Source organism: Pseudomonas sp. BE134, from assembly GCF_031456105.1.
In the GTDB taxonomy this organism is placed as follows: Bacteria; Pseudomonadota; Gammaproteobacteria; order Pseudomonadales; family Pseudomonadaceae; genus Aquipseudomonas.
Genome location: NZ_JAVDUA010000008.1, coordinates 56,490 through 114,160, shown reverse-complemented (window position 1 = coordinate 114,160; position 57,671 = coordinate 56,490). Strand labels below are relative to the sequence as shown.

Genomic DNA, 57,671 nt, shown 5'->3' with positions numbered 1-57,671 from the left:
GCCGCCGAATGGATCGCCAGCGTCATCGCCGAACTGAAAGACACCCCGGACGTGCTGCTGTTGCCGCGCGCCACGGTCAACGGTTACCACGACCATAACTTCCTGACCATCCACGAGCGCCTGACCGATCACCTCGGCGACCGCGCCCCGATTGGCCAGGTGCGTCAGCGCATCCACCGGGTTCGCGCCAAGCGTGTGGTTCTCGCCACCGGCGCTCACGAGCGTCCACTGGTCTACGGTAACAACGACGTGCCGGGCAACATGCTCGCTGGCGCCGTCTCGACTTACATTCGTCGTTACGGCGTGGCGCCGGGCAAAAAACTGGTGCTGTCGACCAACAACGATCACGCCTACCGCGTGGCGCTGGACTGGCTCGACGCCAGCCTGCAAGTCGTCGCCATTGCCGACGCCCGCAGCAATCCGCGTGGTGCCCTGGTTGAAGAAGCACGCGCCAAAGGCATTCGCATCCTGACCGGCAGTGCCGTGATCGAGACCCGTGGCAGCAAGCACGTGACTGCCGCTCGCGTTGCTGCGATTGATGTCAAAGCCCACGCCGTGACCAGTCCTGGCGAGTGGCTCGACTGCGATCTGGTGGCGAGTTCCGGTGGTTACAGCCCGGTGGTTCACCTGGCTTCGCACTTGGGCGGCAAGCCGATCTGGCGTGAAGACATCCTCGGTTTCGTGCCGGGCGAAGCACCGCAAAAACGCGTGTGCGTCGGTGGCATCAACGGCGTCTACGGTCTTGGTGATTCTCTGGCCGATGGTTTTGAAGGGGGCGCTCGCGCCGCTGCTGAAGCCGGGTTCCAAATGGTTGAAGGCGTACTGCCAAAAGCCTTGAGCCGTCTGGAAGAGCCAACGCTGGCGCTGTTCCAGGTGCCTCACGAAAAGAACACCGCACGGGCGCCGAAGCAATTCGTCGACCTGCAAAACGACGTCACCGCTGCCGCCATCGAACTGGCGACCCGCGAAGGCTTCGAGTCGGTCGAGCACGTCAAACGCTACACCGCATTGGGTTTCGGAACGGACCAGGGCAAGCTCGGCAACGTCAATGGCCTGGCCATCGCCGCCCGTTCGCTGAACGTGACCATCCCGCAGATGGGCACCACCATGTTCCGCCCCAACTACACGCCGGTGACGTTCGGCGCCGTGGCCGGTCGTCACTGTGGGCACATCTTCGAGCCGGTGCGTCACACCGCGCTGCATCACTGGCACGTGAAAAACGGCGCCGAGTTTGAAGATGTCGGTCAGTGGAAACGTCCGTGGTACTTCCCGAAAACCGGAGAAGACATTCACGCCGCCGTGAAACGCGAATGCAAAGCCGTGCGCGACAGCGTCGGCCTGCTGGACGCATCGACACTGGGCAAGATCGATATCCAGGGTCCGGATTGCCGTGAGTTCCTCAATCGCATCTACACCAACGCCTGGACCAAGCTCGATGTGGGCAAGGCGCGCTACGGCCTGATGTGCAAAGAAGACGGCATGGTCTTCGACGACGGCGTAACCGCTTGCCTCGCCGACAACCATTTCGTGATGACCACCACCACTGGCGGCGCTGCACGCGTGCTGCAATGGCTGGAAATCTACCACCAGACCGAATGGCCGGAGCTGAAGGTGTACTTCACTTCCGTGACGGATCACTGGGCAACCATGACCCTGTCCGGGCCGAACAGCCGCAAGCTGCTCAGCCACGTCACCGACATCGACCTGAGCAACGAAGCCTTCCCGTTCATGACCTGGAAAGAAGGTTCGGTCGGCGGTGTGCCGGCGCGGGTGTTCCGGATTTCGTTTACCGGTGAGCTGTCGTACGAAGTCAACGTGCAAGCCGACTACGCCATGGGTGTCCTGGAAAAAATTGTCGAGGCTGGCAAGCAGTACAACCTGACGCCATACGGCACCGAAACCATGCACATCCTGCGGGCCGAGAAAGGTTTCATCATCGTTGGGCAGGACACTGACGGCTCGATGACCCCGGACGACTTGAACATGGGCTGGTGCGTCGGTCGCACTAAACCTTTCTCATGGATCGGCCAGCGTGGCATGAACCGCGAAGACTGCGTGCGTGATCAGCGCAAACAGCTGGTGGGTCTGAAGCCGATCGATCCGACCAAGTGGCTGCCGGAAGGCGCGCAACTGGTGTTCAACACCAAGCAAGCGATCCCGATGACCATGGTCGGTCACGTGACTTCCAGCTACCTGCACAACTCCCTCGGTTATTCGTTTGCCATGGGCGTGGTGAAAGGCGGTTTGAAGCGCATCGGTGAGCGGGTTTTCGCACCGTTGGCGGATGGCAGCGTGATCGAGGCGGAAATTGTTTCTTCGGTGTTCTTCGATCCAAAAGGCGATCGCCAGAACGTGTAAGTCGATCGTTCCCACGCTCTGCGTGGGAATGCATCCCGGGACGCTCCGCGTCCCTCTAACAGCCGAACGCGGAGCGTCCGTAGAGGCATTCCCACGCAGAGCGTGGGAACGATCATTCAGGAAAGGTGCTTTATGACCGCAGCCAATGTTTACCAACAACGCCCAACCACCGGGGCCAAGGCCGAGTCGTCGCTGCATCATGCCGACCTCGCCAGTCTTGCGGGCAAGGGCCGCAAAAACGCCGGCGTGATCGTGCGTGAGAAAAAACTCCTCGGCCACCTGACCCTTCGTGGCGATGGCCACGATGCCGCGTTTGCCGCCGGCGTGCACAAGGCCCTCGGCATCGAATTGCCGGGTGCGCTGACCGTCGTCATCAAAGGCGAAACCAGCCTGCAATGGATGGGGCCGGATGAGTGGCTGCTGATCGTGCCGACCGGTGAAGAATTCGCCGCCGAGCAAAAACTGCGTGAAGCGCTGGGCGACCTGCACATCGCAATCACCAACGTCAGCGGCGGCCAGCAGATCCTCGAACTGAGCGGTCCGAAGGTGCGTCAGGTGCTGATGAAGTCCACCAGCTACGACGTGCACCCCAACAGCTTCCCGGTAGGCAAGGCTGTAGGCACGGTGTTCGCCAAGTCGCAACTGGTGATCCGCCATACCGCTGAAGACACCTGGGAACTGCTGATTCGTCGCAGCTTCTCGGATTACTGGTGGTTGTGGTTGCAGGATGCGGCCGCCGAATACGGCCTCAGCGTTCAGGCTTAACGATCGTTCCCACGTCGAGGCGTCGAACCGTCTGCGTGGGAATGCATCCCGGGACGCTCCGCGTCCCAAAGCGGACGCAGAGCGTCCATGGCGGCATTCCCACGCAGAGCATGGGAACGATCAGAGGAGAAACACGACTATGAGCCGCGCCCCAGACACATGGATTCTGACCGCCGACTGCCCCAGTGTCCTCGGCACCGTGGACGCGGTGACCCGCTTTTTGTTCGAGCAGGGCTGCTACGTCACCGAGCACCATTCCTTCGATGATCGGCTTTCGGGCCGTTTTTTCATTCGCGTGGAATTCCGTCAACCCGACGGCTTCGACGAGCAGGCCTTCCGCGCCGGTCTCGAAGAACGTGGTGCCAATTTCGGCATGATTTTCGAGCTGACCGCGCCGAACTACCGGCCAAAAGTGGTGATCATGGTCTCCAAGGCCGATCACTGCCTGAATGACTTGCTCTACCGCCAGCGCATCGGCCAATTGTCGATGGACGTGGCCGCCGTGGTTTCCAATCACCCGGACCTCAAGCCGCTGGCCGACTGGCACCAGATTCCTTACTACCACTTCCCGCTGGACCCGAACGACAAGCCGTCGCAGGAGCGTCAAGTGTGGCAGGTGATCGAAGAGTCCGGCGCCGAACTGGTGATCCTTGCGCGTTACATGCAAGTCCTGTCGCCAGAGCTGTGCCGCAAGCTCGACGGCAAGGCGATCAATATCCATCACTCCCTGCTGCCCGGTTTCAAGGGTGCCAAACCGTATCACCAGGCCTACAACAAGGGCGTGAAACTGGTCGGCGCCACGGCGCATTACATCAACAACGACTTGGACGAAGGGCCGATCATTGCCCAGGGCGTGGAGGCGGTGGACCACAGTCATTACCCGGAAGACCTGATCGCCAAGGGGCGGGATATTGAAGGGCTGACGTTGGCGCGGGCGGTTGGTTATCACATTGAACGACGCGTGTTTTTGAACGCGAACAGAACCGTCGTTCTGTAGATCGCCATCGCTGGCAGGCCAGCTCCCACAGGGATTTGTGTCTGCCCACAGATCTCAGTCACATCAAAGATCAACTGTGGGAGCTGGTCTGCCAGCGATGAGGCCTTAAAGGACAACACAAGACACAGGCAATAACCCGAGCAATCAACGCGCCGCCGATCCATGGCGACGCGACCGCTACATAAAAACAACAGCGAGGTGAAAGCATGTCTGGCAATCGTGGTGTGGTGTATCTCGGCAATGGCAAAGTCGAAATACAGAAAATCGACTATCCAAAAATGCAGGACCCGCGCGGCAGGAAGATTAACCACGCTGTCATCCTGCGTGTGGTTTCCACCAACATCTGTGGTTCCGACCAGCACATGGTGCGCGGCCGTACCACCGCTCAGACCGGTCTGGTGCTGGGCCACGAAATCACTGGCGAAGTCATCGAGAAGGGCAGCGACGTCGAGAACCTGCAAATCGGCGACCTGGTGTCCGTGCCGTTCAACGTGGCGTGCGGGCGCTGCCGTTCCTGCAAGGAAATGCATACTGGCGTTTGCCTGAGCGTTAATCCGGCGCGTCCGGGCGGGGCTTATGGCTATGTCGACATGGGCGACTGGACCGGCGGCCAGGCGGAATACGCGATGGTGCCGTACGCCGACTTCAACCTGCTGAAACTGCCTGATCGCGACCGTGCGATGGAAAAAATCCGCGACCTGACCTGTCTCTCCGACATCCTGCCCACTGGTTACCACGGCGCCGTAACGGCTGGCGTTGGTCCAGGCAGCACCGTGTACATCGCCGGTGCCGGCCCGGTCGGCCTGGCTGCGGCTGCGTCCGCTCGCCTGTTGGGCGCTGCAGTGGTGATCATCGGTGACGTCAACACCGTTCGCCTGGCCCACGCCAAAGCCCAGGGTTTCGAAATCGCCGACCTGTCCCTGGACACGCCGCTGCACGAACAAATCGCTGCGCTGCTGGGCGAGCCGGAAGTGGATTGCGCCGTCGACGCCGTAGGCTTCGAAGCACGCGGTCATGGCCATGACGGCGTGAAACACGAGGCTCCTGCCACCGTGCTCAACTCACTGATGGGCGTGGTTCGTGTGGCCGGCAAAATCGGTATCCCTGGCCTGTACGTGACTGAAGACCCGGGTGCTGTGGACGCCGCCGCGAAAATGGGCAGCCTGAGCATTCGCTTCGGCCTGGGCTGGGCCAAATCCCACAGCTTCCACACCGGCCAGACGCCAGTGATGAAGTACAACCGCCAGCTGATGCAGGCGATCATGTGGGACCGAATTCATATTGCCGATATTGTTGGCGTGGAAGTCATCAGCCTGGATGACGCACCGCGTGGTTATGGCGAGTTCGATGCCGGCGTGCCGAAGAAGTTTGTGATTGATCCGCATAAGTTGTTTAGTGCAGCGTAAGTTTCAGTCATATACAAAGGGCAACCCGTCGGGTTGCCCTTTTTATTCTTGAGTCAAACTGGCTATTTAAATGCGCACTTGCTGGCGTCGCCGTCTTTGGTTGCGCAATCATCGCCTTTCCAATTGCTTACAGTGCCTTGTACCGGAGCACCGGTCCTGATACCAGAAGAGGCGCCCAGGTCGTCCTTGCCTTCATATCGGCAGATGACTACCGAATTGGCATTGTCTTTGTCTTGAAGGCGTGCAGAGGTGAAGGTGAGATCTTCGGCGCCTTGACCATTGGTTACCGAGAGTGTGGGGCAGGTTGCTGCATAGGCGGTGCTCATCATAGCCAGACTAACCAGGGCACTAGCGACAATTTTCAGCTTCATCATTTGTATTCCGTTACTTAAAAGGAGCAAAAATCTTGGCTTTGTTTGTGGTTGGTGCCAACTGTCAGATCTGACAGATTTTTATATCGGTTTATTATGATTTTTAGGCTTTTAATGCCTTTTAGCTTAAGGGCGATAGCACTTGTAAAGCTTCGCTTCGGAACAAGGCAGTAAATGCCGGGTCAAACCGGCAGCTTTCCCGTCCGCTCACGGGCGGTTTTCATGGCACAAGAGGATGTCTGGATGAAGATTTCACGCGGTTTTGCACTGGCTTCGCTGATGAGTCTGGCGGCCAGCCCGGTCTTTGCTCAGTTCAGCCTGAACGATGCGGCCAATGCCATCTCCGGCATGAAGGGCGATAACGCAGCCGCCGCAGCCGCGCCGACCCCGCAGACGGCCGATCTGCTGAGTGCGCTGAGCGAATTGAACGTGACGCCACAACAAGCTGTTGGCGGCGCCGGGGCGATGCTCGGGTTGGCCAAGAATCAATTGAGTTCGACCGATTACTCCGAGTTGGCCAAAAGCGTACCAGGCATCGACATTTTGTCGGGCGGTGGTGAGTTGGGTGCCCTCGCGGGCTTACTCGGTTCGTCCGGCAAAGCCGCCGGTCTGGATAACGCCCTGGGCAACGTGAAGAACACCAACGACCTGAACGATGCGTTCAGCGCATTGGGGATGGACGGCGGAATGATCGGCCAGTTTGCCCCGGTGCTGCTGCAATACCTCGGTCAGCAAGGCGTTGGCGGTTCGTTGCTGGATAGCCTGGGCGGAATCTGGGGCGCCGGCACCGGCATTTGATTCAACGTCACTCGGCGCGCAATGCGTCGATCTGTCGATCCTTCTCGATCCAGAGCTGGTTGACCCAGTTCTGGATTTTTTCGCGAAACAGCGGATCGTTTTCGTAATCGTCTTGCCACAGCTCGGAGTCGAGTTGGCGGGTTTTGATGTCGATGATGACTTTAGGCACGTTGCCGCTGATCAAATCCCAGAACCCCGGAATCGCCTGTTGCGGATACACCACCGTCACATCGAGTACGGCGTCCAGTTGTTCGCCCATCGCAGCCAGCACGAACGCCACACCGCCGGCCTTGGGCCGAAGCAGGGGAGTGAAGGGCGATTGTTGTTGGGCGCTTTTCGCGGCGGTATAGCGTGTGCCTTCCAGGTAGTTGACCACCGTCACGGGCTGGCGCTTGTACAACTCGCACGCCGCTTTGGTGATCTCCAGATCCTTGCCCGCCAGCTCTGGGTGCTTGGCCAGGAAGGCCTTGGTGTAGCGCTTCATGAACGGGTAATCCAGCGCCCACCACGCCAGGCCCAGGAACGGTACCCAGATCAGCTCTTTCTTGAGGAAGAACTTGAAGAACGGTGTGCGCCGATTCAGGGCCTGGATCAAGGACGGGATATCGACCCAGGACTGATGATTGCTGATCACCAGATACGACGTATCGACACGCAGGCCATCGCCGCCACGGATGTCCCACCGGGTCGGAATGCACCACCGGAAGATCAGCTTGTCGATCTCCGCCCAGGTCTCGGCGATCCACATCACCACCCATGAGGCGTAGTCGAGAAAGCGACCGGGCAGAATCAGTTTGAGCAGGGCAAACACCATCAGTGGCCCGATCAGGACCAGGGTATTGAGCAACAGCAGCAGGACAACGAAACAGCCGGTGAGCAGGCGGCGCATAAGTAACTCTTGGAATCATTTGGGCGCGCCATGATAAGCAGCTTGGGGCGACAGGCCAAATCGGGGGTGACGAATGTTTCACCTTTGAGGCGTTAACCTTGCGACACGATCGTTCCCACGCTCTGCGTGGGAACGCCTCAATGGACGCTCCGCGTCCGCGTCCGCTTCTGGGACGCAGAGCGTGGGAACGATCTACTCGACAACGGTCTAAAATCCCGCTGCCCACTCCTTATGGATGCCCATTACGTGAAATCGATCCTTGCACTGCTTTCCCTGGTGGCCCTGCCAATTATGGCTGCCGAGCCGACCCTGTACGGGCGTTACGAATACATCGCGCTGCCGGAAATCGGCGGTGAAGTGCTCAAGGCCAAGATGGACACCGGTGCCCTGACCGCGTCGCTGTCGGCCAAAGACATCGAAACCTTTACCCGCGACGGTGAAGAATGGGTGCGTTTCCGCCTTGCCACCAAGGACGCGAGCAACAAGGTCTACGAACACAAGGTCGCACGGATCAGCAAGATCAAGACCCGCTCCGAAGAAGATGAGGAAGACGCGGATGTGGTCGCGCCCACCAAGCGCCCGGTAGTCGATCTGGAGCTGTGCCTGGGCAATGTCAAGCGCACCGTCGAGGTCAACCTGACCGACCGCAGCAGCTTCAATTACCCGCTGCTGATCGGCGCCAAGGCTTTGCGTGAGTTCGGTGCGGCGGTGAACCCGGCGCGACGGTTTACCGCCGACAAACCCGACTGCTGAATTCAAGCGGTTTCCAGCGCAGATCTAAACCTTGGGCATCGTCGCCAACATCGAAGGCCGCTGACTCACCTCGAAATACCACGCCGCCAACTGCGGATTCGCCTCGCGCCACGCCAGATCCGGATGGCGCAAATCGATGTAACCCAGGGCACAGGCAACGCTGATCGCAGCGACATCGAAATGGCTGGTCAACTCGGCAATCGCATCTTTTTCCAGCAACGCCAACCCGCGACGAATCTTGTCGCGCTGGGCCTCCAGCCATTCGTCCCAATGCTTCTGCGGATCGCGCAGGACCATTTCATAACGAACCATTACCGAAGCGTCCATGATCCCGTCGGCCAGGGAGGCCAGGGTCAGGCGCCGCCAGCGCGCCGAACCGTCGCGTGGAATCAGCGGGTTACCGACGTGCTGGTGATCGAGGTAGTCGAGGATCACCCGGCTGTCATGGATGACGGTGCCGTCGGCCAGGCGTAGCGCAGGGATTTTGCCCAGCGGGTTGTCTTCGTTGAGTGACTGATCGGGGCTGACCGGTGTGAGCACACAATCTTGCAGCGCCACGCGGCCGATCTGACCGGTCTCGTGCAGCAGCACCATGACTTTACGAACGAAGGGCGATAGAGCGTTGTGGTACAGGGTCATGCTGGGGGCGGACATGGCAGCGTCTCGGTCGGTGGCAGTGTCGGCAGCATAGCGCGTTGACCCGATAGCTCAAGGTCGACCCCTGTAGGAGTGAGACCGGCTTGCTGGCGATAGCGGTGAAACAGGCAACAAGAATGTTGAGTGTGACGGCCTCATCGCGAGCAGGCTCACTCCTACACAGATCAGCGGCGTTGCAGCAGGCCGCGCAGGGCGAAGAAGGCGGGAACGCCCAGGCCAAGCCAGCTCAAGGCGTCCCACACGCCATCACCCAGCAGCGCCGCGAATAACCCGGCGGCGCTGAGCAAGGCGATAACCGTGGGCGTGCCGAAGACCTTCCAGAAGTTCGATTGCCTTGGCTTCATGCTTGAGCCTCGGCGGATTCGAGCACCGGTTTTGCCGCTTTGCGCCGCACCACCCACAGGTAAACCCCGCTGCCGAGCACGATGATGGTCAGCACATCGAGGGTCGCCCACAGGATCCGCATCGGCATGCCGCCGTAATCACCGAAGTGCAGGGGTTGTGACATGCCCATGACGTCCATGTACCACGGTCGTTCCGCCACGGCGGTGACTTGCAGGGTGCTGGCGTCGATCAGCACCGGTGTCAGCAGGTGCGAAGTCAGGTGGGTGTTGCCTTTCATGAACACCGCGTAATGGTGCTCGCTGGAAAACCGCGTACCGGGGAAGGCGATGAAGTCCGGCGTCATGTCCGGCGCAACTTCCTTGGCGATGTCGAACAGGCGGGTCGCCGGCGCGAGTTGCGTCAGGGGTGGCACGTCGCGGTACGGCGCGACCATCGCGTTCAGGCTCTCGTAGCGCCAGGCGGCAATCAGCAGGTCGGCGCAGGCGCTGATAACGCCTGTCACGCCCACCACCAGCGCCCAAGTCAGCGTGACCACACCGATCAGGTTATGCAGATCAAGCCAGCGCAGGCGGGTGGATTTGTCCTGGCGGACGGTGGCGAACTTCAGGCGGCGCATGAACGGCAAATACAGGACCGCCCCGGAAATGATGGCGATCACAAACAATAGCCCCATGAACGCCAGGAACAACTTGCCCGGCAGACCGGCAAACATGTCCACATGCAGGCGCAGCATGACCATCATGAAACCGCCGTTGGCCGAGGGCATTTCCAGGGCTTCGCCGGTGCGGGCGTCGAGCATGAAAGTATGTGACGAATTCGGCTCGGCACCGGCAGTAGCGGCCATGATTGCAAAGGCGCCGTTGGGCTCATCTTCGTCAAAACCGAAATACTGCATGACCTCACCGGGGCGATGCTTTTCAGCCGCCAACACCAACTGCTGCAAATCGAGCAATGGCGTGTCCGCCGGCATTTGCTTCAATTCGGGGGCATCGCCCAGCAGGTGATCGATCTCATGGTGGAAGATCAACGGCAGCCCGGTCACTGCCAGCATCAACAAAAAGACCGTGCAAATCAGGCTGCTCCAGGTATGGACAAAGGACCAGCGTCGTATTGTTTTACTTTTCATATCCAGGCCTTCAGAAATACCAAAGCCGTCCTGAAGAGGACGGCCTGGTGTTGGGGTATGCCGGTCAGACAATTACCACTTGTAGCTTGCACTGGCGACGACGCTGCGCTGGTCGCCGTAGTAGCAGTAGAAACTGTCGCAAGTGGAGATGTAGTCCTTGTCGAACACGTTGGTGGCGTTCAAGGCCAGGGACGCGCCTTTCAGGCTGCTGTCCAGACGACCGAGGTCGTAGTGCACGGCCGCATCGAACACGGTGTAGGCATCGGCCTTGCCCAGTTCGGTGTTGGCCTGATCGCCGTAGGTATTGCCGGTGTAGCGAGCGCCGGCACCGACGCCGAAGCCGTCCAGCAAGCCGTTGTGCCAGGTGTAGTCAGCCCACAGCGACGCCTGTTGGTTAGGCATCAGTTGCAGGCGATTGCCCTTGAACTCGCCATCCTGTACTTCGGATTTGGCCAGGGTGTACGCCGCGACGAGCTTGAGGTTTTCAGTTACATCGGAAACCGCTTCCAGTTCCAGGCCTTTGACTTTGACTTCGCCGGTCTGGCTGGTGATCGATGTGCCGCCAACGTTGGTGGTGACCGAGACGTTTTTCTGGGTCAGGTCATAGATTGCGGCAGTCAGCAGGGTGTCGCTGCCGGGTGGCTGGTACTTGATACCCAGTTCCCACTGATTGCCTTCGGTAGGTTTGAACGATTCGGTGGCCGAGGCCGATGCACCGGTCGTGGGCTGGAAGGACTCGGCGTACGACAGGTACGGCACAAAGCCCGAGTCAAACACGTAACTGATAGCCGCGTTGCCACTGAAGTTCTTGTCACGTTCGGTGTTGGTGGCATCGCCTTTGTTGAAGAACTTGGTGCCGGTGTGCACCCAGTCCTCACGTCCGCCGAGGGTGAAAAGCCAATGGTCGAGGGCCATCTGGTCCTGCAAGTACAGACCGGTCTGGTAGGTCTTCTGGTCGTAATCGTAGAACGCGGTGGAACGGTCCGGACGCTCGATCGGCAAACCGTATATCGGGTTGTTGACGTTGGTCGGTGGTGCGGTTCCGAAGATGGAGAGGTAGTTGGTATTGCTGCGCTGGTGATCGAGACCCACCAGCACGGTGTGACGCACGTCACCCGTTGCAAAATCGGCCTGGAAGTTGTTATCCACGGCGAACTGACTGATGTCTTCATCGACGCTGGTGGTGGTGCGGCCAACGTTGCCCGCATCATCAACCTGGGTGAACGGATACGCGCCGACGGTGATGCCCTGGAACGACAGGTCCGTCTTGGTATAACGCAGGTTCTGCTTGAACTGCCAGACGTCGTTCAGACGATGTTCGAACGCATAGCCCAGCGCGTAGTAGGTGCGGTCGTAATATTCCCAGTCCGGATCGCCAAGGTTCTTGTGATGTGAAATATCACCAAACGGCATGTCGATTTTAGTGCCTTGTATCGGCAGGAACTGGCTGGTGATGCCGGTATCGTCGCGGGTGAATTGCGTCAGCAAGGTGAACTGGGTGTCCGGGTTGATGTTCCAGGTCAGGCTCGGCGCAATGTTGTAGCGCTTGTTGTCGACGTGGTCGATCTGCGTGCCGGCGTCGCGCACTACGCCGCTGAGGCTGTAAAGAAACTGGCCTTCGTCATCAATCTTGCCGGTGTTGGCGAAGTTGATCTGACGATAATTGTCGCTGCCGTATTGCAGGTCGATCTCGTTGCTCTCTATCGCCGTTGGACGGCGGCTGACCATGTCCAGCAGGCCCCCCGGCGGGGTCTGGCCGTAAACTGAAGAAGCCGGGCCGCGCAGTACGGACAGGCGGTCGAGGTTCCAGGTTTCCTGTTTCGGATTGGCGTACACGCCTTTAGGCAGAGGCAGGCCGTCGAGGAACTGGGTCGGTTCAAAACCGCGAACGCGCAGCCAGTCGGCGCGGGTGTCGCTGCCGTAGCTGCTGGCGGTGACACCGGGCATGTAGCGCACGGCGTCATCGAGGTTTTGCACATTGCGATCGTCCATCTGGTCGCGGGTAACGACCGAAATCGAACGCGGTACGTCCACCAGCGCTGTATCGGTCTTGGTGCCGGCGGCGGTGCGAGTGGCCAGGTAGCCTTCTACCGGGCTCCAGGCGGTTTCGCCATTGTCCACGCCGATGACGGCGGTTTCCGGCAGGGCCAGTGTGCCCTCTGGAATGGCGACCAGGCTGTAGGTGCCGGCGCTGCTCTGTTCCAGTTGCAGGCCCGTGCCGCGCAAGGCTTCACGCAGGGCACCAGCGGCGTCGAACTGGCCCTTCACCGGTGCCGAGGATTTGCCTGCGGCGAGCGATGGATTCAACGAGAGCGCCAGACCGGCCTGGCTCGCAATCTGGTTAAGGGTGCTGGCCAACGGTGCGGCCGGCAGGTTGTAGGCGCGAACGCTCAATGCCTGTTCAGCGGCGATCAGTTGGCTACTGGCCAAGGGCGTACAAAAGGCAATGGCGACAGCCAGCAAGCTGGGGCGCAACAGGGTATAGAGCGAACGGGGCATGCAGCGGCTCCTGAATGGAAATATTTCTCAATTGCTTAGGTGCCGTACGAGAATCAAAAAGTGATAGGGCTGGATGAAAATAATTTAGATTCAGATAGTTGATTGAGTCTGATGGCCTCATCGCGAGCAGGCTCGCTCCCACAGGGGATCTCCAGTGGGCTCAAATTCTGTGTACACCTAAGATCAAACTGTGGGAGCGAGCCTGCTCGCGATGGCGGCAGATCAGACACCGCAGGACTTAAGGTTTGGTATCAGCTTTCGCCACCGTTACCCACCACGGCGTGTACTGTTCAATCTGCACCGGCAGGGTTGGCAGCAGGGTGCTCAGGGCTTTGTCGGTGTCGTGCAGCGGAAAACTGCCGGTAATGCGCAGGTCGGCAATCTCCGGCGCTACGCCTAAATGCCCGTGCCGATAACGAGCGAGCTCCTGCACCAGATCTTCCAGGCGAGCGTTGTCGACCACCAGCATGCCGCGGGTCCAGGCATCGGCGCCGAGGTCGACGGCGACAACCGGCCCAAGGCCATTGCTGTGCATCAACACTTGCTGACCTTCGTGGAGAACCTGCTCCTCGGAGCTGGATTGTGGATGCGCCGCCACCGCGGACTTCAACACGCTCAGGCGCGTGCCTTGTTCCTCGCGCTTGACCAGGAAGAGCGTCCCTAGCGCTTGCATGCTGCCTTCGCGGGTTTCGACGATAAACGGCCGGGCATCACCGTGACCGGTCTCGACGAGGATTTCGCCTTCTTGAAGGATGATCCGCCGTTGCTTCTCATCAAAACGAATGTCCACGGCGCTGTGGGTATTGAGGTTGATCAGCGTACCGTCTGCCAGGCGCACGGTGCGCTGCTCACCGGTGGCGGTGCGCTGGTCGGCCAGCCAATAGTCGAGAGGCAGATAACGCTCACCGGCAAACAGGGCCAGCCCGATCACCGCGACAACGCTGGCCACGCCGCTGCCCAGTTTGCGCACGCGACGGCGAATGCTTTCACGCGATTGCAGCAACGCCGTACGCGCGGGGCCGTTGGCGACGCTGAAACGCTGGTCGAGCATGCCCAGTTGGCGCCAGGCTCGGGCATGTTCCTCGTGGGCCGCGTGCCACTGGCTGAACGCTTCGCGCTCCAGCGGATTGCCGGAGTCCAGGGACAATTGCCAGGCAATCGCCGCATCCAGCACTTTTGCCGACACCGGTTTGGAACTGACCGGTTTCATACCGGCTCACCGTACAACGCGATGTAGCACTGACGAATCCCTTGGGCCAGGTATTGCCGAACACGCGGCACCGAGACGCCCAGTCGCTGGGCAATTTCGGCATGACCAAGACCGTCGAGTCGGTTGTAGAGAAACGCTGCCCGGGCCTTGCTCGACAGCTGACCCAGCAGGCGGTCGATGGCTTTGAGGTCTTCGAGGATCAGTTGCTGCTCCTCGACCGACGGTTGTTCGCCTTCGGGGATCAGCATCAGTTCGGCGAGGTAGGCCTGTTCCAGCGCGGCGCGACGGAAATAGTCGAACAGCAGGCCTTTGGCAATTGCCACCAGGAATGCCCGCGGCTCGCGAGGCTCATTCAGTTCATCCCGGCCCAGCAAACGCACGAAAGTGTCCTGACTCAGGTCTTCTGCACGTTGCGGACACGCCACGTTGCGTCGCAGCCAAGCCAATAGCCAACCGCGATGGTCGCGATATAACGCACCAACGAGCTCACTGTGGGGGCTTTGGATTGACGACACGCAGCATCACCGATTGGGAAGTGTTAACTAACGAGAATTGTTCGCGATTGTGGCAGAGGCGGGGACGGTAAGCAATTGGCGCTGGTCGGGTGGATTGAGTTGTATGCATGCAGCTTGACCGCGTCATCGTTCATCGCGAGCAGGCTCGCTCCCACCAGGTTCCGTGTAATCCCTGTGGGAGTGAGCCTGCTCGCGATGGCGTCAGTCGATGCAGTGAAGATCTAAAAGGAAGGTGCCCGCTGCCGGCGTTTCCACTGACTCAACCGCTGTTGCAGGTTCAGCGGGCTATGAATCTGCTGCTGCCGCGCCCGGCTGAACAGGATCAATGCCAATTCGGCCGTCGCCAGCGCGTCGGCACTGGCGTTATGTCGCTCGAACACTTCCAGTTTGAACCAGTCTATCCACTCATCCAGCCCGGCGTCTCGTATGTGAGCCTGTGGGCACAGCAGCGGCGCGATGTCTGCCACATCCAGAAATGGATGGGCCAACTTGTAGCCCAAATGGTCTTTCAGTGCGCGGCCAAGCATGTGCTGATCGAAGGGGGCATGAAACGCCAACACCGGGCTGTCACCAACGAACTCCATGAATTCCAGCAAGGCCTGCGCCGGGTCGCTGCCGGCCGCAATGGCGCTTGGGCCCAACCCGTGAATTAGCACGCTGGGTGCCAGCTTCAAGTCGGCGCATTGCAGCGTGCGTTCGAACTGATGGCTGAAATCGATGGCGCCGTCTTCGATCACCACGGCACCGATGGACAACACCCGATCTTTGTTCAGGTTCAGCCCGGTGGTTTCCAGGTCGAGCACTACCCAACGCTGTTCGCGCAGGCTGCATCCACCCAGCTCGGCTACCGCGGGCAAGCGCTGCAAACGTTGTTGCCATTCACCGGACAGGAGGGGCGTGGCCGGGCGCAGCCATGAAAACAGGCTCATAGCTGATACCGCAGGGTCAGGCTGCTTTGCAGGCGTTGCGCCTGGCGCAGGGATTCACGCAGGATCCGTCGGTCCAGATGATTCAGGCTGTCTGGATCAACCCGGTTGGAATAGGGCAAGTTCTCCCGGGTCTGTAACTGATGTTGCTGCATGCGGGTTTGCTGAATGAAGTGGTACGCCTCTTCATAGGCCGCACCGTCCAGTGGCTGAATGATTTCCTTGGCCACCAGTTGGCGAAATCGCTCCAGGGTATTGTTGGTTTCGATCCCGTGAGCCAAGGCCAGCAACCGGGCGCCGTCGACGAAAGGTGTCAGTCCCTGCACCTTCAAGTCCAGCGTGGCTTTTTCACCGTTCTTGCGCGCCAGGACGAACTCACGGAAACGCCCCACAGGCGGACGATTGCGCAAGGCGTTCTCGGCCAGCATCCGCTGGAACAGCCGGTTATCGCCGACCTGATCGAGAATCCCCCGGCGCAATTGCTCGCACCCTTGCTCATCACCCCAGACCACACGCAAGTCGAAATAGATGCTCGAACCCAGCAGGTTCTCCGGCGTCGCCTCGCGGATGAACGCCGCAAACCGCCGCGCCCATTCGGCACGCGACAAACACAGCTCCGGGTTGCCTGCCATGATGTTGCCCTTGCACAGCGTGAAGCCGCACAGCGTCAGGCTTTGGTTTATCTGCTGGGCAATCGGCAACAGCTTGCCGCGTATTTCTGCCGCCTGCGCAGCATCCCGAGCCTCGAACAAAATGCCGTTGTCCTGATCGGTGTGCAGCGTCTGCTCGCGACGGCCTTCGCTGCCGAAGCACAACCAACTGAACGGCACACCGGGATCGCCTTTCTCGGCGAGGGTCAGCTCGATCACTCGGCACACGGTGTGGTCGTTGAGCAAGGTGATGATGTGAGTGATTTGTGTCGATGACGCGCCGTGCGCCAGCATGCGTTCGACCAATTGGCCGATCTCGCCGCGCATCAACACCAGGTTTTCCACGCGCGGGGCGTTGCGAATCGTCCGTGCCAGGTGCACCAGATCAACCCGTTGCAGGGAAAACAGGTCACGCTCTGAGACCACGCCGCACAGCCGCTGATCTTTGACCAGGCACACGTGGGCGATGTGCCGCTCGGTCATGGCGATGGCCGCGTCGAAAGCGCTGTGGTCCGGCGTCAGGAAAAACGGCGCCCGGGTCATGTGCTGCTCGATAGCTTCGTTGAAGTCGTTGATTCCTTCGGCCACGACATGGCGCAGGTCGCGCAGGGTGAAAATCCCCTGCGGGGCTTTGTGTTCATCGACTACGACGATGCTGCCGACCTGCTGCTCGTGCATCAGCGTCACCGCTTCACGCAATGGCGTCGCCGGGCTGCAGGTCACCGGGTGGCGCATCGCCAATTCGCCCAGGCGCGTGTTCAGCGAATACTGGGTGCCGAGGGTTTCCACGGCTTTTTGCTGGACTTGCTGGTTGACCTGATCCAGCAAGCTGCTGACGCCGCGTAGGGCAAAGTCGCGAAAGGTGCTGGAAAGCGCGAACAGTTTGATGAACGCCAGCTTGTTCAGCTGCAGGCAAAAGGTGTCTTCGGCGGCGAGGTGTTCGGTGCGGGTTGCCCGCTCACCCAGCAGCGCTGCGAGAGGGAAGCACTCGCCGGTGGTGATTTCGAAGGTGGTTTCGGTGCCGCCCTTGGCGGTGTGCGGGCGCTCACCGACGACGCGGCCCTGTTTGACGATGTAGAAGTGCTCAACCGGCCCATCGGCAGGCTTGATGATGCTTTCGTCGGGGGCATAAAAACGCAGCTGACATTGCTCAACCAGGTACGCCAGGTGAGCGTGTTCCATCTGATTGAAGGGCGGGAAACGCTGAAGGAATTGCATCGTGCCCTGGATGTTCTGCAACACCGCGGTTTTCCCTGCCTGTGTGAAGGCGTCCGCTTTACTCATAACCATTACCGCAGTCGTTTGGAATTATCATTGTCGGATGACTCAGCCATGGTCGGCCCCTGCGCACAGGGTGCCCATTGGACGTAAGTCTAGGTTGGCTGCCCAGGGGGCGCGATTTTGGAAGCGCCTGAAACAAATCTACGAAAAACCGTTCAATTTGCCTCTTGGAAATCTTTCCGACGAAGTGCACATTGAGGGTCTGCTTAGCGATGTCTGACGCATGTGCCAGGTGCTTGAGTTGAAAACGTAGAGAACGCCATGTCCGACGAAGATATTTTGAGTGATGCCGAGCGCGAGGCGCTGAGTGCCGTCATGCTCGAACCCGATTTGCCGCTGCAGCGGGTGTTGATCGTCGATGACGATAAAGACGCGCGCGAGTTGTTGTCGCAAATTCTTGGATTGGACGGTATTCGCTGCATCACCGCGGCCAGCGGTGAAAGCGCACTCAAGCTGCTGATTGCTGAAGAAGAAGTGAAAAAGCTTTCAATCGGTTTGGTGATCACCGACTTGCGTATGGGCAATGTCGATGGCCTGGACCTTATCCGTCAGATACGTGAGTCGGTTCGGGCGGCCTTGCCGATCATCATTGTCTCCGGTGACGCTGACGTGAAAGACGCCATCGCGGCCATGCATTTGAGCGTTGTGGATTTTCTGCTCAAGCCTATCGATAGCGCCAAGCTGCTGGCACTGGTCAAACATGAGTTGGGGGCGAAGCCTTAGTTCAGACCTGTCAGGTTTGCTCCCACAAGGGATCGCATTAAAAATAAAAAAGCCCTGATCCAAAGATCAGGGCTTTTTCATGTCCGGTATCGGCGGTCAGTTACAGGCCATTGGCTGCCTTGAACTCGCGACGACGACGGTGCAGAACCGGCTCGGTGTAGCCGTTCGGCTGTTTGGTGCCTTCGACCACCAGTTCGACTGCCGCCTGGAAGGCGATGTTGCTGTCGAAGTTTGGTGCCAGCGGACGGTACAGCGCGTCATTGGCGTTCTGACGGTCAACCACCGGCGCCATGCGCTTGAGGCTTTCCATCACTTGCTCTTCGGTGACGATGCCGTGGCGCAGCCAGTTGGCGATGTGCTGGCTGGAAATACGCAGCGTCGCACGGTCTTCCATCAGGCCGACGTCGTTGATGTCCGGCACTTTCGAGCAGCCGACACCCTGGTCGATCCAGCGCACGACATAACCGAGAATGCCCTGGGCGTTGTTGTCCAGTTCGTGCTTGATCTGTTCTGCGGTCCATTGCGGGTTCACCGCCAACGGAATGGTCAGGATGTCGTCCACCGAGGCGCGAGCACGTTTGGCCAGTTCGGCCTGACGGGCGAACACGTCAACCTTGTGGTAGTGCAGCGCGTGCAGTGCAGCGGCGGTCGGCGATGGAACCCAGGCAGTGTTGGCACCGGCCAGCGGGTGAGCGATTTTCTGTTCGAGCATCGCGGCCATCAGGTCGGGCATGGCCCACATGCCTTTACCGATCTGCGCGCGACCTTGCAGGCCGGTGCTCAAACCGATATCGACGTTCCAGTTTTCGTAGGCGCCAATCCACTTCTCGGCCTTCATGTCGGCCTTGCGCACCATCGGGCCGGCTTCCATGGAGGTGTGGATTTCATCGCCCGTACGGTCGAGGAAACCGGTGTTGATGAACACCACGCGCTCGCTGGCCGCCTTGATGCAGGCCTTGAGGTTGACCGTGGTACGACGTTCCTCGTCCATGATCCCGACTTTCAGCGTGTTGCGCGGCAGACCGAGAACGTCTTCGATGCGACCGAACAGCTCGTTGGTGAACGCGGCTTCTTCCGGGCCGTGCATTTTCGGCTTCACGATGTAAACCGATCCGGTGCGGCTGTTCTTGCGTGAGCTGCTGCCGTTGAGGCTGTGGATCGCCGCGAGACTGGTCACCAGACCGTCGAGGATGCCCTCCGGCACTTCGTTGCCGTCTTTGTCGACGATGGCGTCGATGGTCATCAGGTGACCGACGTTACGCACGAACAACAGCGAACGACCGTGCAGGCTCAGTTCCTTGCCATCGACACCGGTATAGGTGCGGTCGGCGTTCATGGTGCGGGTAAAGGTCTGGCCGCCCTTGGAGACTTCTTCCGACAGATCGCCCTTCATCAGGCCGAGCCAGTTGCGGTAGATCACCACTTTGTCATCGGCATCGACAGCAGCGACGGAGTCTTCGCAGTCCATGATGGTGGTCAGCGCGGCTTCCATCAGGATGTCTTTGACGCCGGCAGCGTCGGTCTGGCCGACCGGGGTGCTGGCATCGATCTGGATTTCCAAGTGCAGGCCGTTGTTCTTCAGCAGGATCGCGGTCGGAGCGCTGGCGTCGCCGTGGAGGCCGATCAGCTGCGCGTCGTTGCGCAGGCCGGTGTTGCTGCCACCCTTAAGGGCGACCACCAGTTTGCCGTCTACGATTTTGTAGCCGGTGGAATCGACGTGGGAGCCGGCAGCCAACGGCGCGGCTTCGTCGAGGAAAGCACGGGCGAAGGCAATGACCTTGTCGCCGCGAACCTTGTTGTAGCCTTTGCCTTTTTCCGCGCCATTGGCTTCGCTGATGGCGTCGGTGCCGTAGAGCGCGTCGTACAGCGAACCCCAGCGGGCGTTCGAAGCATTGAGCGCGAAACGGGCGTTCATCACCGGGACCACAAGTTGTGGACCGGCCATGCGGGCGATTTCGTCATCGACGTTTTGCGTCGTTGCCTGGAAATCGGCTGCTTCTGGCAGCAGATAACCGATGTCTTGCAAGAAGGCTTTATAAGCCACGGCATCGTGTGATTGACCGGCACGGGATTGGTGCCAGCCATCGATACGAGCCTGGAAATCATCGCGTTTGGCGAGTAGGGCTTTGTTCTTCGGCGCCAGGTCATGAATGACCTTGTCGGCACCGGCCCAGAACTTATCGGCGGTGAGACCGGTACCGGGAATGGCTTCGTTGTTCACGAAGTCGAACAGGACTTTGGCGACCTGCAGGCCACCGACTTGAACGTGTTCAGTCATTGCTTGCCTCACTCTGCTCAGCTATTTCGCTTTTCAGCTCTTCAATTTTGACAATGAAGCCTATGGCCATTTAAACCACAAACCTGTCCTCCAGTACATGCCCAAACGGGCGGCTGGGTTCGGTCCGATCAACGGCTTTTAGGCCTTGCTGACTGGGCTTTTAAGGGTTGCGAGTATGGCCGTGGCGGACATCGATCCAACGTTATGTAGTGCGCGCTGCGGCATACTACATGATGAATTGCGCTTGTGAAAATCAGACTAATTACGTCGTTCTGCGACCCCGTGACGCATTGCAGTCACGTCGAGGCACGGGATGTTCTCAAAAAACTATTGGATTGTTCCAGTTAAATATAAAAACTTGTACACGATTTGTGGTTTTCAGTTCATTTGGCGTTGCCTTCAATCGCGGGCAGCCCGCTCCCACAGGGCTATGCGCTGTCCTTCTGGGAGCGGGCTTGCCCGCGAAGGCGTCAGACGATTCATTGCAGGATCAAGCCTTGCCTATACTTCTGTTTCTATAACAAAAGAGGGCTGCGCCATGGACCACCTCGTACTCACAGTGTTTGCTCCAGACAAGCCCGGGCAGGTCGAGCGCATCGCCCAGTGCATTGCCGAGCACGGCGGCAACTGGCTGGAAAGCCGCATGTCGCGTATGGCCGGGCAGTTCGCCGGGATACTTCGGGTGGGCGTGCCGGCCGAGGCCTACGATGAATTGGTCGATGCCCTACAGGCGTTGTCCGCCCACGGCATTCGCGTACTGATTGCCGAAAGCGGTATCGAACAATCCTGCACCTGGAAGCCGATCGCGATGGAGTTGGTGGGCAATGATCGCCCGGGGATCGTGCGTGACATCACCCGTCTGCTCAGCGAGCAAGGCGTGAACCTTGAACGGTTGGTCACAGAAGTGCGCCCGGCGCCGATGAGCAGCGAGCCGCTGTTCCACGCTGAGGCGATCCTCGCAGTGCCGCTGACCTTGTCGCTGGACGTATTGCAGTCGCGCCTGGAAACCCTGGCGGACGATTTGATGGTGGAACTGGTATTGCGCAGTGAGCCTTGACCGGGTTATTCAAGAAGGGTTATCCAAGTTTAACGTGCACCCGCCTGTGGATAACCTGTAGAGACAGCCCGCCAGCCCACGCCGGCCGGGCTTCTTCAGGATCTGATCAAAAAGCCATCAGTTTCAACAAGTTGCGCACAAACGCCGGGGATCACGCTGTGGATAACCTTGGGAAGGATCGGTGCAGGCCACGAGGGGCGTGGCCTGTAGAGATTTGTGTGTTTTTTGATCAGGTGCGACGACGCAAACTTATCCACGCATCAACGCTGTAAACCGCAAGGCCCGCCCAAATAAAGATGAACGCGACCAATGTGCTGGACGACAGGTGTTCGCCAAACAGCAGAACGGCTTGCAGCAGCACCAGCGTCGGCGCCAGGTACTGGAGGAATCCCAATGTCGTGTAGGGGATATGCCTCGCGGCGGCGTTGAAACAGATCAGCGGTACCAGCGTGATCGGACCGGCGGCGACCAGCCACCAGGCTTCGGAGGTGGTCCAGAATTCAGGTTGCGCGCTGGCCGCTGTCGGGTTGAACAGCAGCCACGCGACCGCAATCGGCACCAGCATCCAGGTTTCCACCACCAAACCAGGCAGCGCTTTGACGGGCGCCTGCTTGCGGATCAATCCGTAGAAACCAAAGGACAACGCCAGCACCAGCGACACCCACGGCAGGCTGCCGACTTGCCACACCTGTTGCGCCACGCCGATTGCCGCCAGACCTACGGCGATCCACTGCATGCGCCGCAATCGTTCGCCGAGGATCAGCATGCCCAGCAAGACGTTCACCAACGGATTTATGTAATAGCCGAGGCTCGCTTCAAGCATCCGCCCGGCATTCACTGCCCACACGTAAGTCAGCCAGTTGGCCGCGATCAGCGTGCCACTCAGGGCCAGGATCGCCAGACGTTTGGGGTTGTCACGCAACTCGCGCCACCAGCCTGGATGTTTCCACACCATCAATAACAAGGCACCGAACAGCGCGGACCACAGCACGCGATGGATGATGATCTCCACGGCGGGCACGCTGGCAATGGCTTTGAAGTAGAGCGGGAACAGTCCCCAGATGATGTAGGCAGTAAGACCCAAAATGTACCCGCGACGCGGGTTGGCGACTTGCATGCAGAATCCTTGCTTAGGCAGCTAACAAAAAGGGGATTGTAAGGAGATTTGTCTGTGGATGTCCTGCCTGAATAGGTAGGACAATTGTGAACACGCAACTCATGTGGGAGCGAGCCTGCTCGCGAAAGCGTCGGGTCAGTCGACATCAATGTTGAATGATCAACCGCCATCGCGAGCAGGCTCGCTCCCACAGGGGGCTGTGTGGGTCAGAAAAGTTTTAGTGGTTCTTCATTCAGTGCAGCCAATTGCTCGCGCAACGCCAACACCTGATCACCCCAATAACGCTCACTGCCAAACCACGGAAAACTGTGCGGGAACGCCGGGTCGTCCCAGCGACGGGCGAGCCAGGCGCTGTAGTGCATCAGGCGCAAGGCGCGCAACGGTTCGATCAACGCCAGTTCTCGCGGATCGAAATCGTGAAACTCGTTGTAGCCGTCCATCAGTTCCGACAACTGACCGAGACATTCCTGACGATCACCGGCCAGCATCATCCAGATGTCCTGCACCGCCGGGCCCATGCGGCAGTCGTCAAGGTCGACGATGTGGAACATTTCGTCGCGGCACATCATGTTGCCGGGGTGGCAGTCGCCGTGCATGCGGATGTTCTGGTGCGGCGTGGCCTTGTAGACCTCTTCGACTCGCTTGAGCAGATCACGGGCCACGGACTCGTAGGCGGGCAGCAAGCTTTTGGGTACAAAGTTGCCTTCGAGCAAGGTGGTCAGCGAGTCATGACCGAAGTTCTTCACGCCTAGCGCTTCACGGTGATCGAACGGTTTGGTGGAGCCCACGGCGTGCAGGCGTCCCAGCAACTGACCGAGGCGATAGAGCTGATCGAGATTGCCCGGCTCCGGCGCACGGCCACCCCGGCGGGGGAACAGGGTGAAACGAAAGCCGTTGTGTTCGTGCAGGCTGGCGCCGTTGTGAATCATTGGCGCAACCACTGGCACGTCGCATTCGGCGAGTTCGAAGGTGAACTGGTGTTCTTCGAGAATCGCTTCGTTGGTCCAGCGCTGCGGGCGATAGAACTTGGCGATCAGCGGCTCGGAGTCTTCGATACCGACTTGATAAACGCGGTTTTCGTAGCTGTTGAGCGCCAGAATGCGCGCGTCGCTGAGAAAGCCAATGCTTTCGACGGCATCGAGCACGAGGTCTGGGGTGAGGGTTGCAAACGGGTGGGCCATGCTGACTCCTGCGCGCAGCAGGCTGCCGCGTCCGGCCAAGCATGGTAGCGCAGACGGGCTGACTTTAGGGGATGGGATCGTTCCCACGCTCCGCGTGGGAATGCAGCCAGGGACGCTCCGCGTCCCCAGAAGCGGACGCGGAGCGTCCGGTGAGGCATTCCCACGCAGAGCGTGGGAACGATCATTTACCAGCCCTGTCAGGCGCCGACGACCCCGCCATCTTCCCGGGAAATGGCCATCACCGAAGACCGTGGCTTGCCATTCGGCAAATGTTCCGGGAACGTCGAACCGCCGTTTTCCCCCGGATGCTGAATCCCGACAAACAACGTCTTCTGATCCGGCGAGAAGCTGATGCCGGTGACTTCGCAACCCACCGGCCCGACCATGAACCGGCGAATCTCTCCGGTCTCAGGGTCGGCACACAGCATCTGATTGTTGCCCATGCCCGCAAAATCACCGGCATTGCTCGAATCGCCATCGGTGAGAATCCACAACCGGCCGGCCTTGTCGAAGCCCAAGCCATCCGGGCTGTTGAACATGTTCTGCGGCGTGATGTTCGACGAGCCGCCCTTCGATGTGCCAGCGTGAACACCCGGGTTGCCGGCGACCACAAACAGGTCCCAGGCAAAGCTTTTCGAGGCGTGATCATCGCGGTCGGTGCGCCAGCGCAGAATCTGCCCGTAGACGTTCTTCTCGCGCGGGTTTGGCCCGCCCACCGGTTGACCTTCTTCACCGCGCTTGGCGTTGTTGGTCAGGGTGCAATACACCTGGCCATCCTTGGGGCTGACGACGATCCATTCCGGACGGTCCATGCGCGTTGCTTTCACTACGCTGGCGGCGAGGCGCGCGTGGATCAGCACTTCGGCCTGGTCGGCAAAACCGCTGCTGGCGTCGAGGCCGTTTTTGCCGTGGGTCAGTTCGACCCACTCGCCTTGACCTTTCGGGTGATCGGCATTGCCGTCGCCGGCGTCAAAGCGCGCTACATACAAGGTGCCGTGATCCAGCAGGTCGCGGTTGGCCTTGGGGTTTTTGTGGTTGATCTTGTCGCGGCTGACGAACTTGTATATGAACTCGCCCCGCTCATCGTCGCCCATGTACACCACGGCGTGGCCATCATGAGTTTCGGCGAGTGCTGCGTTTTCATGCTTGAAGCGTCCAAGGGCCGTGCGTTTGACCGGGGTCGATTGCGGATCGAACGGGTCGATCTCCACTACCCAGCCGTGACGGTTGAGTTCGTTGGGGTTCTTCGCCAGGTCGAATCGCTCGTCGTGCTGATGCCAGTTGATCTCTTTACTGGTCGCCACTGCGCCGTAGCGTTTCTGCGCAGCGTCGAATTTCTGCTCGGCATTGCTGCTGCCGAAGCAATCGGTGAAGTTCTCTTCGCAGGTCAGGTAGGTGCCCCACGGCGTCTTGCCGTTGGCGCAGTTCTGGAAGGTACCGAGGACATTTTTTCCGTGCGGGTCGGTGCTGGTTTTCAGCAGTTCATGGCCGGCGGCTGGGCCACTCAAGCTGATCGGTGCGTTGCCGTGAATACGCCGGTTGTAGCGCGAGCCCTGGACGAACTGCCAATGGCCGCTCTTGCGCTGCACTTCGATGACCGTCACGCCTTCGCACGCCAGCGCCTTGCGCACTTCTTCGGCGGACTGCGGCATGCCGCCATGCGGGTAGAGGTAGCGATAGTTGGTGTATTCGTTGTTGATCGCCATCAGCGCCCGGTCTTTTTCATCGGGAAACTCGAACAGGCTCATGCCGTCATTGTTGTCGCCGAACTGGACTTCCTGTTGCTCAGCGGTGCCGTTGCCAGTGGGGTCGAACGCCGGGCCGTTGTTTTGCAGGGGCTGGCCCCAGCTGATCAGCACCGAGGATTTGTAGCCTGCTGGCAAGGTAATGGCGTCGCTGGTGGCGGCGGGGATACTTTCAAAACCCAACAACTTGCTGGTACCGGCGCTGACACTCGCGGCCAGCACGCTGCGGCTCAGCAGGTTGCCACCGAGAAACATGGCGGCACCGCAGAGGGCTCCGGCGCTGATGAACCCACGACGGCTGAGGCCGACCATCTTTTCGAGGTCGGTGGACTGGTTTTCTTCTAATAGGCTCACATCAGGCTCCCTGCGGGTTTTTGCAGTCACCATAAAGAGCATCGATGAAGCTTTTGTTTCAGAGCGGTGTACCGAGCAACACGTTGGAGGGCGCGAACTGCACCCGCACCGGTTTGTCAGCGGCAAGCCCCAGCGTTCGCAAATGCAGAGGCTCGGCCAAAGCACACAGCGTCTGGCCATTGGGCAGGCCGATGCGCACTTCGCTGGGGCCGTCTTCGGCGTCGAGAATGTCTTCGATGATGCCTTTCATAAAGTTATTGCCGGGTGTTGCTTGTTGATCAATACCCAACAATTCAAGCCAACCGGCCTTGATCAACGCCACCACTTCAGTGCCTGTTTCCAGCTCCAGGCGCAAGGTACTGTCGTGGGTGATCTGCGCATCGATGGTCAATCCTTCGGCCAGTTCAAGACGGATTCGGTCATTGCGCCCCTGAGCTTCGATCCCTGCCACTGTGCCGTGCAGTTGATTGCGCGCGCTGGTGCGCAGCATCAGGCGACCGAGCAGGTCCAGATCGCTGGCCTCTTCGGCCGCCTCCAACACCTGAGCCTGCAAGACTTGCAGCTTTTGATACAGGCGCAACACGCGCTGGCCTTCGCTGGAGAGTCTGGCGCCACCGCCGCCCTTGCCGCCGACGCTGCGTTCCACCAGCGGCTTCTGCGCCAGGTTGTTCAGCTCGTCGATGGCATCCCACGCGGCCTTGTAGCTCAGGCCCGCGCTTTTTGCGGCACGGGTGATCGAGCCTTGCTCGGCGATGTGTTGCAGCAACGCAATGCGCTGCGGACGACGAACAATGTGCTGGGATAACAACGTTGGCAAGGACATGGCGAGGTGCTTTGGGCGGTGACAATGGGTAAGACGTTGGCCGCTTGGGCAGTGGGAGTCAAGTCAGGCCATTTCGCCGGGTTTTGGTGTACGGGCCAGACAGTACACGTCAACCCGCGCAGCACCTGCGTCCATTAACAGCCGGGCGAGCGCTTGCGCCGTGGCACCGGTGGTCAGCACGTCGTCCACCAAGGCCAAATGCCGGCCCTTGATGCGCGCGCCGGGCGTCAGGGCGAAGGCGTTGCGCAGGTTCTTTTTGCGGGCCTCGGCATTCAAGTCCTGCTGCGCGCTGGTATCTAGCGTCCTCAACAGCAGCGTTTCGTCGCAAGGAATATCCAGACAAGTGCCGAGCCAGCGGGCGAGCATGGCGGCTTGATTGAAACCCCGTTGGCGCAGGCGTTCAGAGGCCAGCGGCACCGGAACGAGCGCGTCGGGACGATGCAGGTCTTCGTCGAAGCGATGTTGCAGGAATTGCGCGAGGAGTTCACCGAGTAGCCGGCCAAACGGCCACTTTGCAGAGTGCTTGAAACGAGTGATCAGGGTGTCCACCGGGAAGCTGTAAGTCCACGGTGCGGCGACTTGCTCGAACGCGGGTGGTTGATTCAGGCACTGTCCGCAGGTCAGACCGGCGCCTGGTAAGGGCAGGGCACAGGTTTGGCAGTGATCCCCAAGCCAGGGCAACTCTGTTTCGCAGGGCATGCAGATCGGAGCCTGTCCATCGGCCGGTTCTGCACAGAGCAGACAGCGCTGTTTGTTTTTTAACCAGATGTAAACCGGTCCATCGTAACGTGGTTGACAGCGCATGAGTCTTCCTTAAATATGCCGAACATCCGTGTCGCGTCTGTGGGTATTCCACCTCCCAGCCGCTTGCCAAGCATAAAACAAAGGAAACGCCCATGAGCGCCAGCACCTCTGCAACCCTGCGTCATGACTGGTCTTTGGCCGAAGTCAAAGCACTCTTCGTTCAGCCATTCAACGACCTGTTGTTCCAGGCACAGACGGTGCACCGCGCGCATTTCGACGCCAACCGCGTCCAGGTTTCCACGCTGCTCTCGATCAAAACCGGTGCCTGCCCGGAAGATTGCAAATATTGCCCGCAGTCCGGTCACTACAACACCGGTCTGGAAAAAGAAAAGCTGATGGAAGTGCAGAAGGTCCTCGAAGAGGCCGCTCGCGCCAAGGCCATCGGTTCGACCCGTTTCTGCATGGGCGCGGCGTGGAAACACCCGTCGGCCAAAGACATGCCGTACGTGCTGGAAATGGTCAAAGGCGTGAAAGCCATGGGCCTGGAAACCTGCATGACCCTCGGTCGCCTGGATCAGGACCAGACCGTTGCTCTGGCCGACGCCGGCCTCGACTACTACAACCACAACCTCGATACGTCGCCTGAGTTCTACGGCAGCATCATCACCACCCGCACCTACAGCGAGCGCCTGCAAACGCTGGCCTACGTGCGTGAATCGGGGATGAAGATCTGCTCCGGCGGCATCCTTGGCATGGGCGAGTCCCTCGATGACCGTGCCAACCTGCTGATCCAGCTGGCCAACCTGCCGGAGCATCCGGAGTCGGTGCCGATCAACATGCTGGTGAAAGTCGCTGGTACGCCGCTGGAAAATGCCGAAGACATCGATCCATTCGACTTCATCCGCATGCTCGCCGTTGCGCGCATCCTGATGCCGAAATCCCACGTGCGCCTTTCCGCTGGCCGCGAAGCGATGAACGAACAGATGCAGGCCCTGGCATTCTTCGCCGGCGCCAACTCGATTTTCTACGGCGAAAAACTGCTGACCACCGCCAACCCGCAGGCCGACAAGGACATGCAGCTGTTCTCGCGCTTGGGGATTCTGCCGGAAGCGCGCGAAGAGCACGCGGACGAGGTGCATCAGGCTGCCATTGAGCAGGCACTGGTTGAGCAGAAGAGCAGCGAGCAGTTCTACAACGCTGCTGTTTAATCGACGCTGATCCCCTGTGGGAGCGAGCCTGCTCGCGATTGCGACCTTCCAGTCACATCAATGTTGGCTGTGAATCCGCAATCGCGAGCAGGCTCGCTCCCACATGGAATATCTGACATTCCTTAGTTGAGGCCTGCATGTCTTTCGATCTCGCCGCACGCCTTGCTGCCCGTCGTGCCGAAAACCTCTACCGCCAGCGCCCGCTGCTCGACAGCCCTCAGGGCCCGGAAGTGGTGGTCGATGGCCAACCGTTGCTCGCGTTCTGTAACAACGATTACCTCGGCCTGGCCAATCACCCCCAAGTGATCGAAGCGTGGCGCGCCGGCGCTGCTCGTTGGGGCGTGGGCGGCGGGGCGTCGCACTTGGTCATCGGCCACAGCACACCCCATCACGCGCTGGAAGAAGCCTTGGCTGATCTCACCGGCCGCCCGCGTGCGCTGTTGTTCACCACCGGTTACATGGCCAATCTCGGCGCGGTCACGGCGTTGGTCGGGCAGGGCGATACGGTGCTGGAAGACCGGCTCAATCATGCCTCGTTGCTGGATGCCGGTTTGCTGTCGGGCGCGCGCTTCAATCGCTATCTGCACAACGATGCGGTGAGTCTGGCCAAGCGCCTGGAGAAAGCCACCGGTAATACGCTGGTGGTCACCGACGGCGTGTTCAGCATGGACGGTGACATTGCCGACCTGCCGGCGCTGGCGCGTGAAGCCAAGGCCAAAGGCGCATGGCTGATGGTCGATGACGCTCACGGTTTTGGCCCGCTGGGTGCCAATGGCGGCGGGATCGTCGAGCATTTCGGCCTGAGTCAGGAAGACGTGCCGGTGTTGGTCGGCACACTGGGCAAGGCTTTCGGTACCGCCGGAGCCTTTGTCGCTGGCAGCGAAGAGTTGATCGAAAGCCTGATCCAGTTCGCTCGTCCTTATATCTACACCACCAGCCAGCCACCGGCGCTGGCCTGCGCGACGCTGAAAAGCCTCGAACTGCTGCGCACCGAACATTGGCGCCGTGAGCATCTGAAGACGCTGATCCGCCAGTTCCGCCAAGGCGCCGAGCAAATCGGTCTGGAGCTGATGGACAGTTTCACGCCGATTCAGCCGATCATGATCGGCGATGCCGGGCGTGCGGTTCGCCTGTCGCAGATGTTGCGCGAGCGTGGGCTGATGGTGACGGCGATCCGCCCGCCGACCGTGCCGGCTGGCAGCGCCCGCTTGCGAGTGACCCTGACCGCCGCTCACAGCGAGGCACAGGTGCAACTGTTGCTAAACGGCCTGGCCGATTGTTTCGCCCAGCTGAAGCCGGAGCCAAGTCATGCGTGATCGACTGATTCTGTTGCCCGGTTGGGGTCTCGGGATTTCGCCGCTGGAACCTTTGGCGGCGGCCTTGCAGGGACTGGATGAGCATCTGCGAGTCGAGATCGAGCCGTTGCCGGAACTGGAGTCGAGCGATCCCCAAGAGTGGCTCGAAGAGCTCGACTCGACAGTGCCGCAGGATGCCTGGCTCGGTGGCTGGTCCTTGGGCGGCATGCTGGCGACCGAGTTGGCGTCCCGTCGGGGTGATCGTTGCTGCGGCTTGCTGACCCTGGCGAGCAGTGCCTCTTTTATTGCCCATGAGCAATGGCCAAACGCGATGCCCGCCGAGACCTTCGATGCGTTTCTGGCCGGCTGCAAGGCTGATCCACGTATGACGTTGAAGCGGTTTTCGTTGCTGTGTGCCCAAGGCGCGCAGGACCCGCGCGGGTTGTCGCGGCTATTGCTCGGTGGTGCGCCTCAGGCTTCTGTGTCCGTGTTGATGAGTGGACTGGAAGTGCTTGCACAACTGGACACTCGCCAAGCCTTGCAGGCGTTCCGCGGTCCGCAACTGCATCTGTTCGCCGGCCTTGACGGCCTGGTCCCGGCCGAAGCGGCAGGGGACTTGCTGGCGTTGCTGCCTGATGTCGAAATCGGTCTGATTGAACAGGCCGGTCACGCGTTTCTTCTGGAAGACCCCCACGGTGTGGCGGGGGCGATTCAGGCCTTTTTGCACGAGTCCGGTGATGACTGATTTATCCCTTCCCAACTTGCCTGGCGGTTTGCCCGACAAGCGCCAGGTGGCCGCGTCCTTTTCTCGCGCAGCGGCGAGTTACGACAGCGTCGCTGAATTGCAGCGTGATGTCGGCAGCCAGTTGTTGAGTCGTTTGCCGGCTGATTTTGTCCCCGGTCGCTGGCTGGACCTGGGCTGCGGCACCGGCTATTTCAGTCGCGCGCTGGGTGAACGTTTTCCGACCGGTCAAGGTGTCGCCCTCGACATCGCCGAAGGCATGCTCAATCACGCCCGTCCATTGGGTGGTGCCAACCATTTCATCGCGGGCGATGCGGAGCGGCTGCCGCTGCAGGATTCGACCTGCGATTTGATCTTCTCCAGCCTTGCCGTGCAGTGGTGTGCGGATTTTGAATCGGTGCTTAGCGAAGCGTATCGGGTGCTGAAACCGGGCGGGATTTTCGCGTTTGCTAGTCTATGTGTAGGGACGTTGTTTGAGTTGCGTGACAGTTGGCGTCAGGTGGATGGCATGGTGCACGTCAACCGTTTCCGCGAGTTGGGTGTTTATCAGCAATTATGTGCGGCCAGTGGCTTGAGAACTCTCAGCCTGCAAACGCATCCACATGTGTTGCACTACCCGGATGTGCGTAGCCTGACTCATGAACTCAAGGCATTGGGTGCGCACAACCTGAACCCTGGACGACCGGGTGGTTTGACGGGGCGGGCGCGGATCCTTGGCTTGATCGAGTCTTATGAGCAATTTCGTCAGGCCGAGGGATTGCCAGCGACTTACCAGGTGGTTTACGCCGTGTTGGAGAAACCTATATGAGCGCAGCCTATTTCATCACCGGGACTGACACTGACGTCGGCAAGACCACCGTTGCCGCTGGTTTGTTGCATGCCGCGCGCTCGGCGGGTTTGAGCACGGCGGCGGGAAAACCGGTGGCCTCTGGCTGCGATGTGACACCCAAGGGGTTGCGTAACGCCGATGCGCTGGCGCTGTTGGCCGAGTGCTCACTGCCGTTGACGTATGCCCAGGTCAACCCGGTCGCGTTCGAGCCGGCCATCGCCCCGCACCTGGCCGCGAGGGAGGCCGGAGTGGCATTGACGGTGCAATCACTGTTGGCGCCCATGCGCGAGATTCTCGATTTGCAGGCGGATTTCACCTTGATCGAAGGGGCGGGCGGCTGGCGCGTGCCATTGGCGGATCAGGCCAATCTGTCTGACCTGGCGATAGCGCTGGGTTTGCCGGTGATTCTGGTGGTCGGTGTGCGGTTGGGCTGCATCAACCATGCTCTGTTGACGGCCGAGGCAATTGCCCGGGATGGACTACAGTTGGCAGGCTGGGTCGCCAATATCATTGATCCCAAGACTTCGCGCCTGGAAGAGAACCTTGCGACGCTCGCCGAGCGTATTCCAGCGCCCTGCCTTGGGCGCGTACCGAAACTCAAATTGGTGACGGCAGAATCCGTGGCGGAACATTTGCAGCTGGATTTGCTGGACTAGGTTTTCTCTATGGCAAGGCACTATGCCATTAGTGTTTTTGACGGGCCTTTTGCCATCATGTCTGATTCAATGCTCACTATTGATCCTCCAGGACGTCTCTTCCCATGCAAATCTCAGGAAACACCGCTTTTTATGCTGGTCTGAGTACTATTCATTCAGGGCAGAACCGCGTTGATCAAGCGTCCGGGCAGATCGCCAACATTACCATCGAGCGATCAGTGACCAGCCAGTCTTCCGAGGCTCAGGTGGATCGCTTGCGTTCGGTTGACCGCAGTCAGCTATCCGACTTGGCCAGCCATGTAATCGACATGGCCCAAGGTAAACTTCAGATTGAAGCGGGTGCCAAAGTGGCCAAGGCTTCGGATGAAATGCTCGGAACGTTGATCGACACATTCGCTTGAACCCTCGCTGAATGCTCCATTGACGCCGCGACTGTTCGCGGCGTTTTTCTGTGTAAGTCCTTATCCCTCAACTAATCTTTTTTACACAGCACCTTGTTTGTTCAACGGTGGTGTACTGCTGCGTGTTCGATAGATCGGTGAGGTGATGACAAACGGCTAAAGATCGATGCTTGACAAGATTTGGGCGTAAACGTATGTTTCAAACAACTGTTTGATCGCAGCGACAATTCGACGCGGTCGTTCATCCCCGGTTACATCAGCAGAGGTTTTTCGCTATGCCTGACTACAAGGCCCCCTTGCGTGATATTCGCTTCGTTCGTGACGAATTGCTCGGCTACGAAGCGCATTATCAGAGCCTTCCGGCTTGCGCGGACGCAACTCCAGACATGGTTGACGCCATCCTTGAGGAAGGCGCCAAGTTTTGTGAGCAGGTACTGGCCCCGCTGAACCGCGTGGGTGACACCGAAGGCTGCACCTGGAGCGAGTCCGGTGTTAAAACCCCGACTGGCTTCAAAGAAGCCTACAAGCAATTCGTTGAAGGCGGCTGGCCAAGCCTGGCTCACGACGTAGAGCACGGTGGCCAAGGCCTGCCGGAGTCTCTGGGTCTGGCAGTCAGCGAAATGGTTGGCGAAGCCAACTGGTCGTGGGGCATGTACCCAGGCCTGTCCCATGGCGCGATGAACACCATTTCCGAGCACGGTACGCCTGAGCAGCAAGAGGCTTACCTGACCAAACTGGTTTCCGGTGAGTGGACCGGCACCATGTGCCTGACCGAACCGCACTGCGGCACTGACCTGGGCATGTTGCGCACCAAGGCCGAGCCTCAGGCTGACGGCTCCTACAAAGTCTCCGGGACCAAGATCTTCATCTCGGCCGGCGAACACGACATGGCCGACAACATCGTCCACATCGTACTGGCCCGCCTGCCGGATGCTCCGGCTGGCACCAAAGGCATTTCGCTGTTCATCGTGCCGAAGTTCATGCCGAACGCGGACGGTTCGATCGGCGCACGCAACGCTGTGAGCTGTGGTTCCCTGGAACACAAGATGGGCATCCACGGTAACGCCACTTGCGTGATGAACTTCGACGCGGCCACCGGTTTCCTGATCGGCCCGGCGAACAAAGGCCTGAACTGCATGTTCACCTTTATGAACACCGCACGTCTGGGCACCGCGCTGCAAGGCCTGGCTCACGCTGAAATCGGCTTCCAGGGCGGCCTGAAATACGCTCGTGATCGCCTGCAAATGCGTTCGCTGACTGGCCCGAAAGCGCCGGAAAAGGCAGCTGACCCGATCATCGTTCACCCAGACGTACGTCGCATGCTGTTGACCATGAAGGCATTCGCCGAAGGCAACCGTGCGATGGTTTACTTCACGGCCAAGCAAGTTGACATCGTCAAGTACGGCGTGGACGAAGAAGAGAAGAAGAAAGCCGATGCACTGCTGGCCTTCATGACACCAATCGCCAAAGCCTTCATGACTGAAGTCGGTTTTGAGTCCGCCAACCACGGCGTACAAATCTACGGTGGCCACGGCTTCATCGCCGAGTGGGGCATGGAGCAGAACGTTCGCGATAGCCGCATTTCGATGCTGTACGAAGGCACTACCGGTATTCAGGCACTCGACCTGCTGGGCCGTAAAGTGTTGATGACTCAAGGCGAAGCTTTGAAAGGCTTCACCAAGATCGTCCACAAGTTCTGCCAGACCAACGAAGGCAACGAAGGCGTTCAAGAATTCGTCGCACCGTTGGCTGCACTGAACAAAGAATGGGGCGAACTGACCATGAAGGTCGGTATGGCTGCCATGAAAGACCGCGAAGAAGTCGGCGCGGCCTCCGTGGATTACCTGATGTACTCCGGTTACGCCTGCCTGGCCTACTTCTGGGCTGACATGGCGCGTCTGGCAGCCGAAAAACTGGCTGCCGGCACTTCCGAAGAGGCGTTCTACACCGCCAAGTTGCAGACTGCGCGTTTCTACTTCCAGCGCATCCTGCCGCGTACCCGTACTCACGTTGCAACCATGCTGTCGGGCGCCAACAACCTGATGGACATGAAAGAAGAAAACTTCGACCTGGGCTACTAAGCCTTAACGCAGTCCTTCAAAAAACCGCTGCTCCTTGGGGAGTGGCGGTTTTTTTTTTGCTTTACTGCAACCGCTAAAAAAACCTGCCAAAACGCTCAGTAAGTCGGAGTTTCTGCCGTTACAGTAGGTGGGCACAATGCCATCTATTGTCATGACGGTCGGAGCTTTACCCTTGCCGCGTTCTTCCGCTGTACGTTTCAGCCATTTCCTACCGTCGTTACTGCTCTTACTTGCGGGACTTGCGGCTGCCTACATCAAGGACCTCAACGTTTTCTTCACCTCGCTGTTCAACGTGCTACCGACGCTGGTGCTATTGCTCGGCGGTGCGTACTGCGCGGTGTACCGACGGCAGCGAGAGCTGTTTCTGATGGCCACGGTGTACATCGCCTACTTTTTGCTCGATACCCAGACTGATTATTACCGCGACAACGGCAAAGTCCGTGATGACGCCGCCGTGGTGTTCCATTTGTGTTGCCTGTTGCTGCCGCTGATGTTCGGCGTGTTCGCCGCCTGGCAAGAACGCACCCACCTGTTTCAGGACATGGTGGCGCGCTTCGCTGTGTTGTTGGCCGTTGGCAGTGTGGCGCTGGCGCTGGAGCAAAGTTACCCACAGGCTTTGTTGGTGTGGCTGTCGGAAATCCGCTGGCCGGCGCTGCATGGCGCCTGGATGAGCCTGATCCAGCTGTCCTATCCGGTGTTCATCGCTTCTTTCTTGCTGTTGAGTTGGCAATACTGGCGCAACCCGCGCCCGTTGCATGCGGCTCAGTTGGTTGGTTTGCTCGGGTTGTTCTGGGCGCTGCCGAAAACCTTCATTCTTCCGTTTACCCTCAACATCATGTGCAGTCAGGTGATGTTGATGATTGCTGCAGCGGTCGCCCACGAGGCCTATCAAATGGCCTTCCGCGACGAACTCACCGGCTTGCCGGGCCGTCGCGCCTTGAACGAACGGATGCAACGGTTGGGACGCAATTATGTGCTGGCCATGAGCGACGTCGATCACTTCAAGAAATTCAACGACACCCACGGTCACGATGTCGGTGACCAGGTGCTGCGACTGGTCGCCAGCAAACTGTCGAAAATCGGCGGCGGCGGTAGGGCGTATCGCTATGGCGGTGAGGAGTTTGCGCTGGTGTTCGCGGGCAAGACACTCGAAGAATGTATGCCGCACCTGGAAGTCATCCGCGAATCCATCGCCACCTACAATATTCAGCTGCGCAATCAGGACAACCGGCCTCAGGACGACCAGCAAGGTCGCCAGCGTCGCTCGGGTGCGGGCGCATCCAGTGTGTCGGTCACGGTCAGCATCGGTGTCGCCGAACGCATGGAGCAACGGACGCCCGAAAAAGTCCTCAAGTCTGCGGACGAAGCGCTCTACAACGCCAAGGGCGCCGGGCGGAACTGCGTGGTGGCGTTCGGTAAGACGCGCCGTGGCGCGGTGCGCATGGAGGCCGCCGCGGGTTGAGTGATGATGGCGCATTCAGCGTCTGGACTGTGATTGTGGGGCGTGGTGGGCGGCAGTAGGTTTGAAGCATCTGCTGACGGAGAAACGACCATGCCTGAGTACAAAGCTCCCCTGCGCGACATGCGCTTTCTGATCGACCACGTCTTTGATTTCCACAGCAGCTATGCTGCGCTGGGCGCCACTGACGCCAGCCCGGACATGGTCAATGCGATCCTCGAAGAAGGCGCGAAATTCTGTGAGAACGTTCTGGCCCCGCTGAATCGCAGCGGTGACGAAGAGGGCTGCCATTTCGACAATGGCGTGGTGACAACGCCTACAGGTTTTAAACAGGCTTTCGCACAATACGTGGAGGGCGGCTGGCATGGTCTGGCGGCGGATCCGACGTACGGCGGCCAAGGCCTGCCGAGTTCGCTGGGGCTGGTGATCGGCGAGATGGTCGGCTCCAGCAACACGTCCTGGGGCATGTATCCGGGGCTGACCCACGGCGCTATGTCGGCGATCCACGCCCACGGCACCGAAGAACAGAAAAACACCTACCTGAGCAAACTCACCGCCGGCCAATGGACCGGCACCATGTGCCTGACTGAAGCCCATTGCGGCACCGACCTGGGCATGATCAAGACCCGCGCCGTGCCTTCAGCCGATGGCAGCTACGCAATCTCCGGCAGCAAGATTTTCATCTCGGCCGGCGAGCACGACATGAGTGACAACATCATTCATCTGGTGCTGGCAAAACTGCCGGACGCACCGGCCGGTACCAAGGGCATTTCGCTGTTTATCGTGCCCAAGTTCTTGCCCGATGCCGAGGGAGAGGCGGGCGAGCGCAATGGCGTTTCCTGCGGTTCGATCGAACACAAAATGGGCATCAAGGCTTCGGCGACCTGCGTACTGAACTTCGATAGCGCCAAAGGTTTCTTGATCGGTGAGCCGAACAAGGGCTTGAACTGCATGTTCACCATGATGAACCACGCGCGCCTTGGCACCGGGATGCAAGGGCTGTGTCTTGGGGAAGCAAGCTTTCAGGGCGCGATCAAGTACGCCAACGACCGCCTGCAAATGCGTTCGCTGACCGGGGCGAAAGCGCCGGAAAAAGCCGCCGACCCGATCATCGTTCATCCTGACGTGCGCCGGATGTTGTTGACCATGAAAGCCTTCAACGAGGGCAACCGCGCGCTGACCTATTTCACGGCGCAACTGCTGGACGTGGCGCATCTGAGTCCGGATGAAACCGCGCGTCAGGACGCCGAAGACCTGTTGGCGTTTCTGACGCCGATCTGCAAAGCCTTCATGACCGACACCGGGCTGGAAGTGACCAATCACGGCATGCAGGTGTTTGGCGGGCACGGGTTCATACGTGAGTGGGGCATGGAGCAGTTGGTTCGCGATTGCCGGATCGCCCCGATCTACGAAGGTACCAACGGTATTCAGGCGCTGGACTTGCTCGGACGCAAAGTGCTCGGCAGTCAGGGCAAGCTGCTGCGCGGCTTCACCAAAATCGTGCATAAGTTCTGCGCGGCGAACGCCGGGCACCCGCAGCTCGCCAGCTACGTGGCGCAACTCAACACGCTGAATCAGCAGTGGGGCGAGGTGACCACCAACGTTGGCATGGCAGCGATGAAGAATGCCGACGAAGTCGGTGCGGCATCCGTGGATTATTTGATGTACAGCGGTTACATCATCCTCGGCTATCTGTGGCTGCGCATGGCGCTGGTGGCTCAGGCGCAGCTCGATGCGGGTAGCGCTGATGCAGATTATTGTCAGGGCAAGCTCGCGACCAACGAGTTTTACTTCAAGCGTTTGCTGCCACGCACCGCCGCTCATCGGGCGGCCATCGAGGCGGGAAGCGATTGTCTGATGAAGCTGCCAGCGGAGTTGTTTTCGCTTTAGTCTTTTAAAATCCGTCACACAGGAGACCCGCATAATTGCGAGTTTTTTAATGACTGAATAGTCGGTGACTAATCATTACAAAATGGTCACGGGCTGACCCTATGTGTCACAAAAGTTGTTGGGTTACACTCGGACTCAACGAACACACCATTCCTACGAATCACCCGTTTAGATCTTGCGAGGTTTGCCATGGCTGACTACAAAGCTCCCCTGCGCGATATGCGCTTCGTCCTCAATGAAGTTTTCGAGGTCGCCAAACTCTGGGCCGAGCTGCCTGCACTGGCCGATACCGTCGATGCGGAAACCGTCGAAGCCATTCTTGAAGAAGCCGGCAAGGTCACCAGCAAAAGCATCGCACCTTTGAGCCGTGCGGCAGACGAAGAAGGTTGCCATTGGGCCGACGGTGCGGTCACCACCCCGGCAGGTTTCCCACAGGCGTATCAGACTTATGCCGAAGGTGGCTGGGTTGGCGTCGGTGGTGATCCGACCTACGGCGGCATGGGCATGCCCAAGGCTGTTTCGGCGCAGGTCGAAGAAATGGTCAACTCCGCCAGCCTGTCGTTCGGTCTGTACCCGATGCTGACCGCCGGCGCCTGCTTGTCGATCAACGCCCATGCCAGCGAAGAGCTGAAAGCCGCGTACCTGCCGAACATGTACGCTGGCGTCTGGGCCGGTTCCATGTGCCTGACCGAGCCGCACGCCGGTACTGACCTTGGGATCATCCGCACCAAGGCCGAACCTCAGGCCGACGGTTCCTACAAAGTCAGCGGCACCAAGATCTTCATCACCGGTGGCGAGCACGACCTGACCGAGAACATCATTCACCTGGTGCTGGCCAAACTGCCGGACGCGCCAGCGGGTCCGAAAGGCATTTCGCTGTTCCTGGTGCCGAAGTTCATGGTCAATGCCGATGGCAGCCTCGGCGCGCGTAACCCGGCGAACTGCGGTTCGATCGAACACAAAATGGGCATCCAGGCATCTTCGACCTGTGTGATGAACTTCGACGAAGCCGTCGGTTACCTGGTCGGCGAGCCGAACAAAGGCCTGGCAGCGATGTTCACCATGATGAACTACGAGCGTCTGGGTGTCGGTATCCAGGGCCTGGCGACTGGCGAGCGCTCGTATCAGAACGCCGTTGAATATGCTCGCGACCGTCTGCAAAGCCGTTCGCCGACCGGCGCGCAAAACAAAGACAAAGTCGCAGACCCGATCATCGTCCACCCGGACGTGCGTCGTATGCTGTTGACCATGAAAGCCTCGAACGAAGGCGGCCGTGCGTTCTCGACTTACGTGGCCATGCAGCTGGATACCGCCAAATTCAGCGAAGACGCGATCACACGCAAACGTGCAGAAGACCTGGTTGCGCTGCTGACTCCGGTAGCCAAGGCATTCCTGACCGACCTGGGTCTGGAAACCACCGTGCATGGCCAGCAAGTGTTCGGCGGCCACGGTTACATCCGTGAATGGGGCCAGGAGCAACTGGTGCGCGACGTGCGTATCACCCAGATCTACGAAGGCACCAACGGCATTCAGGCGCTGGACCTGGTCGGGCGCAAGATCGTCGGCACCGGCGGGGCGTTCTACAACCTGTTCGCTGACGAGATCCGTCATTTCACCGCGACGGCCGACGCCAGCCTCGCCGAGTTCACCAAGCCGCTGAACGACGCCGTGACCACCCTCGACGAACTGACTGCATGGGTGCTGGACCGTGCGAAAAACAACCCGAATGAAATTGGCGCCGCTTCGGTCGAGTACCTGCAAACCTTCGGTTACGTCGCCTACGCCTACATGTGGGCGTTGATGGCCAAAGCCGCGTTGGGTAAAGAAACGCAGGACGATTTCTACGCGAGCAAGTTGGGTACGGCGCGGTTCTATTTCGCCCGCCTGCTGCCACGCATTCACTCGTTGAGCGCGTCGGTGAAAGCCGGTAGTGAATCACTGTTCCTGCTGGATGCTGCGCAGTTCTGAAAAACATGACGTCATGTAAGCAATCTCTTACATGACGTGCTGCTGTTCTCCCATAGGCGAAGATTGGATCCACAGTTAATCTTCATTACACGGACGTCGCGCAGGAAGCGCAAAGCAACAACACGGACACGTAGGATTCTGCCAGGACGGCGGAGTGAAATGGATGTCAGGGAAACAGTCTGCAAAGCCCCGCTTCGGCGGGGTTTTCTTTTGCCTGCAGAAAAGTCATCAGCTCAGGCCGTAAGGGTTTTCGAGCGGTTAAAGCGTTCATCGGGCCCTTTCATCACATCCTCCCAATAGAAATCGGGCTACAAACATCCCAGCGGCATGGCGCTGAAGTTGCTGAGCATCGTTCAAAAACATGGCCTTGAAATACTGGCCTGAGGCATTGCACTGAACCCTGACGAACGGCACAGGTCGATTAGCTATAGTGCTTACACGAGCCTACTTAAAATCAGGAGCTGCCCCATGGACTTTGTTCGAATCATCATCGCCATTCTGTTGCCGCCATTGGGTGTATTTCTGCAAGTCGGTTTCGGCGGGGCGTTCTGGCTGAATATTTTGCTGACGTTGTGCGGGTACATTCCAGGGATCGTGCATGCGGTTTATATCATCGCCAAGCGTTGAATTTCGCAGCGTCAGCTAGATCGCTATCGCGAGCAGGCTCGCTCCCACACTGGATCTATGGTGTACAGAAATCCCTGTGGGAGCGAGCCTGCTCGCGATGGACGCGCCGCTAATCAGGCATTGTTCCCAAGCGCGATCACCCGCCGATAAAACAACCACTCCTGCTCCAACGCATGGGCCTGATTGCCTGCCTTGCGAAAGCCGTGGCGTTCGTCAGCGTAGTAATGCGCTTCGACCAGAATGCCGTTGTCCTGCAACGCCGTGACCATGTCGCGGGTCTGTTGCGGCACGACCACCGCGTCCAGCTCACCTTGAAAGAAAATCACTGGCACGCTGATGTTGCCCGCATGCAGCAGCGGTGTTCGTGCGGCATAACGCTCGGCATCCTGCACCGGATCGCCGATCAGCCAGTCCAGATAATCGCCTTCGAATTTGTGAGTGGCACGGCCCAGGGCGACGGGATCGCTGACACCATAAAGGCTGGCACCGGCGCGGAAGACGTTGTGAAAGGCCAGCGCACAAAGGGTGGTGTAGCCACCGGCGCTGCCACCGCGAATAAACGCCTTGTCGCCATCGATCAAGCCTCGTTCGGCGAGGTGCGCGACGACCGCGCAGGCATCTTCCACATCCACGTCACCCCAACTCAAATGCAATGCCTGGCGATAAGCCCGGCCATAGCCGCTGCTGCCGCGATAGTTGAGATCGGCCACGGCAAAGCCGCGTTGCGCCCAGTACTGAATGCGCGGATCGAGCATCGGGTAGCACGCCGATGTCGGACCTCCGTGAATAAATACCACCAGCGGCGGTTTCGCATCGCCGCTCATCGCAGGATAGAAAAACCCATGGGCTTCACCCAGGCCGCTGGGGTAGCGCAGGGTTTGCGGGACGCTGATCTGCTCGGCGGGTAACGGTGCAATGCCGCCGGCCAGTACCTTGACCTGCCAGTTATCGCGGTCAATGGCAATGACTGCCGCCGAACTGAACGGCGATGCGGCGATGCAGTATATGAATTGCTCATCCAGCGCGAGATGGCGGAAGCGGCTGTATTCGCCGGTGAAATCGTCATGGGTGTCACCACAAAGACCCAGTCGGCCAAATCCACCTTCGGTCCAACTCGCCAGGTAACGGTTTTCAGTCAGGGGCAGCCAAGTGCAGCCCCCTAATTGCCAAGGCGCCGGTCCATGGTCCGCTGCGGCGCTTGGCAACGGACTCAAACCGTCTAAAGACTCCACCCATGGCTGCCAATAACCGCCGCGATCGGTCAGACAAAACAGGCGACCGTTGTCATCGAATCGAGGTTGTTGCAGCGACTCCTGAATATCCTCTCCCGCCACACAGCGCGGCGACGCAAACTCTCCATCGCTCTGACGTTCGGCAACCATCAGCCGAGTTGCAGTCCAGGGCTGATTCGGGCGGCTCCATTCGATCCACGCGAGGCGTTGCGAGTCTGGGCTCAGGGTCGGCGCCGCGTAGAAGTCGGCACCTTCTGCCAGCAGATGACGCCCACCATCATTCACATCAATCGCCACCAGCCGATGCCGGTTACCGTCCTCTTCAACCGCCAAAACCTGTCCGTTGGCGAATTGCAGATCGCCATAACGGTATCCGCTTGAAGTCAGCACTTCAGGCGTTTCACCCGTCAGCGACTGCCGATACAGCTGTTGGTCCGCCTCGTTGACGAAAACCACCCCGCCATCGGTCAGACAAAACGCGCCACCGCCATATTCGTACACCCGACTGCGCACACTGAAACCCGCAGGCGTCAGGCAATGTGCCTCGCCATCGCGCCAATGCCAGATCCGGCAGGCGGCGTCCTCGGGCCGATACTCGATCCAGAACAGGCCATGCTGGCCGACCTGAAGTTCGGCAAAATCGACACCGGCAGCGACGGCTTTAGCGGCGCTGAAGGGCTCAGCTTTTTGCGATGAGTCGTGAATTTCGTTCATTGCGAAAGGCCAGTTGTTCGATGGTCTGGGTCGCGTGCTCGGCTTCTTCCCGGGCCTTGAGGATCACGCCGTGATGTTCGGATTTGCTGCACACCGGGTCGGCATTGCTCGCATCGCCCGTGAGCATGAACGCCTGGCAGCGGCAGCCGCCGAAGTCCTTTTCTTTCTCGTCGCAGGAGCGGCAGGGCTCGGGCATCCAGTCGTAACCGCGAAAACGATTGAAGCCGAACGAGTCGTACCAGATGTGCTGCATGCTGTGGTCGCGCACGTTGGGAAACTGCACCGGCATCTGCCGGGCGCCGTGGCAGGGCAGGGCGGTGCCGTCCGGCGTGACCGTCAGGAAGATGCTGCCCCAGCCATTCATGCAGGCTTTCGGGCGCTCTTCGTAATAGTCCGGCGTGACGAAAATCAGCTTGCACGGATGCCCTTCGGCTTCCAGCTTGGCGCGGTATTCATTGGTGATGCGTTCGGCGCGGACCAGTTGTTCCTTGGTCGGTAAAAGGCCGACCCGGTTGAGCTGCGCCCAGCCGTAAAACTGGCAGGTGGCGAGTTCGACGAAGTCCGCCTCAAGAGCGATGCACAGCTCAATGATCCGGTCGATCTTGTCGATGTTGTGCCGATGGGTCACGAAATTCAGCACCATCGGATAGCCGTGAGCCTTCACCGCACGGGCCATTTCCAGCTTCTGCGCGAAGGCTTTTTTCGAGCCGGCCAGCAGGTTGTTCACCTGCTCATCGCTGGCCTGAAAGCTGATCTGGATGTGGTCCAGGCCGGCCTTCTTGAAGTCACTGATTTTCTGCTCGGTCAGGCCAATGCCGGAGGTGATCAGATTGGTGTAGAAACCCAGCTTGCGCGCCTCGGCAATCAGTTCGGCGAGGTCTTGGCGCACCAGCGGTTCACCACCGGAAAAGCCCAACTGCGCTGCGCCCATCTCCCGGGCTTCGCGGAAGACTTTCAGCCACTGCTCGGTGCTCAACTCTTTGCCTTGCTCGGCAAAGTCCAGTGGGTTGGAACAATACGGGCATTGCAGCGGGCAGCGGTAAGTCAGCTCGGCGAGCAACCAGAGCGGCAAGCCGATGTCGGGTTTGGGCGGTAACTTGTCTGACAGGGAATCAGGCAAGTTCGATCCAGTGCTGAGCACGCGCGACCTCCATGAATTGCTCGATGTCTTCACCGAGCTCGGGTACGCCGGGGAACTGTGCATCCAGTTCGGCAATGATCGCAGCCACGTCGCGCTCGCCGTCGATCAAGCCGCCGATCAGCGCGGCGCTTTCATTGAGTTTGATCATGCCTTCCGGGTAGAGCAGCACATGGCCTTTCTGTGCCGGTTCGTACTGGAAACGGTAGCCGGTACGCCAGGTCGGGGTCTTGCTACGGTCGAAACTCATAAGGTGATTCCTTTGTGCCAGACCCGTTGCTCGGTCACGCTGTGATACGGCGGACGTTTCAGTTCGTAGGCCATGCTCATGGCATCGAGCATGCTCCAAAGAATGTCCAGTTTGAACTGGAGAATTTCCAGCATGCGCTCCTGGCCTTCACGTGTCGTGTAGTGCTGCAAAGTGATGGTCAGACCATGTTCCACATCACGGCGCGCCTGACCCAGGCGAGTGCGGAAATATTCATACCCGGCCGGGTCGATCCACGGGTAATGCTGTGGCCAACTGTCCAGGCGCGATTGGTGGATCTGCGGTGCGAACAGCTCGGTCAGCGAGCTGCTGGCGGCTTCCTGCCAAGGGGCCCGGCGGGCGAAGTTGACGTAGGCGTCGACGGCGAAGCGTACGCCGGGCAGGACCAGTTCCTGCGAGCGCAACTGATCCGGGTCGAGGCCAACGGCCTGGCCCAGACGCAGCCAGGCTTCGATACCGCCGTCTTCACCGGGGGCGCCGTCGTGGTCCAGCAGGCGCTGAATCCACTCGCGACGGATCTCGCGGTCCGGGCAGTTGGCGAGGATCGCAGCGTCTTTCAGGGGGATGTTCACCTGATAGTAGAAGCGGTTGGCGACCCAGCCCTGGATCTGCTCGCGGCTCGCCCGGCCTTCATACATCGCCACGTGGTAGGGGTGATGGATGTGGTAATAGGCACCTTTGGCGCGCAGGGCGGCCTCGAATTCGGCGGGGGACATTGGGGCGTCAGTCATTGTGGTTCTCCGGGGAACAACCGGTGGATTCTTTGGTGTCAGGACCGGCCTCATCGCCAGCAGGCTGGCTCCCACAGTTGATCGCATTCCCCTGTGGGAGCCAGCCTGCTGGCGATAGACCGCGCAGCGGTCTCGATGTCCTACAACACAATACTCATGCCGTCATACGCCACTTCAATATCCCGCCGAATCAGCTCGGCACGCTCCGGCGAATCTTCATCAAGGATCGGATTGGTGTTGTTTATGTGGATAAGCACCTTGCGCTGTTTCGGCAGTTGCTCCAGCACTTCCAGCATGCCGCCGGGGCCATTCTGTGCCAGATGGCCCATTTCCCGGCCGGTGCGAGTGCCGACGCCACGGCGCTGCATTTCATCGTCGTCCCACATCGTGCCGTCGACCAGCAGGCAGTCGCTGCCGGCCATGATCTCCAGCAGCGGCGCGTCCACCTTGCCCAATCCCGGCGCGTAGAACAGTTTGCCGCCGGTGTTCAGGTCTTCGACGATCAGACCGATGTTGTCGCCGGGGTGCGGGTCGAAGCGGTGCGGTGAATAGGGTGGTGCGGCGCTGCGCAACGGCAGCGGCGTGAAACGCAGGCTCGGGCAGGCCGCAATGGTGAAGCTGCGGTCAAGTTCGATCCGGTTCCAGTCCAGCCCGCCATTCCAGTGGGTCAACATGGTGAACAGCGGAAAACCGGTGCTCAAGTCGTCATGGACCATGTCAGTGCACCACACTGGGTGTGGGCAACCTTCGCGCAGGCTGAGCAGGCCGGTGGTGTGATCGATCTGACTGTCCATCAGGATGATCGCGCTGATGCCGGTATCGCGCAGGGCGCGCCCCGGTTGCATCGGGGCAAAGCTTTGGAGCTGGGCGCGGATGTCCGGTGACGCGTTGCACAGCACCCAGTTCACGCCGTTGTCGGAAATGGCGATGGACGACTGGGTCCGCGCCTTGGCATTAAGGGTGCCATTGCGAAACCCGGCGCAGTTCACGCAGTTACAGTTCCACTGGGGGAAACCACCGCCGGCGGCGGAACCTAGAATCTGGACAAACATGGCCGCTCCATCGTTCGAAACTGAAAATAAAAACGCCTCGGCGAGCCGAGGCGTTGGCACTGCGATACAAAAAAGATTAGCGGCTGGCGAAGTACATGGTGACTTCAAAGCCGATACGCAGGTCGGTGTAAGCGGGTTTGGACCAGGACATGGGAGTGCTCCTTCAGGTGACGGGACGGTGATATCTATACATATAGTCCACCTCCAGCCGGAGATGGTTCAGATAGTTAGGTTGCTATGTTACTCAAAATTACAATGAAGTTGCCCATGAAACTTTGAGAAAGCTAATTGCGCCGCCTGTAATGATCATTTTGTCACTTGCCAAATCTCACTTGGGGCGGGGCAGCTGGCCAGACAGCGCCAGCCGCCAAGCACTTGATTCAATCGTTGCGTTGCGGCCAGTAACGCTTCGTGATCGATCATCAGCATTGCTTCAGGCAGACGCTCCAGATAATCCGACGAGTGGCCAGCCAGCTTGCCCTGCCAGAGCAGTTCGGCTGCCTGATGGACGGGCAGGGCGTTGAGGTCGAATTGATCAACCAGGGACTGACGTTGATGGATGAAGGTGGCCTCGTCGATGCCTTCGATCAGTTGTGGCAACTCACTCAAAAAATGTTCGATGTGCTCCAGCAAACCGGCAGGTGCAACGCTCGGTGATTGCACGCCGAACAGAATCCCGGTCTGACCATGAATCTGGCGCAACGTGCTGAACACGGCATAACCCAGTTGTAAGTCCACTCGCAGGCGCTGGTAGAACGGCGTCTGGCACAGGTGCGCGATTAGGCGCCAGGCGGCTTCATCGGCGATGTCCGGCGTGGCGGTTGGACAGAACAACAACAACGCGTGCTCGCTGGAGCCGGTGTCGAGGGTGCTCCACAGACGCTGGGAGTTGATCGCAGCGGGCGGCGACGGTTGATGATCCGCAGCACCGGGCACGCGGCTCAGTGCCAAGCCCATTGCCGCTTGGGTCTGTGACGACAAGCCAATAGCCAGGCCTTCCCATCGCGCGCTCGACCAAAGCGGCTGCAAATCCCCTGAGACAGCGGCGGGTTTGAGGCAATGATCAGGCAGCGCCTTCAGCAGTTGTTTGATCGGCATCAGCGCAACGCCCGGCGGTTCATCTTGTGAGAATCCGGCCGCCGCTGTTGTCAGCTGTTTCAACGCCTGTTCGAGGACAATTGGCATCGCTGCCTGTAGGCCCGTCATTTTCAGCAGCCATTCATTGCCTGCTGCGCTGAAGGAAAAGTCGACGCCGGCCTGACGCGCGTCTTCACGCAATGGCTGCAACTGGTTTTCCAGGTTCGACTGAAGGCTGGCGTGAGGTTTGAAGTCGAGTCGCCAGCGCAGGTAAATCGCCCCTTCATCAGTGTTGTCCGGCAAGGCCTGACTGAACTGCATCGGGGAGTTTTCGCGACGACTGCGCGAACGGTCCTGGGCAAACGTGCGTAGACCACGGTGTTTACTGGTCTGTCCACGAATCAGTCCGGCATTGGTCGCGGGTGCTTCGGTGTGTAAAAACGGATTAGGCGTCGGCAGTTGCCAATCGCCGCTGAAGTTATCCACAGCGCCGATTTTGATCAGGATGTCCTTAAGGGCTGCTACGCCTTGGTCCGATAACCCGGTTTCCAGCTGTTCGCTGTCCAGTTGGGCTAATTGCAAGGCGCCGCTGACTTGTTGCCGGCGTTGCAGGAGGGCAGCGTATTCTTTGCGCACGGCGGCCCAGTCTAGATGGGAGGCAAAAAAGCCCAGCCAGTCGAGTAACTTCTCGTGGATCACGCTCCCCGGTTGAGTGGTGGTGAATTCGATGTGCAGCAAGGCTTGCCCGGCGAACTGGTAGAGCGGCTCGGCTTTCAGGCTGTCAGCCAGTCCCTGTTCTCGCAGCTTCGCTATCAGACCGCCTGGTTTCGCGGCGTTCAGCCAATGGCACAGAAACGCCAGCGCTTCACGCGATGACTCGGGCAACGCTTCGAGCGCGAACAGAAGATCGAGCCGCCGCTCGCCAGCCTGTTGATAAGTTTTTTCCGAGGTATGCATCAGTGCTGCAGGCGCTTGTTGCGGGACTCGTTGCCCGGCAGGAATCTCGGCGCTAAAGCGCTGAGCCATCTCACGCAACTCATCGAAACTCTGCGGCCCGGCCAAGCTCAATGTCATCTGCCCGGTCTGATAAAACCACTGATGGAAATCCTGCAACGCTTGCTGAAACTCAGGCTGCGGCACGGGCAGGCTGTCGCGGTTTCCGGCATGAAACCCACGCAAGGGATGAGCGGGCGAAAGTCCTTCGAACAACGCCAATTGCTGTTGCGCCGCCGCATCCTGTGACCAGGCAACAAATTCCGCGTGCAGCACTTCCCGTTCCCGCAACTGCTCGTCCGGATTCATACGTGGATGAGCGAGCATGTCTGACAGACGCTCCAGTCCTCCAGCAAATGCCTGAGTCGGCAGTTCGAAAAAGAAGTCGGTGGTGCGCTCATTGGTCCGAGCGTTGACTTGACCGCCGTGACTCTGAACGTAAGCCATCAGCCCTTGGCCAGCAGGAAAACGCTCGGTGCCAAGAAACAGCAAATGCTCAAGAAAATGCGCCAGCCCCGGCCAGGTCAGCGGCACATCGTGACTGCCCGCCGCGACCCGCAGTACCGCCGCACAGCGCTTGATATTCGGGGCATGACGCAGCGTCACCCGCAAGCCGTTGGCCAGGGTTTCAGTGTGGGGGCGAGGGTGATTCAGCGCAGGCATGAGCACTTCCAGAACAGAGAAGCGCTAATGCTAGCGGATATCGAGGGTTCAGCGCTTGTTAAGGTCGCCGTAAAGCTCGGGACGGCGGTCGAGGAAGTAACGATTGGAGGCGCGCGAGTCTTCCATCAACTGACGATCCAGTTCGCCGACAATCAGCGCTTCATCCAGGCCGGCCTGGGCGATGCGGCTGCCATCCGGCGCGGCGATGCTGCTCTGGCCGCAGTAGTGGATCTCGTCTTCATGGCCGCAGAAGTTGGCATAGGCCACGTAACATTGGTTCTCGAAAGCGCGGGCGCGGACGGTGACGTCAGCGATGAAGTCGTAGGGAATCATGTTCGCCGTCGGCACCAGGATCAGTTCGGCGCCGGCCAGGGCCAGACGCCGGGCGTTTTCCGGGAACTCCAAGTCGTAGCAAATCAGGAACCCCAGCTTCCAGCCGTTGAGTTCAACCAGCGGAAAATCATCTGCGCCGGGGCTGAACATCGAGTGATCGAGATCGCCAAACAGGTGAGTCTTGCGGTAGTTGCACAACCGCTCGCCGTTGGCGTCGATCAACTGCACCGCGTTGTAGATCTGCCCATCCTCGGTGCGCTCCGGGTAGCCATACAAAATGGCGATCCCGGCAGACTTGGCAATGCGTGCAATCTGCTGCGCCGACTCACCGTTGTTCACCTCCGCGAGGACACTGACGGCATCGACGCCGATGTTGTAGCCGGTCAGGAACATCTCCGGCACCACCAACAGGTCGGCACCTTTGGCCTCCAGCGCCAGTTGATGCAGGCGTTGCAGATTGCCGGCGACGTCCAGGGGCAGTGGTGGACATTGGTAAAGGGCTACACGCATTTCGGATTCCTCTTACTCAGGCAGGGCGATCGGTCCGATCTCGTTGAACACATCTCCTGGACCCGGGTTCTCGGCGTGAGTTTCACCGCCGAAGTGTTTCATGATGCCCCACACCGCGTTGAGCGAAGTTTGTACCGCGCCTTCGACCCAGGCCGGTGTCCACGAAACGTCGTCACCGGCGATGAAAATCCCCCGCTGCTCGGCGGGCATTTCGTCCTGCATGAAGTGCGCGTACATGCGCTGGTTGTAGCGGTAGTGGCCGGGCAGGGCGCCTTTGAAAGCACCAAGGAAATGCGGGTCGGCTTCCCATGACACGGTGATCGGATCGCCAATGATGCGCGCCGCGATGTCGACTTTCGGGTAGATCTTTTTCAACGCGTCCAGTGCCAGTTTTACGCGTTTTTCCACCGGATGCGGGAGCATTTTCAGCGCGTCGCTCATCCACGAGTACGACAGGCAAATAACCCCCGGCTTGTCATCGCCGTTGTCGAACAGATAAGTGCCACGGGTCAGGCGGTCGGTGAGGGTCATGCTCATCAGGTCGCGACCGGTTTGCGGGTCCTTGTCCTTCCAGAACGGGCGGTCGACCATCACGAAGGTCTTCGACGATTGCATGTAGCGGGTGCGGTCGAGGGCCATCCACATCTTTTGCGAGAACAGGGTTTCGTCGCATTCGATCTGCGTGGTCAGCAGCCAGCTCTGGCAGGTGGTCAACACGGCGGCGTACTCGCGGGTGTCGCCCCAGTTGTCGGTCACGGCAAAACGGCCATCGGCGGCGTGGGCGATCTTTTTCACCCCGGTACGCGGCGCACCGTTGTGCAGCGAGCTGAGGCTGGTGCCTTCAGGCCAATGCACGCAACGCTCGGGTACATGCCGCCAGATGCCCTGTGGTACTTGTTCCACACCACCGACCACCAAGTGCTGGTGATCGTCGCAGTTGGTCATGACCACGCGGAAGATTTCCAGCATCGAGTTGGGGAAGTCCGAGTCCCAGCCGCCGGTGCCGAAACCGACTTGTCCAAATACTTCACGGTGATGGAACGACAACTTGGCGAAGGCTTTGGAGGTGGCGACGAAGTCGTAGAAGGTGCGGTCGTCCCACAGCGGCACGAGGGTGTTCCACAGTTCTTTGAGGCGTGGCACGTCGCGATCGCGAATCGCTTGCTGGATATCGGAGAACTGCGAGCCGGCTTCCAGAGCATCGGCCCAAGCGTCAGCCACTTCCTGGAACAAGGCAGGAAGATCCGCCAGTTTCTGTGCGTAATGCGTTTTGCCTTCCAGGTCGATCACGGTGCTGCCCGAGGCGGGTGTCAGCGGGTTCGGGAAGGGTTTGGTTTCAAGTCCGAGTTTGTCGACATAGTGATAGAAGGCGGTGGACGAGACCGGAAAACGCATGCCGCCGAGCTCGGCGATGATGCCTTCGGCGCCATTGAACGCTTGCGAGCGCAGGCGACCGCCCATTTTCGAGGCTTCGTAGACGACCGGTTTCAAGCCCAGCTTCATCAATTCGTAAGCCGCCACCAGGCCTGCGATGCCAGCACCGACAATCGCCACCTCGGCGCCGTGGTTGTGCACAGGAATGCTGCCCAGGCCAGCCGGGTGCTCGATCCAGTCGTCGAAGGCGAAAGGAAAGTCCGGACCGAAAATGGTGACAGGTTTCTTACCGTCTGCAGGATGGCGATTGTTCTTGTTCATGGCTGACCTTGCTGGCGACCCGACGCGGAGTGCGCGTCTGAGTATAGGAAAAGATGCCAGCCATTCTAGTGAGCGTAGAACACGTTAATAAGACGCAATGTGTCGTCGTTTTGCCAATTAAACAATCAATATGACGATATTTTGATTCAACCTGACGAAACTCATCCCTGTGGGAGCGAGTCTGCTCGCGATGAGGCCTTATCCGCCACCCATTCGCTCAAGCCGCGTCTAAACCGGCTGCCCCCGATCAATCTTGCTACTCAAAATAATCGAGGTCGTGGTCTTCTCCACCCCATCCACACTCCCGATCTGATCCAGCAACTGATCCAGCTGCTCTGGCGAGTCCGTACGCAACCACGCCACATAATCAAATTCGCCACTCACCGCACACAACTGCTGAACCTGCGCCATTGCACTGAGCCGGCGAAGCACTTCCTTGCCTGAGCGCGGTTGCACCGTGATCCCGACATACGCCTGCAACCCCCCATCCACCACACGTTGCCCGAGGCGAACACCGTAACCGGTGATAACCCTGGCTTTTTCCAGTCTTGCCAGACGAGACGTGACGGTCGTGCGAGCGATGCCCAATTGTCGGGCAAGCATGGCCACGCTCTCGCGGGCGTTGATTTGCAGGGCTGCGATCAATTGGCGGTCGATCTCGTCCAGAACGGGCGGGCGTGTATCAGGCAAGGGGCGTCTCCAGTGGCGTGGAACAATGGCTGAGCATGTTACAGGCTCGTTCGGCGGGGCGCTTGTGGTCGAAATTCGAACTGGGGGTTATGTGATTGCATAGGCATTGCCCAAGTGACGGCTGAATCACGGGCATGAAAAAGCCGCGCAATAGCGCGGCTTTTTTCATTGTGAGAGCCTGAAAGGCTAGTGACCGAACCTTAGATAAACTACTGAGCGTAGTTCTGCGCGAAGGCGGCAATTACTTGGGTCGCCTGGAAGTCGACCAACTGCAGGCCGCGCTCCTGGATGCTCGCTTTCGCGATGTGCACCGCTCTACGGTGGCGGGGTGATTCATTTTCAGATGGGGCGGATACGGGGATTAGTACGTTTTTCAGTTGGATAATCCCTTCCTTTTCAGCGCGTACGAACTTCATCAGCCACTGATCGCAGTGGTCGAGTATCGCGCTTGGCTCAGGCTGATCGAAAGCCAAGGGCTTGATAGCGGCCACTACCTCATTACGGTGAACCAGCGGCAGGTGTAGTTTGGTCAGATCACCAATCAGGGTGTCATCGCGGAAATTACGGATTGATGCTTCCAAGAACATGGTTCGAATTTCTCGAACCATCATCTCTTCACGACGATCACGTTCAATACCTTGGCGCTCGATATAGCGGCTAAAAAGCGTTGCAAGAGTCGTGTCAAAATTTTCCACCAGGATCGAGCGCATGGGACTGAAGCGAATCAGTGATTCCTTCGGCTCGGTCAGGTAACGAAAATGGTTAACGATCTGCGATTCTTGAGCCTCTGTTGTCATGAGGCGAACGCTATCCAGTTCGTTCTGGGCTATTTCCATAGCTTTGGCGAATAGGTTGTTGCACTCGAAGAAGTGATTGACCCGTTTCAGATTTTTACGGGCGAGTCTGTACTCCATGCGTCCGATCGCTGGTGCCGAAAGAACGATGCCGACGTTGGCAAACTCTTCGGTTTCGGCAAAAGGCGCGAAGCGCACGATGCTGTAAAGGCAGGTATATTTCATTGCAGGACGCTCCAGAACTCGTCCGATTGGCAGTGCATCAGGTTACTTTCGATTTCTTCGAGCAGAATGTCGAGCCCCCGTTTGCCAATGGATTCACGCCATTCATCGGGTATGTCCAAGCATAGGTCATGAAATCGCATGGCAGTGTCGTGCATCCGCTGGCTGTATTCAACTCTGTCGACCATATCCAGTTTCCAGGTTCGATTACTCGGACCAAACACATGGCTTTCCGCGAATTTTTGGGCATCCAGAGGCCATTTGAACGCCTGGTTGTGATCGATCAGCTGAAGCTGATTATCAATTCCACACATCAGTAGGTTGGGGCGACCACCGAATGGTCCTAGCTGACGATCACTGTTACCTACCCAGTAATCAAAGATAAAAACGGCTTTTTGCAGGTTACTCGGAACCTGCTGTGCTTGTGAGTACAACAGGTCGGCAGCGTCCGCTACATAGGCCAGAGCATAGCTGTCTCCTGGACCAAGATCGTTGCGTGCCTCTAAGTTGTAGCGCAGCAGAGCAGGGTCAATGTAGATGTAGCCATGTTCGGGGATCGGTAGGCCGAATTGGGCGGCGAGGCGAGCACAAAGCAGCTCGGCAATACGCTCGCTGGGCGGCAATTCCAACCCTTTGGTCACATAGTGCTTGTCATTGCTGGCACGGCACAGGAAGGGACGCGTAATGCCACCCTCCAGACGCCGGATAATCTCAACCGCTTCTATGTAATTACCCACGGCCATCGCCGGCTTCCTTATAAATCAGCTTTCCAGACGATACTTGTCTGGATCCTGCTGCACCATGCCCTAAGCTGATTCTTTAGAGGTATTGCGTAGATTAGATCTGTATGTGAAGAAAATAATCGACTAGTGAGCGATAGCTCTTGTTTATGAAGGTTATCTTCGTCTCGTCAGTACGGACCGGATCCTTGTAAGCAGCGGCGGCCGTGCCCAACGTCTTTCCTAGTCAGTGAGTGGGATAGACGGGGAACCGTGAAAGGAATCGCCGATGCTCTGGTTTACAAAAAGCCCTGATGCAAAAGTATCGGGACTTTTTGCTTTCTAGAAGGAATCCCAGTCGTAAATAGCGGCCCCGAAAGTCGGCGCGCCTATCATGGGTGACTCATCATTACTCCTCTGATTCCATTTCGGTACGAGGAGGTCTAGGTGTCAGCACTTTCACCACATCATCAATTACCGCTTTGCTCATCGCCGTCAGGTAATGCGCGGCCCAAGCATGGCGGTCGGTGTTCTTTGTGTAGGCTGCATCCTTGGCAAATGCCTTGGCCAGGAATAGCAGATCGGAGGCCTGTGCCAATGCTTCGACGATGGGGACGCCGGGGCGGACGTTGAACAACGCCTGGTCCGAGCAGTATATGAACGGCGTGAAGCCAATGGTTTTTAGTTCTGATTGGTTGTTCATGGTCAACTTCCTTGATTTGAGGAGATGCCACTTTCGTTTCCAAGCGAATGGGTGGCAGCTGTGCGCAGGTTGGAAAACCGGGAATCAAGGAACCGGCACGCCCTAAGACGTCCCGCGCACAGCTGCCATAACTCAGGATTGCAGATAAGCTGATGCAATCGTAATCAGGGGCGCTGTTACGTTTTGATTCGACGGGTTTCCAAGCCCGATCACTGCATTGGCAGTGACGTCCGGAGAGTATCCCGTCGAACAAAAGCGCAACAAGGCAGCAAAGTGCCCAAATGCACCCATCACACGATTCTCAGATGTTGCGTACAACCTTGGCGGGCGTCATCTGATAGCTGCGACATACAACTTAAAGAAAACCAACACGTCGCATACGAAAAAGCCGCGCATTTGCGCGGCTTTTTTGTTTGGTGGGCCCACACGGACTTGAACCGTGGACCAAAGGATTATGAGTCCTCTGCTCTAACCAACTGAGCTATAGGCCCTCAGTAGGTCGCGGATTATAGCGATGGTTTCTCTGCTGTGCTATCCGAAAAATCCGATACGGCTATACGAAGAAACATCGCGGCGAATTCTTCGGCGGGAAGCGGCGGGCTGACGATGTAACCCTGGATCTGCCCGCAGCCTTCGGCGGCGAGGAATTCCTGTTGGGCCAGGGTCTCGACACCCTCGGCGATGACGGTGAATTGCATGCTGCGGCCTAACGCGATGATCGCTCGAACGATGGCCGCATCATGTGGATCGTCAGGCAGGCCGCGGACGAACGACTGATCGATCTTGAGAATATCCAGTGGCAGTCGCTTGAGGTAGCTCAAGGACGAGTAACCAGTACCGAAGTCATCGATAGCCAACTGTACGCCCAGCTGTTTGAGTTGATGCAGCACCGCCAGCGCTTCTTCGGCCTGGCTCATGATGAAGTTTTCGGTAATTTCCAGTTGCAAAAGTCCGGGCTGGAGATGGCTGTCCTTGAGCAGTTGCTCGATCCGTCCCAGCAGGTTTGGCTGGCGCAGTTGGGCGCCAGCGAGGTTGACCGAGAGCGGGCCGAGGCATTCATATACCTGACTCCACTCGTGCATCTGGCGACAGGCCGTTTCAAGTACCCAGTCGCCGATCTGCAGGATCATGCCGTTTTCTTCGGCCAAGGGAATGAAGTGCTCTGGCGGTACTGTACCGAAAGTCGGGTGATACCAACGAATCAGGGCTTCGGCACCGACCAGTCGATGGTCATCAAGGCTAATTTTCGGTTGGTAGTGCAGCGCTAGCTCGTTGCGCTCGATGGCGCGCCGCAATTCTTGTTCCAGCGCCACGCGTTCGCTGGCCTGTGCGGTGAGGTCACGGGTGTAGCGCTCAATCCGGTTGCGGCCCTTGGCCTTGGAGCGGTACATCGCGGCGTCGGCGTTTTTGACCAGTGTGGCGACGTCGCAGCCATCCTTGGGGTAAAGGCTAGTGCCAATACTGGCGCTGATGAAAAACTCGTGATCACCCGCCTGGAACGGCGCGGCGAAACAATTGAGCAGCTTGATCGCGATGTTGTCGGCATCGCTGTTTTGTTGCAGGCCCGGTAGCAGGATGATGAATTCGTCACCGCCCAGGCGCGCAACGGTATCGATATCGCGCAACTGCTCCTTGAGGCGCACGGCAATGCCTTTGAGCAGCAGATCACCGACCGGATGGCCGAGGCTGTCATTGATGTGTTTGAAGCGGTCCAGGTCGAGGAACAGCACGGCACCCTGGCCACCATTTTCCTGTTGGGTGTTAAGGGCGGTCAGCAATCGGCTCTCGAACAGTGTGCGGTTTGGCAGGCCGGTCAGCGGGTCGTGGTGTGCCTGGTAGTCAAGTTTGGCCTGGGCGTGTTTGAGGCTGGAAATGTCCGCGAATACTGCAACGAAGTGGGTGATGAACTTGTCCCGGTTGCGTACCGCGCTGATGGTCAGCCAGCTCGGGTAGAGCTCGCCATTCTTGCGGCGATTGGAAATCTCGCCTTGCCAATGACCTTCGGCCGTCAGTTGGTGCCACATTGCGGCGTAAAACGCGCTGTCGTGAAGGCCCGAAGCGAGCAGGCGAGGGGTGTGGCCCAACGCTTCGCTCTCGCTGTAGCCGGTAATCTCCGTAAACGCGCGGTTGACCGCACTGATGTGCTGTTGTGTGTCAGTGATCAACACGCCCTCGGCCGTACTTTCGAACACGGTGGCGGCCTGTTGTAGCTTCTCCTGCATCAGGTGTCGCTCGGTGATGTCCCGGGCAATGGTCAACATGCAGTCATCATCGCCGATCGGCAATGGTCGGCTCGACACCTCGCACAGACGGATTTGTCCGTCGCTGCGGCGGATGTGGCAACTGAAATCACGGACGAAGCCATCCCTGTGCAACAGATCGAGCATCTGTTTGCGTTCATTGAGGTTGACCCATATGCCCAGGTCCAGGGTGGATCGATCAATGGACATCGCGCTGTTGAAGCCGGTAATGCGGCTGAAACCTTCATTGACCTCCAGTAGCAACCCATCGCTCTGTCGCGACAACAACAAACCGTCAGGGGAGGCGTGGAACGCCTTGGCGAATTTCTCTTCGGAGGTTTGCAGTTGTTGCTGGGTTTCTTTGAGCTGGCTGATATCGCGCACCACCACCACGAGGGCTGGAGTGGTGTCTAGATCGAAAGGCTCGGCGGAAATCAGTCCGGTAAACACTTGGCCGTTGCTGCGACGAAAGGGCATTTCCAGGTTGCGGATGCTGCCGGCCTGCAACCGCTGCAACAGCCCCGGCCCAACGCCGGGAATGCCCCAGATATTCAGGTCAGTCGCGGTTTGGCCGATGACTTCTTCGGACTTGAGGCCGATTTGCTCTTCGAACGTTTTGTTCACTTCCAGCAGGCAACCGTCGGACAGTCGTGCGATCACCAGAATGTCCGGGTTTTGCTGGAAGACCGAGGCGAATTTTTGCTCGGAGAGGCGCAATGCCTCTTCAGTACGCTTGGCGTCGCTGATGTCGATCATCAACCCGCGCAACACCGGCTCATGACCATGTTCTATCAGGCTGACGATGTCGCGCACCCACAGGCAGCGGCCATCGGCGGTGATGACCCGGTAATCGACGCTGTAATCGCGCCCGGCCAGCACTTCGTGATCGCAGTAGGTTTGGGCGCGTGTCAGATCCGCAGGGTGGATGATATTGCGCCAGAACCCCGGAATCAGCCAATGGGACAGGGGGTACCCCAACAGGTCTTCGGCGTGCGGCGACACGTAGCTGTAGGTGTTATCGCTCATCCGTGCTTCCCAGGCGATGGCTGACAGACTCTCGACCAGCCCGCGATAGTGGTACTCGCTGCTGCGAAGCTCCTGTTCGAGATCGACCCTGCGCGCAATTTCAGAACTCAGCCTGCGATTGATCCGGATCACCACGGCCAGCATGAT

At 59.1% G+C, this 57,671-nt stretch carries 49 protein-coding genes, 1 tRNA gene and 1 pseudogene (2 of these 51 cut by a window edge); 20 read left to right on the top strand and 31 right to left on the bottom strand.

Features of this window, described 5'->3' with window-relative positions; translation table 11 throughout:
* The 4 genes from J2Y56_RS09165 to fdhA all read left to right on the top strand — a co-directional run.
* On the top strand, positions 1-2,358 hold the 3' portion of the coding sequence (locus J2Y56_RS09165; RefSeq protein ID WP_310349819.1) for a sarcosine oxidase subunit alpha. Its footprint begins 660 nt before the window's first position; the window shows 2,358 of its 3,018 coding nt (coding positions 661-3,018); the start codon falls outside the window, past its left edge; it ends in the stop codon at positions 2,356-2,358.
* Between the two features lie 132 nt (positions 2,359-2,490).
* Entirely contained in the window at positions 2,491-3,123 is a 633-nt protein-coding gene (locus J2Y56_RS09160) for a sarcosine oxidase subunit gamma family protein (protein WP_310349817.1), read from the top strand.
* A gap of 139 nt (positions 3,124-3,262) precedes the next feature.
* Entirely contained in the window at positions 3,263-4,120 is an 858-nt protein-coding gene (gene purU, locus J2Y56_RS09155; RefSeq protein WP_007947730.1) for a formyltetrahydrofolate deformylase, read from the top strand.
* Between the two features lie 206 nt (positions 4,121-4,326).
* The gene (gene fdhA, locus J2Y56_RS09150; protein ID WP_007947729.1) at positions 4,327-5,526 is read left to right on the top strand and encodes a formaldehyde dehydrogenase, glutathione-independent; all 1,200 of its coding nucleotides are present in this window, start codon (positions 4,327-4,329) and stop codon (positions 5,524-5,526) included.
* A 62-nt stretch (positions 5,527-5,588) separates the two neighbouring features.
* Here the strand turns inward: fdhA and J2Y56_RS09145 are convergent, their stop codons facing one another.
* On the bottom strand, positions 5,589-5,900 hold the full coding sequence (locus J2Y56_RS09145) for a hypothetical protein (RefSeq protein WP_007947727.1): 312 nt from the start codon (positions 5,898-5,900) through the stop codon (positions 5,589-5,591).
* Between the two features lie 240 nt (positions 5,901-6,140).
* Between J2Y56_RS09145 and J2Y56_RS09140 the strand changes: the two genes are divergently transcribed.
* Positions 6,141-6,695, top strand: coding sequence for a DUF2780 domain-containing protein (locus tag J2Y56_RS09140; protein WP_310349815.1), 555 nt, complete (start codon positions 6,141-6,143; stop codon positions 6,693-6,695).
* A 7-nt stretch (positions 6,696-6,702) separates the two neighbouring features.
* On the opposite strand, the gene J2Y56_RS09135 is transcribed toward J2Y56_RS09140, so the two are convergent.
* On the bottom strand, positions 6,703-7,584 hold the full coding sequence (locus J2Y56_RS09135; RefSeq protein WP_310349813.1) for an acyltransferase: 882 nt from the start codon (positions 7,582-7,584) through the stop codon (positions 6,703-6,705).
* A gap of 246 nt (positions 7,585-7,830) precedes the next feature.
* Between J2Y56_RS09135 and J2Y56_RS09130 the strand changes: the two genes are divergently transcribed.
* The gene (locus tag J2Y56_RS09130) at positions 7,831-8,337 is read left to right on the top strand and encodes an ATP-dependent zinc protease (protein ID WP_033049553.1); all 507 of its coding nucleotides are present in this window, start codon (positions 7,831-7,833) and stop codon (positions 8,335-8,337) included.
* Positions 8,338-8,361: 24 nt separating this feature from the next.
* Here the strand turns inward: J2Y56_RS09130 and J2Y56_RS09125 are convergent, their stop codons facing one another.
* The 8 genes from J2Y56_RS09125 to J2Y56_RS09090 form a co-directional block, all read right to left on the bottom strand.
* A complete protein-coding gene (locus J2Y56_RS09125) occupies positions 8,362-8,991 on the bottom strand; it encodes a glutathione S-transferase (protein WP_007947720.1) in 630 nt (209 codons plus the stop codon).
* A gap of 167 nt (positions 8,992-9,158) precedes the next feature.
* Positions 9,159-9,338, bottom strand: a complete 180-nt coding sequence (locus J2Y56_RS09120; RefSeq protein ID WP_007947719.1) for a hypothetical protein — start codon at positions 9,336-9,338, stop codon at positions 9,159-9,161.
* Positions 9,335-10,465: a PepSY-associated TM helix domain-containing protein gene (locus tag J2Y56_RS09115; RefSeq protein ID WP_310349811.1), complete on the bottom strand. Its 1,131-nt coding sequence runs from the start codon at positions 10,463-10,465 to the stop codon at positions 9,335-9,337. The genes J2Y56_RS09120 and J2Y56_RS09115 overlap by 4 nt, the downstream gene beginning before the upstream one ends.
* Positions 10,466-10,537: 72 nt before the next feature.
* Positions 10,538-12,964, bottom strand: coding sequence for a TonB-dependent siderophore receptor (locus J2Y56_RS09110; protein ID WP_007947717.1), 2,427 nt, complete (start codon positions 12,962-12,964; stop codon positions 10,538-10,540).
* A 238-nt stretch (positions 12,965-13,202) separates the two neighbouring features.
* The gene (locus J2Y56_RS09105) at positions 13,203-14,174 is read right to left on the bottom strand and encodes a FecR family protein (protein ID WP_310349808.1); all 972 of its coding nucleotides are present in this window, start codon (positions 14,172-14,174) and stop codon (positions 13,203-13,205) included.
* On the bottom strand, positions 14,171-14,689 hold the full coding sequence (locus J2Y56_RS09100) for an RNA polymerase sigma factor (protein WP_033049552.1): 519 nt from the start codon (positions 14,687-14,689) through the stop codon (positions 14,171-14,173). The genes J2Y56_RS09105 and J2Y56_RS09100 overlap by 4 nt, the downstream gene beginning before the upstream one ends.
* 221 nt (positions 14,690-14,910) lie before the next feature.
* Positions 14,911-15,618, bottom strand: a complete 708-nt coding sequence (locus J2Y56_RS09095) for a PolC-type DNA polymerase III (RefSeq protein WP_007947714.1) — start codon at positions 15,616-15,618, stop codon at positions 14,911-14,913.
* Positions 15,615-17,555, bottom strand: a complete 1,941-nt coding sequence (locus tag J2Y56_RS09090; RefSeq protein ID WP_310349806.1) for a putative nucleotidyltransferase substrate binding domain-containing protein — start codon at positions 17,553-17,555, stop codon at positions 15,615-15,617. Before J2Y56_RS09090 ends, J2Y56_RS09095 begins: the two co-directional genes overlap by 4 nt.
* Before the next feature lie 252 nt (positions 17,556-17,807).
* Here J2Y56_RS09090 and J2Y56_RS09085 point away from each other — a divergent pair, with 252 nt between their 5' ends.
* Positions 17,808-18,269 carry a response regulator gene (locus tag J2Y56_RS09085; RefSeq protein ID WP_310349804.1) on the top strand — a complete coding sequence of 154 codons (462 nt, stop codon included), beginning with the start codon at positions 17,808-17,810 and terminating at the stop codon, positions 18,267-18,269.
* 100 nt (positions 18,270-18,369) lie between these two features.
* On the opposite strand, the gene J2Y56_RS09080 is transcribed toward J2Y56_RS09085, so the two are convergent.
* The gene (locus tag J2Y56_RS09080; protein ID WP_310349802.1) at positions 18,370-20,547 is read right to left on the bottom strand and encodes a malate synthase G; all 2,178 of its coding nucleotides are present in this window, start codon (positions 20,545-20,547) and stop codon (positions 18,370-18,372) included.
* 538 nt (positions 20,548-21,085) lie between these two features.
* On the opposite strand from J2Y56_RS09080, the gene J2Y56_RS09075 reads away from it, so the two are divergent.
* Positions 21,086-21,604, top strand: coding sequence for a glycine cleavage system protein R (locus J2Y56_RS09075; RefSeq protein WP_007947710.1), 519 nt, complete (start codon positions 21,086-21,088; stop codon positions 21,602-21,604).
* A gap of 229 nt (positions 21,605-21,833) precedes the next feature.
* Here the strand turns inward: J2Y56_RS09075 and rarD are convergent, their stop codons facing one another.
* From rarD to J2Y56_RS09045, 5 genes are all read right to left on the bottom strand, one after another.
* On the bottom strand, positions 21,834-22,721 hold the full coding sequence (gene rarD, locus J2Y56_RS09070; protein ID WP_310349800.1) for an EamA family transporter RarD: 888 nt from the start codon (positions 22,719-22,721) through the stop codon (positions 21,834-21,836).
* Between the two features lie 206 nt (positions 22,722-22,927).
* A complete protein-coding gene (locus tag J2Y56_RS09060) occupies positions 22,928-23,902 on the bottom strand; it encodes a serine/threonine protein kinase (protein WP_007947707.1) in 975 nt (324 codons plus the stop codon).
* A gap of 197 nt (positions 23,903-24,099) precedes the next feature.
* A complete protein-coding gene (locus tag J2Y56_RS09055) occupies positions 24,100-26,001 on the bottom strand; it encodes a PhoX family phosphatase (protein ID WP_310349798.1) in 1,902 nt (633 codons plus the stop codon).
* Between the two features lie 58 nt (positions 26,002-26,059).
* Positions 26,060-26,824, bottom strand: a complete 765-nt coding sequence (locus J2Y56_RS09050) for a TOBE domain-containing protein (protein ID WP_310349796.1) — start codon at positions 26,822-26,824, stop codon at positions 26,060-26,062.
* Between the two features lie 63 nt (positions 26,825-26,887).
* The gene (locus J2Y56_RS09045; RefSeq protein ID WP_310349794.1) at positions 26,888-27,628 is read right to left on the bottom strand and encodes a ComF family protein; all 741 of its coding nucleotides are present in this window, start codon (positions 27,626-27,628) and stop codon (positions 26,888-26,890) included.
* A 92-nt stretch (positions 27,629-27,720) separates the two neighbouring features.
* On the opposite strand from J2Y56_RS09045, the gene bioB reads away from it, so the two are divergent.
* The 12 genes and pseudogenes from bioB (at position 27,721) to J2Y56_RS08985 (ending at position 40,724) form a co-directional block, all read left to right on the top strand.
* Complete coding sequence (gene bioB / locus J2Y56_RS09040) at positions 27,721-28,776, top strand: biotin synthase BioB (RefSeq protein WP_007947833.1); 1,056 nt, start codon at positions 27,721-27,723, stop codon at positions 28,774-28,776.
* A gap of 137 nt (positions 28,777-28,913) precedes the next feature.
* Complete coding sequence (gene bioF, locus J2Y56_RS09035; RefSeq protein WP_310349793.1) at positions 28,914-30,092, top strand: 8-amino-7-oxononanoate synthase; 1,179 nt, start codon at positions 28,914-28,916, stop codon at positions 30,090-30,092.
* Complete coding sequence (locus J2Y56_RS09030; RefSeq protein WP_310349792.1) at positions 30,085-30,816, top strand: alpha/beta fold hydrolase; 732 nt, start codon at positions 30,085-30,087, stop codon at positions 30,814-30,816. Before bioF ends, J2Y56_RS09030 begins: the two co-directional genes overlap by 8 nt.
* Positions 30,809-31,621: a malonyl-ACP O-methyltransferase BioC gene (gene bioC, locus J2Y56_RS09025; RefSeq protein WP_007947830.1), complete on the top strand. Its 813-nt coding sequence runs from the start codon at positions 30,809-30,811 to the stop codon at positions 31,619-31,621. The genes J2Y56_RS09030 and bioC overlap by 8 nt, the downstream gene beginning before the upstream one ends.
* Positions 31,618-32,298, top strand: coding sequence for a dethiobiotin synthase (gene bioD / locus J2Y56_RS09020; protein WP_007947829.1), 681 nt, complete (start codon positions 31,618-31,620; stop codon positions 32,296-32,298). The genes bioC and bioD overlap by 4 nt, the downstream gene beginning before the upstream one ends.
* Positions 32,299-32,402: 104 nt before the next feature.
* Positions 32,403-32,699, top strand: a complete 297-nt coding sequence (locus J2Y56_RS09015; protein WP_007947828.1) for a hypothetical protein — start codon at positions 32,403-32,405, stop codon at positions 32,697-32,699.
* 275 nt (positions 32,700-32,974) lie between these two features.
* The gene (locus J2Y56_RS09010) at positions 32,975-34,780 is read left to right on the top strand and encodes a phenylacyl-CoA dehydrogenase (protein ID WP_007947827.1); all 1,806 of its coding nucleotides are present in this window, start codon (positions 32,975-32,977) and stop codon (positions 34,778-34,780) included.
* Positions 34,781-34,952: 172 nt separating this feature from the next.
* Positions 34,953-36,242: a GGDEF domain-containing protein gene (locus tag J2Y56_RS09005; RefSeq protein WP_007947826.1), complete on the top strand. Its 1,290-nt coding sequence runs from the start codon at positions 34,953-34,955 to the stop codon at positions 36,240-36,242.
* A gap of 90 nt (positions 36,243-36,332) precedes the next feature.
* A complete protein-coding gene (locus J2Y56_RS09000; protein WP_310333544.1) occupies positions 36,333-38,129 on the top strand; it encodes an acyl-CoA dehydrogenase C-terminal domain-containing protein in 1,797 nt (598 codons plus the stop codon).
* A gap of 189 nt (positions 38,130-38,318) precedes the next feature.
* A complete protein-coding gene (locus J2Y56_RS08995) occupies positions 38,319-40,097 on the top strand; it encodes an acyl-CoA dehydrogenase C-terminal domain-containing protein (RefSeq protein WP_310349788.1) in 1,779 nt (592 codons plus the stop codon).
* 300 nt (positions 40,098-40,397) lie between these two features.
* Positions 40,398-40,481, top strand: a pseudogene (locus J2Y56_RS08990) (transcriptional regulator); the annotation flags it as partial.
* 84 nt (positions 40,482-40,565) lie between these two features.
* Positions 40,566-40,724 (top strand): YqaE/Pmp3 family membrane protein, encoded by a 159-nt coding sequence (locus J2Y56_RS08985; RefSeq protein ID WP_007947822.1) that lies wholly within the window; start codon positions 40,566-40,568, stop codon positions 40,722-40,724.
* A gap of 113 nt (positions 40,725-40,837) precedes the next feature.
* Here the strand turns inward: J2Y56_RS08985 and J2Y56_RS08980 are convergent, their stop codons facing one another.
* From J2Y56_RS08980 to J2Y56_RS08910, 15 genes are all read right to left on the bottom strand, one after another.
* Positions 40,838-42,670 carry a S9 family peptidase gene (locus J2Y56_RS08980; RefSeq protein WP_310349787.1) on the bottom strand — a complete coding sequence of 611 codons (1,833 nt, stop codon included), beginning with the start codon at positions 42,668-42,670 and terminating at the stop codon, positions 40,838-40,840.
* Positions 42,636-43,778, bottom strand: coding sequence for a pyrroloquinoline quinone biosynthesis protein PqqE (gene pqqE / locus J2Y56_RS08975; protein WP_310349862.1), 1,143 nt, complete (start codon positions 43,776-43,778; stop codon positions 42,636-42,638). Before pqqE ends, J2Y56_RS08980 begins: the two co-directional genes overlap by 35 nt.
* A gap of 4 nt (positions 43,779-43,782) precedes the next feature.
* Complete coding sequence (gene pqqD, locus J2Y56_RS08970; RefSeq protein ID WP_007947819.1) at positions 43,783-44,058, bottom strand: pyrroloquinoline quinone biosynthesis peptide chaperone PqqD; 276 nt, start codon at positions 44,056-44,058, stop codon at positions 43,783-43,785.
* Positions 44,055-44,807 carry a pyrroloquinoline-quinone synthase PqqC gene (gene pqqC, locus J2Y56_RS08965; RefSeq protein ID WP_310349786.1) on the bottom strand — a complete coding sequence of 251 codons (753 nt, stop codon included), beginning with the start codon at positions 44,805-44,807 and terminating at the stop codon, positions 44,055-44,057. Before pqqC ends, pqqD begins: the two co-directional genes overlap by 4 nt.
* A gap of 140 nt (positions 44,808-44,947) precedes the next feature.
* The gene (pqqB, locus tag J2Y56_RS08960; RefSeq protein ID WP_310349784.1) at positions 44,948-45,859 is read right to left on the bottom strand and encodes a pyrroloquinoline quinone biosynthesis protein PqqB; all 912 of its coding nucleotides are present in this window, start codon (positions 45,857-45,859) and stop codon (positions 44,948-44,950) included.
* Positions 45,860-45,935: 76 nt separating this feature from the next.
* Positions 45,936-46,010, bottom strand: a complete 75-nt coding sequence (gene pqqA / locus J2Y56_RS08955) for a pyrroloquinoline quinone precursor peptide PqqA (protein WP_009045898.1) — start codon at positions 46,008-46,010, stop codon at positions 45,936-45,938.
* A 155-nt stretch (positions 46,011-46,165) separates the two neighbouring features.
* Positions 46,166-48,592, bottom strand: coding sequence for a pyrroloquinoline quinone biosynthesis protein PqqF (gene pqqF / locus J2Y56_RS08950; protein WP_310349782.1), 2,427 nt, complete (start codon positions 48,590-48,592; stop codon positions 46,166-46,168).
* 48 nt (positions 48,593-48,640) lie between these two features.
* Complete coding sequence (locus J2Y56_RS08945) at positions 48,641-49,435, bottom strand: carbon-nitrogen hydrolase family protein (RefSeq protein WP_007947815.1); 795 nt, start codon at positions 49,433-49,435, stop codon at positions 48,641-48,643.
* Between the two features lie 12 nt (positions 49,436-49,447).
* Positions 49,448-51,130, bottom strand: coding sequence for an NAD(P)/FAD-dependent oxidoreductase (locus J2Y56_RS08940; protein ID WP_007947814.1), 1,683 nt, complete (start codon positions 51,128-51,130; stop codon positions 49,448-49,450).
* Between the two features lie 228 nt (positions 51,131-51,358).
* Positions 51,359-51,820: an Lrp/AsnC family transcriptional regulator gene (locus tag J2Y56_RS08935; protein ID WP_008067391.1), complete on the bottom strand. Its 462-nt coding sequence runs from the start codon at positions 51,818-51,820 to the stop codon at positions 51,359-51,361.
* A 209-nt stretch (positions 51,821-52,029) separates the two neighbouring features.
* A complete protein-coding gene (locus tag J2Y56_RS08930; RefSeq protein WP_007947811.1) occupies positions 52,030-52,839 on the bottom strand; it encodes a DUF3037 domain-containing protein in 810 nt (269 codons plus the stop codon).
* The gene (locus J2Y56_RS08925) at positions 52,836-53,579 is read right to left on the bottom strand and encodes a HipA family kinase (protein WP_007947810.1); all 744 of its coding nucleotides are present in this window, start codon (positions 53,577-53,579) and stop codon (positions 52,836-52,838) included. The genes J2Y56_RS08930 and J2Y56_RS08925 overlap by 4 nt, the downstream gene beginning before the upstream one ends.
* A gap of 385 nt (positions 53,580-53,964) precedes the next feature.
* Complete coding sequence (locus J2Y56_RS08920) at positions 53,965-54,258, bottom strand: DUF3077 domain-containing protein (protein ID WP_007947809.1); 294 nt, start codon at positions 54,256-54,258, stop codon at positions 53,965-53,967.
* Positions 54,259-54,672: 414 nt separating this feature from the next.
* Positions 54,673-54,749: transfer RNA gene (locus J2Y56_RS08915), tRNA-Ile, on the bottom strand.
* A 15-nt stretch (positions 54,750-54,764) separates the two neighbouring features.
* Positions 54,765-57,671, bottom strand: the 3' portion of a protein-coding gene (locus J2Y56_RS08910) for an EAL domain-containing protein (protein WP_310349779.1). 840 nt of this gene lie beyond the right edge of the window; 2,907 of the gene's 3,747 nt are visible here — the last part of the coding sequence; its start codon lies off the right edge, out of view — the gene reads right to left on this strand; the stop codon is at positions 54,765-54,767.

What these genes read in the sequence shown, in the direction of transcription:
- J2Y56_RS09045 (WP_310349794.1), bottom strand. Translation starts at nt 27,628, where the DNA reads ATGCGCTGTCAACCACGTTACGATGGACCGGTTTACATCTGGTTAAAA.
- bioC (WP_007947830.1), top strand. Translation starts at nt 30,809, where the DNA reads ATGACTGATTTATCCCTTCCCAACTTGCCTGGCGGTTTGCCCGACAAG.
- J2Y56_RS09110 (WP_007947717.1), bottom strand. Translation starts at nt 12,964, where the DNA reads ATGCCCCGTTCGCTCTATACCCTGTTGCGCCCCAGCTTGCTGGCTGTC.
- J2Y56_RS09060 (WP_007947707.1), bottom strand. Translation starts at nt 23,902, where the DNA reads ATGGCCCACCCGTTTGCAACCCTCACCCCAGACCTCGTGCTCGATGCC.
- J2Y56_RS09075 (WP_007947710.1), top strand. Translation starts at nt 21,086, where the DNA reads ATGGACCACCTCGTACTCACAGTGTTTGCTCCAGACAAGCCCGGGCAG.
- J2Y56_RS09015 (WP_007947828.1), top strand. Translation starts at nt 32,403, where the DNA reads ATGCAAATCTCAGGAAACACCGCTTTTTATGCTGGTCTGAGTACTATT.
- J2Y56_RS08995 (WP_310349788.1), top strand. Translation starts at nt 38,319, where the DNA reads ATGGCTGACTACAAAGCTCCCCTGCGCGATATGCGCTTCGTCCTCAAT.
- rarD (WP_310349800.1), bottom strand. Translation starts at nt 22,721, where the DNA reads ATGCAAGTCGCCAACCCGCGTCGCGGGTACATTTTGGGTCTTACTGCC.
- pqqF (WP_310349782.1), bottom strand. Translation starts at nt 48,592, where the DNA reads ATGCCTGCGCTGAATCACCCTCGCCCCCACACTGAAACCCTGGCCAAC.
- bioF (WP_310349793.1), top strand. Translation starts at nt 28,914, where the DNA reads ATGTCTTTCGATCTCGCCGCACGCCTTGCTGCCCGTCGTGCCGAAAAC.
- J2Y56_RS09000 (WP_310333544.1), top strand. Translation starts at nt 36,333, where the DNA reads ATGCCTGAGTACAAAGCTCCCCTGCGCGACATGCGCTTTCTGATCGAC.
- J2Y56_RS08925 (WP_007947810.1), bottom strand. Translation starts at nt 53,579, where the DNA reads ATGGCCGTGGGTAATTACATAGAAGCGGTTGAGATTATCCGGCGTCTG.
- J2Y56_RS09145 (WP_007947727.1), bottom strand. Translation starts at nt 5,900, where the DNA reads ATGATGAAGCTGAAAATTGTCGCTAGTGCCCTGGTTAGTCTGGCTATG.
- bioD (WP_007947829.1), top strand. Translation starts at nt 31,618, where the DNA reads ATGAGCGCAGCCTATTTCATCACCGGGACTGACACTGACGTCGGCAAG.
- J2Y56_RS08985 (WP_007947822.1), top strand. Translation starts at nt 40,566, where the DNA reads ATGGACTTTGTTCGAATCATCATCGCCATTCTGTTGCCGCCATTGGGT.
- pqqC (WP_310349786.1), bottom strand. Translation starts at nt 44,807, where the DNA reads ATGACTGACGCCCCAATGTCCCCCGCCGAATTCGAGGCCGCCCTGCGC.
- J2Y56_RS09085 (WP_310349804.1), top strand. Translation starts at nt 17,808, where the DNA reads ATGTCCGACGAAGATATTTTGAGTGATGCCGAGCGCGAGGCGCTGAGT.
- J2Y56_RS09160 (WP_310349817.1), top strand. Translation starts at nt 2,491, where the DNA reads ATGACCGCAGCCAATGTTTACCAACAACGCCCAACCACCGGGGCCAAG.
- J2Y56_RS08940 (WP_007947814.1), bottom strand. Translation starts at nt 51,130, where the DNA reads ATGAACAAGAACAATCGCCATCCTGCAGACGGTAAGAAACCTGTCACC.
- J2Y56_RS09050 (WP_310349796.1), bottom strand. Translation starts at nt 26,824, where the DNA reads ATGTCCTTGCCAACGTTGTTATCCCAGCACATTGTTCGTCGTCCGCAG.
- J2Y56_RS09090 (WP_310349806.1), bottom strand. Translation starts at nt 17,555, where the DNA reads ATGGTTATGAGTAAAGCGGACGCCTTCACACAGGCAGGGAAAACCGCG.
- pqqB (WP_310349784.1), bottom strand. Translation starts at nt 45,859, where the DNA reads ATGTTTGTCCAGATTCTAGGTTCCGCCGCCGGCGGTGGTTTCCCCCAG.
- bioB (WP_007947833.1), top strand. Translation starts at nt 27,721, where the DNA reads ATGAGCGCCAGCACCTCTGCAACCCTGCGTCATGACTGGTCTTTGGCC.
- pqqD (WP_007947819.1), bottom strand. Translation starts at nt 44,058, where the DNA reads ATGAGTTTCGACCGTAGCAAGACCCCGACCTGGCGTACCGGCTACCGT.
- J2Y56_RS09105 (WP_310349808.1), bottom strand. Translation starts at nt 14,174, where the DNA reads ATGAAACCGGTCAGTTCCAAACCGGTGTCGGCAAAAGTGCTGGATGCG.
- J2Y56_RS09095 (WP_007947714.1), bottom strand. Translation starts at nt 15,618, where the DNA reads ATGAGCCTGTTTTCATGGCTGCGCCCGGCCACGCCCCTCCTGTCCGGT.
- J2Y56_RS09030 (WP_310349792.1), top strand. Translation starts at nt 30,085, where the DNA reads ATGCGTGATCGACTGATTCTGTTGCCCGGTTGGGGTCTCGGGATTTCG.
- J2Y56_RS08930 (WP_007947811.1), bottom strand. Translation starts at nt 52,839, where the DNA reads ATGAAATATACCTGCCTTTACAGCATCGTGCGCTTCGCGCCTTTTGCC.
- J2Y56_RS08980 (WP_310349787.1), bottom strand. Translation starts at nt 42,670, where the DNA reads ATGAACGAAATTCACGACTCATCGCAAAAAGCTGAGCCCTTCAGCGCC.
- fdhA (WP_007947729.1), top strand. Translation starts at nt 4,327, where the DNA reads ATGTCTGGCAATCGTGGTGTGGTGTATCTCGGCAATGGCAAAGTCGAA.
- J2Y56_RS09010 (WP_007947827.1), top strand. Translation starts at nt 32,975, where the DNA reads ATGCCTGACTACAAGGCCCCCTTGCGTGATATTCGCTTCGTTCGTGAC.
- J2Y56_RS09135 (WP_310349813.1), bottom strand. Translation starts at nt 7,584, where the DNA reads ATGCGCCGCCTGCTCACCGGCTGTTTCGTTGTCCTGCTGCTGTTGCTC.
- J2Y56_RS08920 (WP_007947809.1), bottom strand. Translation starts at nt 54,258, where the DNA reads ATGAACAACCAATCAGAACTAAAAACCATTGGCTTCACGCCGTTCATA.
- J2Y56_RS09080 (WP_310349802.1), bottom strand. Translation starts at nt 20,547, where the DNA reads ATGACTGAACACGTTCAAGTCGGTGGCCTGCAGGTCGCCAAAGTCCTG.
- J2Y56_RS08945 (WP_007947815.1), bottom strand. Translation starts at nt 49,435, where the DNA reads ATGCGTGTAGCCCTTTACCAATGTCCACCACTGCCCCTGGACGTCGCC.
- J2Y56_RS09140 (WP_310349815.1), top strand. Translation starts at nt 6,141, where the DNA reads ATGAAGATTTCACGCGGTTTTGCACTGGCTTCGCTGATGAGTCTGGCG.
- J2Y56_RS09120 (WP_007947719.1), bottom strand. Translation starts at nt 9,338, where the DNA reads ATGAAGCCAAGGCAATCGAACTTCTGGAAGGTCTTCGGCACGCCCACG.
- J2Y56_RS09115 (WP_310349811.1), bottom strand. Translation starts at nt 10,465, where the DNA reads ATGAAAAGTAAAACAATACGACGCTGGTCCTTTGTCCATACCTGGAGC.
- J2Y56_RS09125 (WP_007947720.1), bottom strand. Translation starts at nt 8,991, where the DNA reads ATGTCCGCCCCCAGCATGACCCTGTACCACAACGCTCTATCGCCCTTC.
- purU (WP_007947730.1), top strand. Translation starts at nt 3,263, where the DNA reads ATGAGCCGCGCCCCAGACACATGGATTCTGACCGCCGACTGCCCCAGT.